This is a genomic window from Flavobacterium sp. CG_9.10, from assembly GCF_015752245.1.
Classification (GTDB): domain Bacteria; phylum Bacteroidota; class Bacteroidia; order Flavobacteriales; family Flavobacteriaceae; genus Flavobacterium.
Window position 1 is genome coordinate 173,015 of record NZ_JADOVD010000004.1, and the last position, 57,671, is coordinate 230,685.

45 protein-coding genes (2 of these 45 running past the window's edge) are annotated in these 57,671 nt (G+C 33.2%); 33 read left to right on the forward strand and 12 right to left on the reverse strand.

Features of this window, described 5'->3' with window-relative positions; all coding sequences use genetic code 11:
- On the forward strand, window positions 1-44 hold the 3' portion of the coding sequence (locus tag IWX84_RS05035; RefSeq protein WP_196849660.1) for a Brp/Blh family beta-carotene 15,15'-dioxygenase. Its footprint begins 856 nt before the window's first position; only the last 44 of its 900 coding nucleotides appear in the window; its start codon lies off the left edge, out of view; the stop codon is at window positions 42-44.
- A gap of 79 nt (window positions 45-123) precedes the next feature.
- On the opposite strand, the gene dnaK is transcribed toward IWX84_RS05035, so the two are convergent.
- Window positions 124-2,010 carry a molecular chaperone DnaK gene (gene dnaK / locus IWX84_RS05040; protein ID WP_196849661.1) on the reverse strand — a complete coding sequence of 629 codons (1,887 nt, stop codon included), beginning with the start codon at window positions 2,008-2,010 and terminating at the stop codon, window positions 124-126.
- A 626-nt stretch (window positions 2,011-2,636) separates the two neighbouring features.
- On the opposite strand from dnaK, the gene IWX84_RS05045 reads away from it, so the two are divergent.
- The 3 genes from IWX84_RS05045 to IWX84_RS05055 all read left to right on the forward strand — a co-directional run bounded on the left by IWX84_RS05045 (window position 2,637) and on the right by IWX84_RS05055 (window position 4,461).
- On the forward strand, window positions 2,637-3,326 hold the full coding sequence (locus tag IWX84_RS05045) for a DUF2461 domain-containing protein (RefSeq protein ID WP_196849662.1): 690 nt from the start codon (window positions 2,637-2,639) through the stop codon (window positions 3,324-3,326).
- A 378-nt stretch (window positions 3,327-3,704) separates the two neighbouring features.
- Window positions 3,705-4,142 carry an acyl-CoA thioesterase gene (locus IWX84_RS05050; RefSeq protein WP_196849663.1) on the forward strand — a complete coding sequence of 146 codons (438 nt, stop codon included), beginning with the start codon at window positions 3,705-3,707 and terminating at the stop codon, window positions 4,140-4,142.
- 4 nt (window positions 4,143-4,146) lie between these two features.
- Window positions 4,147-4,461: a hypothetical protein gene (locus IWX84_RS05055; protein WP_196849664.1), complete on the forward strand. Its 315-nt coding sequence runs from the start codon at window positions 4,147-4,149 to the stop codon at window positions 4,459-4,461.
- Between the two features lie 89 nt (window positions 4,462-4,550).
- On the opposite strand, the gene IWX84_RS05060 is transcribed toward IWX84_RS05055, so the two are convergent.
- Complete coding sequence (locus IWX84_RS05060) at window positions 4,551-4,826, reverse strand: GlsB/YeaQ/YmgE family stress response membrane protein (RefSeq protein ID WP_196849665.1); 276 nt, start codon at window positions 4,824-4,826, stop codon at window positions 4,551-4,553.
- A gap of 607 nt (window positions 4,827-5,433) precedes the next feature.
- On the opposite strand from IWX84_RS05060, the gene IWX84_RS05065 reads away from it, so the two are divergent.
- From IWX84_RS05065 to IWX84_RS05110, 10 genes are all read left to right on the forward strand, one after another.
- A complete protein-coding gene (locus IWX84_RS05065; protein WP_196849666.1) occupies window positions 5,434-7,116 on the forward strand; it encodes a Na/Pi cotransporter family protein in 1,683 nt (560 codons plus the stop codon).
- A gap of 231 nt (window positions 7,117-7,347) precedes the next feature.
- Entirely contained in the window at window positions 7,348-12,348 is a 5,001-nt protein-coding gene (locus IWX84_RS05070) for a translocation/assembly module TamB domain-containing protein (protein WP_196849667.1), read from the forward strand.
- Complete coding sequence (locus IWX84_RS05075) at window positions 12,341-14,632, forward strand: BamA/TamA family outer membrane protein (RefSeq protein ID WP_196849668.1); 2,292 nt, start codon at window positions 12,341-12,343, stop codon at window positions 14,630-14,632. The genes IWX84_RS05070 and IWX84_RS05075 overlap by 8 nt, the downstream gene beginning before the upstream one ends.
- 257 nt (window positions 14,633-14,889) lie before the next feature.
- Complete coding sequence (locus IWX84_RS05080; protein ID WP_196849669.1) at window positions 14,890-15,180, forward strand: TIGR03643 family protein; 291 nt, start codon at window positions 14,890-14,892, stop codon at window positions 15,178-15,180.
- A gap of 19 nt (window positions 15,181-15,199) precedes the next feature.
- A complete protein-coding gene (locus IWX84_RS05085; RefSeq protein ID WP_196849716.1) occupies window positions 15,200-15,619 on the forward strand; it encodes a DUF2452 domain-containing protein in 420 nt (139 codons plus the stop codon).
- Between the two features lie 264 nt (window positions 15,620-15,883).
- Window positions 15,884-17,389, forward strand: a complete 1,506-nt coding sequence (locus tag IWX84_RS05090; protein WP_196849670.1) for a cryptochrome/deoxyribodipyrimidine photo-lyase family protein — start codon at window positions 15,884-15,886, stop codon at window positions 17,387-17,389.
- Window positions 17,386-18,099: a YqjF family protein gene (locus tag IWX84_RS05095; RefSeq protein ID WP_196849671.1), complete on the forward strand. Its 714-nt coding sequence runs from the start codon at window positions 17,386-17,388 to the stop codon at window positions 18,097-18,099. The genes IWX84_RS05090 and IWX84_RS05095 overlap by 4 nt, the downstream gene beginning before the upstream one ends.
- Before the next feature lie 4 nt (window positions 18,100-18,103).
- Window positions 18,104-18,241 (forward strand): DUF2256 domain-containing protein, encoded by a 138-nt coding sequence (locus tag IWX84_RS05100; RefSeq protein ID WP_196849672.1) that lies wholly within the window; start codon window positions 18,104-18,106, stop codon window positions 18,239-18,241.
- Between the two features lies 1 nt (window position 18,242).
- Complete coding sequence (locus IWX84_RS05105) at window positions 18,243-19,778, forward strand: cryptochrome/photolyase family protein (protein WP_196849673.1); 1,536 nt, start codon at window positions 18,243-18,245, stop codon at window positions 19,776-19,778.
- A complete protein-coding gene (locus IWX84_RS05110; RefSeq protein ID WP_196849674.1) occupies window positions 19,775-21,067 on the forward strand; it encodes a DASH family cryptochrome in 1,293 nt (430 codons plus the stop codon). The genes IWX84_RS05105 and IWX84_RS05110 overlap by 4 nt, the downstream gene beginning before the upstream one ends.
- Window positions 21,068-21,191: 124 nt before the next feature.
- On the opposite strand, the gene IWX84_RS05115 is transcribed toward IWX84_RS05110, so the two are convergent.
- The 7 genes from IWX84_RS05115 to IWX84_RS05145 form a co-directional block, all read right to left on the reverse strand.
- Window positions 21,192-24,245 (reverse strand): efflux RND transporter permease subunit, encoded by a 3,054-nt coding sequence (locus IWX84_RS05115; RefSeq protein WP_196849675.1) that lies wholly within the window; start codon window positions 24,243-24,245, stop codon window positions 21,192-21,194.
- 128 nt (window positions 24,246-24,373) lie between these two features.
- Window positions 24,374-25,324, reverse strand: a complete 951-nt coding sequence (locus IWX84_RS05120) for an efflux RND transporter periplasmic adaptor subunit (protein ID WP_196849676.1) — start codon at window positions 25,322-25,324, stop codon at window positions 24,374-24,376.
- The gene (locus IWX84_RS05125) at window positions 25,293-26,531 is read right to left on the reverse strand and encodes a TolC family protein (protein WP_196849677.1); all 1,239 of its coding nucleotides are present in this window, start codon (window positions 26,529-26,531) and stop codon (window positions 25,293-25,295) included. The genes IWX84_RS05120 and IWX84_RS05125 overlap by 32 nt, the downstream gene beginning before the upstream one ends.
- Window positions 26,532-26,557: 26 nt before the next feature.
- A complete protein-coding gene (locus tag IWX84_RS05130; protein ID WP_196849678.1) occupies window positions 26,558-27,580 on the reverse strand; it encodes a YncE family protein in 1,023 nt (340 codons plus the stop codon).
- A 143-nt stretch (window positions 27,581-27,723) separates the two neighbouring features.
- Window positions 27,724-28,143: a PepSY-like domain-containing protein gene (locus IWX84_RS05135; RefSeq protein WP_196849679.1), complete on the reverse strand. Its 420-nt coding sequence runs from the start codon at window positions 28,141-28,143 to the stop codon at window positions 27,724-27,726.
- Window positions 28,144-28,242: 99 nt separating this feature from the next.
- The gene (locus IWX84_RS05140) at window positions 28,243-29,529 is read right to left on the reverse strand and encodes a sensor histidine kinase (protein WP_196849680.1); all 1,287 of its coding nucleotides are present in this window, start codon (window positions 29,527-29,529) and stop codon (window positions 28,243-28,245) included.
- Window positions 29,526-30,206, reverse strand: coding sequence for a response regulator transcription factor (locus tag IWX84_RS05145; RefSeq protein ID WP_196849681.1), 681 nt, complete (start codon window positions 30,204-30,206; stop codon window positions 29,526-29,528). Before IWX84_RS05145 ends, IWX84_RS05140 begins: the two co-directional genes overlap by 4 nt.
- Before the next feature lie 323 nt (window positions 30,207-30,529).
- Here IWX84_RS05145 and IWX84_RS05150 point away from each other — a divergent pair, with 323 nt between their 5' ends.
- From IWX84_RS05150 to IWX84_RS05205, 12 genes are all read left to right on the forward strand, one after another.
- Entirely contained in the window at window positions 30,530-31,957 is a 1,428-nt protein-coding gene (locus tag IWX84_RS05150) for an L-serine ammonia-lyase (protein ID WP_196849682.1), read from the forward strand.
- Between the two features lie 191 nt (window positions 31,958-32,148).
- Complete coding sequence (locus IWX84_RS05155) at window positions 32,149-33,108, forward strand: YeiH family protein (protein ID WP_196849717.1); 960 nt, start codon at window positions 32,149-32,151, stop codon at window positions 33,106-33,108.
- Window positions 33,109-33,761: 653 nt separating this feature from the next.
- Complete coding sequence (locus IWX84_RS05160; protein WP_196849683.1) at window positions 33,762-34,505, forward strand: hypothetical protein; 744 nt, start codon at window positions 33,762-33,764, stop codon at window positions 34,503-34,505.
- A gap of 170 nt (window positions 34,506-34,675) precedes the next feature.
- Window positions 34,676-35,158, forward strand: a complete 483-nt coding sequence (locus IWX84_RS05165; RefSeq protein WP_196849684.1) for a hypothetical protein — start codon at window positions 34,676-34,678, stop codon at window positions 35,156-35,158.
- Window positions 35,159-36,132: 974 nt separating this feature from the next.
- Window positions 36,133-36,684 carry a DinB family protein gene (locus IWX84_RS05170; protein ID WP_196849685.1) on the forward strand — a complete coding sequence of 184 codons (552 nt, stop codon included), beginning with the start codon at window positions 36,133-36,135 and terminating at the stop codon, window positions 36,682-36,684.
- Window positions 36,685-37,076: 392 nt separating this feature from the next.
- Window positions 37,077-38,105, forward strand: a complete 1,029-nt coding sequence (locus IWX84_RS05175) for an alpha/beta hydrolase (protein WP_196849686.1) — start codon at window positions 37,077-37,079, stop codon at window positions 38,103-38,105.
- A 904-nt stretch (window positions 38,106-39,009) separates the two neighbouring features.
- The gene (locus tag IWX84_RS05180) at window positions 39,010-39,204 is read left to right on the forward strand and encodes a hypothetical protein (protein WP_196849687.1); all 195 of its coding nucleotides are present in this window, start codon (window positions 39,010-39,012) and stop codon (window positions 39,202-39,204) included.
- 268 nt (window positions 39,205-39,472) lie between these two features.
- Window positions 39,473-40,177 carry a DUF4386 domain-containing protein gene (locus IWX84_RS05185; protein ID WP_196849688.1) on the forward strand — a complete coding sequence of 235 codons (705 nt, stop codon included), beginning with the start codon at window positions 39,473-39,475 and terminating at the stop codon, window positions 40,175-40,177.
- A 451-nt stretch (window positions 40,178-40,628) separates the two neighbouring features.
- Window positions 40,629-42,005 (forward strand): tetratricopeptide repeat protein, encoded by a 1,377-nt coding sequence (locus tag IWX84_RS05190; RefSeq protein ID WP_196849689.1) that lies wholly within the window; start codon window positions 40,629-40,631, stop codon window positions 42,003-42,005.
- A gap of 689 nt (window positions 42,006-42,694) precedes the next feature.
- Entirely contained in the window at window positions 42,695-43,306 is a 612-nt protein-coding gene (locus IWX84_RS05195; RefSeq protein WP_196849690.1) for an SOUL family heme-binding protein, read from the forward strand.
- A gap of 161 nt (window positions 43,307-43,467) precedes the next feature.
- Complete coding sequence (locus IWX84_RS05200; protein WP_231385418.1) at window positions 43,468-45,096, forward strand: long-chain fatty acid--CoA ligase; 1,629 nt, start codon at window positions 43,468-43,470, stop codon at window positions 45,094-45,096.
- 212 nt (window positions 45,097-45,308) lie between these two features.
- Window positions 45,309-45,893 carry a fasciclin domain-containing protein gene (locus IWX84_RS05205; protein ID WP_196849691.1) on the forward strand — a complete coding sequence of 195 codons (585 nt, stop codon included), beginning with the start codon at window positions 45,309-45,311 and terminating at the stop codon, window positions 45,891-45,893.
- Window positions 45,894-46,169: 276 nt separating this feature from the next.
- Here IWX84_RS05205 and IWX84_RS05210 read toward each other — a convergent pair whose 3' ends face one another.
- Together IWX84_RS05210 and IWX84_RS05215 are read right to left on the reverse strand one after the other, a co-directional pair.
- Window positions 46,170-46,721 (reverse strand): C40 family peptidase, encoded by a 552-nt coding sequence (locus tag IWX84_RS05210; RefSeq protein WP_196849692.1) that lies wholly within the window; start codon window positions 46,719-46,721, stop codon window positions 46,170-46,172.
- Between the two features lie 211 nt (window positions 46,722-46,932).
- Window positions 46,933-47,307 (reverse strand): hypothetical protein, encoded by a 375-nt coding sequence (locus tag IWX84_RS05215; RefSeq protein ID WP_196849693.1) that lies wholly within the window; start codon window positions 47,305-47,307, stop codon window positions 46,933-46,935.
- 244 nt (window positions 47,308-47,551) lie between these two features.
- Between IWX84_RS05215 and IWX84_RS05220 the strand changes: the two genes are divergently transcribed.
- Window positions 47,552-48,601, forward strand: coding sequence for a glycosyltransferase family 9 protein (locus tag IWX84_RS05220; protein ID WP_196849694.1), 1,050 nt, complete (start codon window positions 47,552-47,554; stop codon window positions 48,599-48,601).
- A gap of 155 nt (window positions 48,602-48,756) precedes the next feature.
- Here the strand turns inward: IWX84_RS05220 and IWX84_RS05225 are convergent, their stop codons facing one another.
- A complete protein-coding gene (locus IWX84_RS05225; protein ID WP_196849695.1) occupies window positions 48,757-49,503 on the reverse strand; it encodes an NUDIX hydrolase in 747 nt (248 codons plus the stop codon).
- Window positions 49,504-49,665: 162 nt separating this feature from the next.
- Between IWX84_RS05225 and IWX84_RS05230 the strand changes: the two genes are divergently transcribed.
- From IWX84_RS05230 to IWX84_RS05255, 6 genes are all read left to right on the forward strand, one after another.
- Window positions 49,666-52,131: a glycoside hydrolase family 3 N-terminal domain-containing protein gene (locus tag IWX84_RS05230; protein ID WP_196849696.1), complete on the forward strand. Its 2,466-nt coding sequence runs from the start codon at window positions 49,666-49,668 to the stop codon at window positions 52,129-52,131.
- A gap of 607 nt (window positions 52,132-52,738) precedes the next feature.
- The gene (gene panB, locus IWX84_RS05235; RefSeq protein WP_196849697.1) at window positions 52,739-53,557 is read left to right on the forward strand and encodes a 3-methyl-2-oxobutanoate hydroxymethyltransferase; all 819 of its coding nucleotides are present in this window, start codon (window positions 52,739-52,741) and stop codon (window positions 53,555-53,557) included.
- Window positions 53,558-53,622: 65 nt separating this feature from the next.
- Entirely contained in the window at window positions 53,623-54,393 is a 771-nt protein-coding gene (locus IWX84_RS05240) for a glycosyltransferase (protein WP_196849698.1), read from the forward strand.
- 3 nt (window positions 54,394-54,396) lie between these two features.
- Window positions 54,397-55,827, forward strand: coding sequence for an ArnT family glycosyltransferase (locus tag IWX84_RS05245; protein ID WP_196849699.1), 1,431 nt, complete (start codon window positions 54,397-54,399; stop codon window positions 55,825-55,827).
- Window positions 55,828-55,834: 7 nt separating this feature from the next.
- Window positions 55,835-56,524: an RluA family pseudouridine synthase gene (locus tag IWX84_RS05250; protein WP_196849700.1), complete on the forward strand. Its 690-nt coding sequence runs from the start codon at window positions 55,835-55,837 to the stop codon at window positions 56,522-56,524.
- A 75-nt stretch (window positions 56,525-56,599) separates the two neighbouring features.
- Window positions 56,600-57,671 carry the 5' portion of an aldehyde dehydrogenase gene (locus IWX84_RS05255; RefSeq protein WP_196849701.1) on the forward strand. The gene runs 257 nt beyond the window's last position, so 1,072 of the gene's 1,329 nt are visible here — the first part of the coding sequence; the start codon lies at window positions 56,600-56,602; its stop codon lies beyond the right edge, outside the window.

Below are 57,671 nucleotides of genomic sequence, written 5' to 3' on the forward strand. Positions count from 1 at the left end.
TAATTCTGAAAATGTCGCATAAAAAGAATTCGAAAATTGCATAAAAAAAACCGTTCACCACAGGCGAACGGTTTTTTAAATCAACAATAAAGACGCACCGCAGTGCGTCTCTATGGGAAATTATTATTTTACTTCTTCAAATTCAACGTCTTCAACATTGTCTCCTTGAGCAGCATCCCCTTGAGGTTGTGCTTCAGCTTGACCTTGTTCTCCTTGAGCATACATCGCTTCAGTTGCTTTTTTCCAAGCAGCATTGATGTTGTCAAGAGCAGTTTGAATTGCAGGAATGTCTTGAGATTGGTGCGCCATTCTCAATTCAGTTAATGCATATTCTACAGCCACTTTGTTTTCGTCAGATAATTTAGAACCTAATTCTTTCAATTGAGTTTCAGTTTGGAAAATCATTCCATCTGCTTCGTTCAATTTTTCTGCTCTAGATCTTGCGATTTTGTCAGATTCAGCGTTAGCTTCAGCATCTTGTTTCATTCTTTCGATTTCTTCAGAAGTTAATCCAGAAGAAGCCTCGATACGAATATCGTGAGATTTACCAGTTCCTTTATCAGTAGCCGAAACTTTGATAATACCATTAGCATCAATATCAAAAGTTACTTCAATTTGTGGAACACCTCTTGGTGCTGGTGGAATACCGTCTAAGTTAAAACGACCGATAGTTTTGTTATCAGCAGCCATTGCTCTAGCTCCTTGTAATACGTGCAATTCAACTGTTGGTTGAGAATCTGCAGCAGTAGAGAAAACTTGAGATTTTTTTGTTGGAATAGTTGTATTAGACTCAATAAGAGTTGTCATAACACCACCCATAGTTTCGATACCTAAAGATAAAGGTGTAACGTCAAGTAACAATACATCTTTTACATCTCCAGAAAGAACTCCACCTTGAATAGCTGCTCCAATAGCAACAACCTCATCAGGATTAACTCCTTTAGACGCTTTTTTACCAAAGAATTTTTCCACTTCGTCAGCGATTCTTGGCATACGAGTAGAACCTCCTACAAGAATAACTTCATCAATATCAGAAACAGATAAATTTGCATCTTTAAGCGCTTTAGCAACTGGTGCCATAGAACGTTTCACTAATGAATCAGTTAATTGCTCAAATTTAGCTCTAGTTAATTTTTTAACTAAGTGTTTAGGTCCTGAAGCTGTAGCAGTAACGTATGGCAAGTTAATTTCAGTTTCAGCAGAAGAAGACAATTCGATTTTTGCTTTCTCAGCAGCTTCTTTCAAACGTTGCAATGACATTGGGTCAAGACGTAAGTCAATACCTTCTTCAGTTAAGAATTCAGCAGCTAACCAGTCAATAATTTCATGGTCAAAATCATCTCCACCTAAGTGAGTATCTCCATTTGTAGACAATACTTCGAAAACTCCGTCTCCTAATTCAAGAACAGAAATATCAAATGTACCTCCACCTAAATCGTAAACTGCAATTTTTTGATCTTTACCTTTTTTATCAAGACCGTAAGCAAGCGCTGCAGCTGTAGGTTCGTTGATAATACGCATTACTTTAAGACCTGCAATTTCACCAGCTTCTTTTGTAGCTTGACGTTGTGCATCATTAAAGTAAGCAGGAACAGTAATAACTGCTTCAGTAACAGTTTGACCTAAATAGTCTTCAGCTGTTTTTTTCATTTTTTGAAGAGTCATTGCTGACAATTCTTGTGCAGTATATAAACGACCATCAATATCAACACGTGGTGTATTGTTGTCCCCTTTTACTACAGAATAAGAAACTCTTTTTGCTTCAGCAGTGATTTCTGAAAAAGAGTGACCCATAAAACGTTTGATAGAAGCAATCGTTTTGGTAGGATTAGTTACCGCTTGTCTTTTGGCAGGATCTCCCACTTTAATCTCTCCACCTTCAACAAAAGCGATGATAGATGGTGTTGTTCTTTTTCCTTCTGCGTTAGGGATAACCACTGCTTCGTTACCTTCCATTACAGAAACACAAGAGTTTGTCGTACCTAAATCAATTCCGATTATTTTACCCATTTTTACTATATTTAATTTTAATTGTAAACTTATTTTTAACGTCTCGAAGACGATAAGTCAATCTTTGTGCCAATACAATAGGTGTCCTTAAATTGTCAGTTTATGTGAAAATTGGCGGGAAATAATCTGACAACATGACATTTTAATCTGAATTAATTTCAGATTCTCCTGAATTCATTTCAGATTCTCCTGTCTTATATCTCGCTATCTTCAGCTTGTTCATGATTTATTCTTCCTTTATTTTAGGAGCTATTTCCTGCTATCCATTGCAATCTTTCTTGTCTCTTCTTGTCTTTTGGGACAAGAAGAGACAAGAAAGGATTTCCATTTCTATCAGGGCTAGGGATTTTGTATTTCCATCACATTTAAAATCATTATCTTATTCTAATTATTGTACGGACAGGTCGCAACCGGTCTCCAAGTGAAAAAAACCCGCTCCCCGAAGCGTTCTTCGCTTGCTCCACAAAGTTTTCAACTTTGAGGATGCGTCATTCAGTCTAAGACTAAAATAATAAAACTACTCATGCAATAAAGGTCAGGAGAGCTTAAACCCTTTCTCAAAGTTGGAAACTTTGCGAAGCGATCGTGACCTTAAGTTCCATATATTTACTTTATAAAAATAAAAAATGAAAGACACAACCATATTAGCAAGCAGCATCACTTTTTTGAAGAGTCTGGCAAATAATAACAATAGAGAATGGTTTACTGAAAATAAGGAGACTTATATTTCGGCACAAAATAATATTATTGCATTTATAGACCAACTCATAATATTAATGAATACCCATGATGTTATTGAAGATGTATCTGGAAAAAAAAGTCTCTATCGTATTTATAGTGATGTTCGTTTCAGTAAAGACAAATCACCTTACAAACCTCGATTTGCAGCAAGTTTGCAAAGAGCGACTAACTTAAAACGAGGTGGCTATTATTTGAATATTCAGCCCGGTAATAATTTTCTAGCGTGTGGTTTTTTCTCTCCAAATCCCGATGACCTAAAAAGAATAAGAAAAGATATTGTGCTAAACCATGAAGATTGGCGCAAAATTTTAAACTCCAAATCAATAAAGAATAATTTTTTAGAATTGACAGGTCATACAGTTCCAACTTTCCCAAAAGGATTTTCCCAAGACCACGAAGCGATGGATTTAATTCGGCATAAACAATTTATTCTTAAACATAATTTTACCGATAAAGAAGTAATTGATCCAAAATTTATTTACAATGTAAACGAAATATTTAAATCGGTAAGACCCTTTTTTGATTATATGAGTTTTGTGCTTACAACTGATTTAAATGGAGAAATGAAAGTTTAGAAACTAAAAGAAACATAAGAGATAGAGTAACAATAGAACAATTGGTCGTTTTATCAAATTTGGAAAGTCTCAATGCTGTTTTTATTCAGCAAGGACAATCGCAATCACAAAGGCTTATTCAACTCAATACTATTGCGATAACCCAAATGAAAGCTTTAGTAAATAGCAAACAAATAAAGACCTTGGATTAATTATGTTTTTCTACAATAAAAAAACGCAGGTTTTAAATCCTCTTCTCTTCCAACATTTTAAAAAGTAAAAACTTTATTATCGTATTATTACTCGTTTTTTCTATATTTACAGAAATCAAATGCGGGTTCTACAATATGTTTATCGGACCTTAGCACTAAAATAAATGCAATTTAAAATAAAATAATAATGACAGCTTTTAGCAAAGAATTATCCTTTCGTTGGTCAGACCTAGACCCTAATTTTCATGTACGTCACAGTGCTTACTATGATTTTGGCGCTCAGCACCGTATCGAGATTTTAGAAAGCCTAGGTTTAACGATGAAGGTTTTGCGGTCACAGAATTTTGGGCCCATATTATTTAGGGAAGAATGCATTTTCAGAAAAGAAATACTGCTTTCGGATAAAATAGTGATGCATACTAAAATTTCTAAAATGAAACCTGACGCTTCGCGTTGGTCAATTGTCCACGAATTCCTGAATGACGAAAATAAACTTTGTGCCATAATAACCGTAGATGGTGCATGGATGGATACCAAACTGCGCAAAATAGCCAACCCAACTCCTGAAATAGCGGTAGACGCTATTCGTAATTTTCCAAAAACTAATGATTTTCTAGAACTTTAAATTTATGAAACAATTATTTAAAATTGCCAGCTGCTTACTGATTGTAATCGCACTGGCAGTAAGTTGCAGTCCGTTGATAAACGCAAACACCACTGAATTCACCACTGGTAAAGTGCAGGAAATCGTAGTGGGCAAAGACGGGTATACCGCGAAATTAGCAACAACCGACAATTCAATTTATCTAGCGACTATCAGTCGCGCCAATTTATTTGAACCAACACAATATAGACAGGTTTCAACTGGAGAAACTATACAAGTGAAGGGGGATGTTTTTAAAATTTCAGGCGTTAATCATATGACAGTGCGAGTGCTGAAGTAACGAAAAACTAAAAAATTGTACATCAAGAATAAAAAAAGTCAATAGAAATTACGCTATTGACTTTTTTTATGCATTAAATAGTTTTTTTGCTACAAATTTGATCTTCCTCGATTTAACAATCCTACAATAAACAACAGGACAACAGCACCTAAGACCGCGGTTACTATGCTGGCTAAATTAAAACCACCAGTTTCAGTACCTGCAATTCCAAGTCTTGTGCCTAGCCATCCGCCCAAAAAACTACCTACGATACCTACAATTATGTTTCCGATAAGGCCAAAGCCACTACCCTTCATAATTTGACCTGCTAACCATCCTGCGACTACTCCTAAAAGTAACCAAACTAAAAAATTTTCTGTTGACATAATTAAATAATTTAAATTGTTGAACAACTATTTTAGTAAATCAAACATAAAGGTAGCATTTTTCTGTTTAAAAAATTTACATTTATAAATTATTTTCTGATTAAAAAAGAAAAAATATTTATATATCAATCTGTATTGCAATTAATTAATAAGATTTTTTTTTGAAATTTAGGTTTTCAAAACAGAACCATAATATTTAAATTTTTAATCTTACCGCAACACCTCAATAGAATTTAACCTTGATGCTTTCAACGCATGATAATAGCTAAAAAATACGTCACTAACATAACAAATTAAAAACGAAAGAAGTATAGGACATAGTGCGATTGAACTGGGCCAATTATAAACTAAGTAACCAGTTTGGTAGCGCTAATTGCAAAAATAATCCCATTTAATCCTCCGGTTATACGGGTCATCATGGCATTAATTAAAAATTTTATTAAGATATTGATTCCTCTGGCTTCCCGTTTGAAATAAAATGACGAACAGTTTAATAAACAAAACTGATTTGTAACACATTTTATTTAAAACTTGAGGTTATAGATCGGTAATAGTTCTAGTACAATTATAAAATTAAATTAGTTATCTTTAAAAGTTAAATAAGTCTATGGAAACACTTAACTCGATTTTTAAACTAGCCGCGGGAATAGGATTGTTCCTATTTGCAATGTACCTGATTGAGGAAGCATTAAAAAATCTTTCCGGTCGAACATTTAAACTTTTTTTGCAGCGCATTACAAAAAATAATATAGGTGCCATAACTGGTGGCGCAGTCGTAACTGCAGTTCTTCAGAGCAGTTCTATGGTTTCTTTGATGGTTTTAGCATTTGTAGGGGCAGGCGTGTTTACGATGAAGAATGCCTTGGCAATAATTCTAGGCGCTAATCTGGGCACCACACTCGATAGTTGGCTGGTCGCTACGCTTGGTTTTAAAACAAATATTGAAATAATTGCCTATCCTGCCGTGTGCTTGGGCGGTTTTCTACTAATACTTTTCAGGAATCGCAAGACAATTGAATATATCTCTTATTTTCTTTTAGGATTCGGACTCTTATTCATTGGGCTTTCCTTTATGAAAACTGCCATGGAAACGCAGGTGCAAAACTTTAATTTTTCGGAATATGCAGCCATGCCTTCTATTGTGTTTCTATTCATGGGGTTTCTCATTACTATGGTGGTTCAATCCAGCTCTGTAACAATGGCTCTTACACTTAGTGCACTTCATGCAGGGGCAATTGATTTTCCTATGGCAGCAGCCATTGTTCTAGGCTCAGAAACAGGTACTACAATTAAAATACTACTTGGCGCAATAGGTGGCAATGTCTCGAAAAAGCGAGTGGCGCTTGGTAATATTCTTTTCAACATCGTCCTAACTGTAATTGCGTTCCTATTCCTAAAACCTATTCTGTTATTGATTACTGATGTTTTCAACATAAAGGATTCCCTTATAGGATTGGTTACTTTTTCCAGTCTTATTAATTTACTTGCTATTGTTCTTTTTCTTCCTTTTCTCGATTTATTTACAAAATTTTTAGAACGGTTTTTTAAAGATTCAGATGGTTCCACAGCTGCCTTTATAGGACACGCGTCTATCAATGAACCAGAAACAGCCTTGGATTTATTTCGACGAGAAACCAAATATTTTGTTTATAATTCAATGATTTTTAATCTGGAGTTATTTAAGACCGATACTTCCTCGCTTCAATCCCACTCTGAATATAAAATCATCAATAAGGATAAAAATTTCTTTTCGAAAACTAAAGAAGAAAAATATGAATTCCTGAAACAATTGCAGGGTGAAATACAGGCTTTTTATTTAAAATTGCGATCTAAAATACAAAATGAGCACCAGGGAGAACTCAATCAATTGATTTCGGCAGGACGGAGCTCTATGCATTCGGTAAAAAGTATCAAGGACATAGGTTCTAATATCTCAAATCTCAGCCATTCCTCAAAAGATATTAAATACAATTTTTTTATACATCATAAAAAAGAAACAGAAAACCTGTATTTTCATTTGAATACCTTGCTTTTGCAAGAAAACAAAGTGAGTTTTGAAGAACTCCAATCCCTTTTTGACAATATCCAGAATAACTACAGCTCTGCCTTGAATAATTTTTATACCGAGGCGCAACAAGCTTCAATTGAAAATTTAGATATGACCACCATAATCAACTTTAATCGGGAACTTTTCACCTCCAATAAAGCGATGCTAATGGCTGTAAAAGAAATGGTATTGGACGAAAAACAAGCTGAATTTTTTAATGAGATTCCAAAATATAAAACCTAAAAGAAGTGAAAGTGATTGATTTTTAGCCGTTTTTTAAAATACCTAAGCCTTACAAGTAAAATACATAAAACTTTGAGCCTATTTTATCCAAAAATTTTACAACTTTAAAAACGACTTTTATACGATTTTTCGTTGCGAAATTTACATCTTTGTAGATTATTCCATTTTCGACTAAAATTGTTAATCTGGTTGAAATTGGTTATTTTTAAAACATTAAAAAAAACACTTCATTTGAAAAACTATTTAAAGAAAGGTTTAAAAATTTTCCTTTGGACTTTAGGAACAATCTTACTATTGTTTCTATTGATAATAGCAATTTTTCAAATTCCCTCTGTTCAAAATTTTGCCAAAGAAAAAGCGGTAACGTATCTGGAAGGAAAAATTAAAACTAAAGTTTCCATTGCCAGATTAAAAATTGGATTACCCGAAAAAGTAATTCTAGAAGGTGTTTATTTTCAGGATCAAAAAAAGGACACGCTTTTAGCCGGAGAAAAATTATCGGCTGATATCAGTCTGTTGCAATTGATAAACAACAAAATTGAAATCAACTCCTTGGAATTGGAGGGAATTACTGCCAATTTAAATAGAGATTCAAAAGCAGTTTTTAATTTCGAATATATCTTCAAGGCTTTTGCTTCGCCAGAAAAACAAAAAAGCGATTCTCCTCCGATGCAATTTTCTGTAGAGAAAATTAAATTGGACCGAATAAAATTCAATTATAATGATGCCGTTACAAAAAACGATTTAAATGCCAATTTAAATCATTTTGAAACAACAGTAAAAACATTTGATTTAGATCAGATGATTTTTGAAATCCCAAAAGCTAAAATTAATGGCTTACGTTTTAAATTAAGGCAAGGGTTGGTTCAAATATCCAATAAAACCAAAGTTGCTGCTGTACAAAATGCTCCAGAATCCATCTTAAAATTAAAACTGGGAGAAATTGATTTGGCTAAAATTGATTTTGATTACCAAAGTGACGAAACCAAATTATCCACTAACTTTTATTTGAAAAAACTTTTAGCTAAAATTAATAAAATTGATCTTAATAACCAATTATTATTATTTGACAGCATTGATTTGACAGGTGCTGAAGGCGAATTAGCTTTTGGCAAACTCGATTCAGAAAATTCAAGAAAAGAAGCAAAAGGCGACCCAAATAACTGGGAAGTAAAAGTAACTAAAACCGAATTTAAACGAGTAAATTTCCGTTATGACAATAATAATATTAACAGAATAAACGAAGGTATAGATTACAACCATTTAGATTTTACTCAATTAAACTTACAAGTCGATGCTTTATATTACAATCCGGAAAATATCTCCGGAGCGGTAAATTCGTTAACTTTTAAAGACAAAAGTGGTTTAAACATTCAATCGTTTACTGCTGACTTTTTCTATGGTAAAAAGAATGCTTTCTTCAAGAAATTATATTTAAAAACCCCTCAAACAGAGTTGAAAGATGAAATTCTCATCGGTTATCCTTCAATTGGATCTTTAGCTAAAAATCCAGGAGAATTAGGTATTACAGCTAACTTGAAAAAAAGTAAATTGGGAATCAAAGATATTTTGCTTTTTGCTCCAATTTTAGTAAAAACAAATCCTTTTATGAGCAATCCCAATGCGATACTGCAGGTAAATGGGAAAGTTTCGGGAAAATTAAAGAATTTTGCATTTCCAGACATTGAAATTAGTGGTATTGGAACTACTAAAGTGGTTACCAGCGGAAGAATTATAGGTTTACCGGATGCTAACAAAGCATATTATGATTTTAATATTAAGAATTTGCAATCCGGTGCTAAAGATCTTAATGGAATTTTACCTCCGGGAACGATTCCAAATTCGATTCAACTGCCTTCAAAGTTCAGTGCTGTAGGAACTTTCAAAGGGACAATAGCTAATTTTACTACCAATTTGAATTTGGTAAGCAGTTTTGGAAATGCCAAAATAAATGGTACATACGATCGAAGAATAAAAAATCTGGATCGATATGATGCCAAAATGGAACTGACTAATTTTGATCTTGGGAAATTTATCAAAAACGATTCAATTGGTAAAGTCACTTTAAAAGCCAACATAAAAGGAAGTGGTTCTAATTTAAAAACGGCGACTGCCTCTTTGAACGGAACCATTAAAAAAGCCTATTACAATAAATATACCTATAGAAATCTAAATGTAAAAGGGAATATTCGAAACGGAAATTTTAATGTTAAAGCAAATGCTCAAGATCCAAATCTAACTTTTGATTTAGTGAGCAGCGGAAGTTTTAGAGACAAATATCCTTCAGGAAAACTTAAACTGAATGTTGATATCGCCGATTTAGAAAAACTAAATCTGCATGCCGGACCAATGAAAATTAGAGGTGTTGTAGATGCCGATATTCAATCTGCCAATTTAGATTATCTCAATGGAACCATAAGTGCCAATACGATAACCATTGCCAATGGAAAAGAACAATTTGTTATCGATTCCATTAATGTAGTGGCAATGTCCAGTTCATTATCAAACACTTTAAAACTAAAATCACCCTTTTTAGATGCAGAAGTCGATGGAAAATACAAGCTGACAAAAATCGCAACCGCACTATCTAATTCTATTGCCAATTACTATAATACTGCATCTTATAAAAGAAAAGCAATTACGGATAAACAACAATTAGCCTTTAAAATCGCTATAAAAGACAGTCCCATTTTATTAAAATTAGTTCCAGAAATAAAAAGCTTAGAACCCATTAACCTAAGCGGAAGATATAATTCTGTTAATGATTCTATTGTTTTGAATGGTACAATTCCGAAGTTGATTTACGGTGAAAATACAATCACTAACGGAGTTCTGAAAGTAGATACCCAAGACAAGGCACTGGTTTATAGTTTAGTTGTAGACGACGTCATCAATAAACAAATTCAGTTGCCGTTTACAAGTATTACCGGTAAAGTCCAAAACAACATTGCCAATTATACGATTCAGTTAAAAGACCTAAAGGACAAAGAACGCTACTTAATTGCTGGAACTCTTAAAGCCATCAACGGAAACAACGAAATTACTTTGGATTCTAATAATTTGCTACTCAATTATGAATCTTGGAAAATAGTACCCGATAATTTAATTCGTTTTGGTAAAAACGGAGTCTATATCAATAATTTCGATTTGGATAAAGGAGGGAACAATATTAAAATTCAATCCCAATCCGAAAGACAAAATGCTCCCATAGCAATTGATTTCAAAGACTTCGATATTGAAACCATTACAAGTATAGTCGAAAAAAGCGATTTGCAAATGAGCGGAAAAATCAACGGAAACGCTTTACTGAAAAACGTAAACACGACTCCCCTTTTCACTTCCGATTTGGTAATCGAGAATTTTACCTTCAAAAAAGATACTGTTGGAACCATTAGCATAAAAGTAAATAATGCCATCGCCAATAGATATGACGCTATCATTTCAATTACCGGCCAAGGAAATCAAGTCAATTTAGACGGAAATTATAAAACAGGCGACAGTAGTTTTGATATGAATCTTGCCATTGAAAAACTCCACATGAAGAGTATTCAAGGATTTACAATGAATCATTTAAGTGAAAGTACCGGGTTTTTGACAGGTAATTTTAAAATAACCGGAAACACATCCCAACCCAATGTGATTGGTGATCTCCAATTTAATGACGTGGGTTTTAAAGCAACAGAACTGAATGCAAAATTCAAATCCATTAATGATAAAATCTCTTTTACAAATAATGCTATTACATTCAATAAGTTCATAATAAAAGACGAAAAGGATAATGATTTAATGATCAACGGAACAATTGACAGTCATGAATTTAGTAATTTAGGATTTGATCTAACAGTTGACGCTGATAATTTCAAGGCCGTAAATTCAAAAGCTAAAGATAACGATTTGTACTACGGAGAATTATACTTAGACAACCACTTGCGCATAAAAGGCGATTTTAATAACCCGGATATCGACGGTAATATCAAAGTGAATAAGGATACTAAATTTACCGTTGTTTTACCACAATCTGATCCTTCAATTGCAGATAGAGAAGGAATTGTTGAATTTATTGACCAAGACCACCCGCAATTAATCGAAAATGTTGCGCTTACTGAAATTAGCAGTAATTCGGATTTAAAAGGTTTTAATGCTTCAGTAAACATTGAAATTGATAAAGACGCTGAATTATCATTGGTTATTGATAAAGCAAACGGTGATTTTTTAAAATTAAAAGGAGAAGCCCAACTGAACGGCGGTATTGATCCTTCTGGAAAAACTAGCTTAACTGGAAGATATGAATTATCCGAAGGTAGTTATGAAATGAATTTCAGTGCGATTAAAAGAAAATTTGACATCAAAAAAGGAAGTTATATTCTTTGGACCGGCGAACCAACAACAGCGGATATCAATATTACTGCTGTTTATAAAACGGAAGCAGCACCAATCGATTTGATAAGTGATCAATTAGGAGATATCACCCCAGAAATTAGAAACACGTACAAACAAAAAATACCTTTTGAAACAGAGTTAAAAATGAAAGGGGATATAATGAAACCAACTATTAATTTTGATATCATTTTACCAGAAGGAAATAACAGTGTTTCAACTGAAATCATCAATAGTACGCAGGCAAAATTAACGCAATTACGTCAACAGCCTGATGAATTAAACAAACAGGTTTTTGCTTTGCTGTTGTTAAACCGTTTCATCGGCGAAAATCCATTTGCAAGCGAATCCGGGGGCACAAACGTTTCTTCGCTCGCCAGAGCAAGTGCGAGTAAAATTTTATCGCAGCAACTGAATAATCTTACCGCAAATTTAATTAACGGGGTTGAACTTAATTTTGATTTAAATACTACCGATGATTATACTACAGGTCAGCGAGAAAACAAAACGGACTTGAATGTAGGTATCTCCAAGAAATTACTAAATGACCGATTGAAAGTTACTGTGGGAAGCAGCTTTGGAATAGAGGGACCTCAGCAATTGAATCAAAATGCAAATAATATTGCCGGCGATGTTTCCTTAGATTACCAACTTTCAAAAGATGGAAGATATAAAGTAAGAGCTTACCGTGTAAACAAATATCAAGTTGCGCTTCAAGGAGAAGTTGTAGAGACTGGAATTGCCTTTATCATCACATTGGATTATAATAAATTCAAAGAGTTATTCCTCAAAAGTAAAAGCCAAAAAACAAACAACAAGATAAAAAAAGTATCAAAAAAGAAATCTGATGAATAAGAACCATTTACTATATTTTCTTTTTTTAGCATTGTTTGTGACTTCATGCAGCAATACAAAATATTTACCTGAAGGAGAACTTCTATATACTGGCGCTACAGTAAAAATGGAAGGAAATGAGACTTCGAAAAAGGAAAGAAAATCTTTAAAAACTGAATTGCAAAAAATCGTAAGACCAAAACCTAATTCCACTATTCTTGGTTTGAGACCAAAATTATATATCTATAATTTAGTAGGGAAACCTAAAAAAGAAAAAGGATGGCGCTACTGGTTGCGAACAAAAGTTGGCGAAGCTCCCGTTTTATACAGTCAAGTTGATTTAGAATACAACAAAAGTGTTTTACAAAACTTTAGCGAAAATCATGGCTATTTCAATACTAAAACAATGGCTGATTCAACAAGGAACGGTAAAAAAGTTAAAGCAAATTATACCGTAAACCCGAAAAAACAGTATAAAATTAGAGAAGTTAAATTCCCAACTGATTCCTCAGAAATTTCAAGTAATATTCGCGCGATAAGCGATCGAAGCCTACTAAAAACAGATCAAGGATACAACCTTGATATAATAAAGGCAGAAAGAGTTCGTATTGATGCTAAGCTAAAAGAAAAAGGATATTTTTATTTCAATCCGGATTATCTTAAAATTCAAGTGGACAGCACCGTTGCAGATCATCAAGTAGATTTGACTGTAAAAGTAAAAAATGAAGCGCCTTCATTGTCTCAAACACAATTCAAGATAAATAATATTATTGTCTATCCTAATTATTCTATTGGTTCAGATACTTTGAAATCTAAGGAAGGGTTTACTATAAAACACAATGATTTCACTATCATAGACCGCGAAAATTTATTCAAACCAAGAATTTTTGATCGTGCGTTGTATTTTAAAAAAGGAGATTTTTACAACCGTACCAATCACAATTTATCTCTGAACCGATTGGTCAATTTAGGAACTTTCAAGTTTGTGAAAAATCAATTTAAGGTCTCCGATACTTTAGGAAATTATTTAGATGCTTATTATTATCTCACTCCTTTACCCAAAAAATCAATTAGGTTGGAAGTGTTGGCAAAAACCAATTCTGCTAATTATACCGGAACAGAACTGAATGTGAACTGGAGCAATAGAAACGCTTTTAGAGGAGCCGAATTACTTACTATTTCAGCTTTTGGTGGAGTTGAAGTACAAGTATCAGGACAAAATAATGGCTTTAATGTTTACCGAATGGGTACCGAAGCTAATTTAGTTTGGCCAAGATTTGTTTCCCCTTTCAAAATTGAAACGCCTGGTGGTTTTGTTCCAAAAACTAAAGCTACTCTAGGTTATGAATTCCAAAATAGAATCAAATTATATTCCTTGCAAACATTCAAAGGATCTTACGGTTATTTATGGAAAGCAAATGAGCATAAAGAACACTTGTTGAGTATTACCGAAATTACATATGCCAGCCCGCAAAATGTAACTCCTTTGTATCGAGATCAAATTGCTGCCAATCCATCGCTTGAAAAAGTTATCGAAAAGCAATTAATTTTTGGTCCAAGTTATTCGTATACATTCACTAATACCGTGGAGAAAAGAAAGAAAAACACTTTTTATTATAAAGGAACTTTGGGGCTTTCTGGAACTATAGCCGGGTTGCTGACCGGTGCTAATGCAAAAAAAGGAGATACCATTAAGGTGTTTGGAGTTCCGTTTAGTCAATTTATAAAAATTGAAAACGAATTCAGACATTATTTAAAATTAGGAGAAGATTCGCAACTGGCCAGCAGAGTTATTGTTGGTGCAGGTTTTGCCTATGGCAATTCAACTGAAATGCCTTTCATCAAACAGTTTTTCATTGGTGGAACCAATAGTTTAAGAGCTTTTAGAGCACGTTCCATCGGACCCGGTAGTTATGATGGTTCTGCTACTACGAGTTCCTTTTTAGCAGACCAATCAGGAGATTTAAAATTAGAATTCAACACTGAATATAGAGCTAAAATTTATGGTCTGGTCAAAGGAGCATTATTTTTGGACGCAGGAAACATTTGGCTACTGAACAATAATCCAGAAAAACCAGGTGCTCAATTTTCTAAAAAATTTGTAAACGAAATAGCCGTGGGAACTGGAGCCGGACTTCGTTTCGACTTTTCGTTTTTAGTCCTTCGAACTGACCTTGCCTTCCCTATTCGGAAACCTTATTTACCGGATGGTCAACGTTGGGTGTTAGATCAAATAAGTTTTGGTAACAGTACTTGGCGAAAAGAAAATTTAGTTTTTAATTTAGCAATCGGATATCCTTTCTAAATTTTAAAACTATAGATACACAGTTGTATTTTTAGATTCTATATACCAAAAAACATTTAGTATTCAGAAAAGAAATTCTCTTTTCTGAATACATTTACTACGTTTTCTATCAATCAAAAAAAGCAAAAGTAAATTCAAAATCGACAAACTTATCGCTCTGAAATATTTTATTCCAAAATATAAATCAAGAATATACCTTCGTAAACTTTTAATCATTAAATTTGTTGAATCAAATCAATAAAAGATTAAACAAAATAATGAAGTCAACTACCGAAATTCAACTTTCAGAAATAGCACTAGATCGGATTATCGAAATGGCTTGGGAAGACCGAACGCCTTTTGAAGCCATCTATTTTCAATTTGGACTAAAAGAAGCCGACGTCAAGGCTTTAATGAAAAAAGAATTAAAATTTAGAAGCTACAAATTATGGCGTGAACGAGTTGAAAATTGCAAAACGAAGCACCTCGCCAAGCGCGTTGAAGGTATTGACAGATTTAAATGCAATATGCAAAGAGCAATCTCAAATAATAAAATTTCTAAGCGATAATAAAATTTATTCAGCAATGATGAAAAAAGAAAGACCAGATAATATAGTATATTCTGAGGAGCAAGGATATAATGCGAATCTTTTACCCTATGCAACAAGTGTTGGCGCGCCCGCAATAAGAATCGATGATGTAGTTTCTTGGAAAAGTAGAGGTATCAGTAATGTAAACAAAGAATTTGAAAGTAAGTTCAATGAGCTTAAAATTCAATATCAAAATTTAATAGAAGAATTTGAGTGGAATGAATTAGTTTACAACTCAAAATTTTCTTTTGAACCAGTGGTTGGCGAAATTTATCATTTATATCGAGGCAATGACGGCATAAATTTTCTTTCATTAATTGGTCCAAATGAATGGAATAAGGAACATATAGGAACTTTTAAACTAAACAGCGATAAAAAGTGGATCCTAATGAACAAAAAAGAAATCATTTTTTCGTAAAAATTCAAAAATAGAACAAGAAAATATACATGAATACTATTGATTTCTTAAAATTAGAAAGACAAGATCGTATTCATTTTACAATACTTACGCCCGTCTCAAAAGCGATTCTTTACTTCGGATTTCTAATAAAAATAGATTCGAAAAAATAAAGAAAAGCAAATATCAGCACTTTTTAGGTTTTAAAAAATTTTCATAAAACCTTTCAATTAAAACGATTAGATTACAAAAACCGGATAAAGAAATCACATCAATAATTCAAAATTGAATAAAAAAGCTATAAATATTGTTTGGTTCAAACGTGATTTGCGTTTTACAGATCACGAACCACTTTTTATGGCACAACAAGAAAACATTCCCATTCTTTTAGTTTATTTTTTTGAACCATCAGTGATGTCTTATGATGATTCTGATGAGCGTCATTGGCGATTTGTCTATGAATCATTGCAAGAAATGCAGTCTAAATTGAAGTCTGTTGCAACTGAAATTTACTATTTTCACAACGAAGTGCAATCCGTTTTTCAGGAATTACTAAATGTTTATGATGTAAAAACGGTTTTTTCACATCAAGAAATTGGCAATAAAGTCACTTTCGATAGAGATATCACTATGCAATCTTTTTTTGATAAAAATATGATTCATTGGAAACAATCTCAAATGCACGGTGTGATTCGGAAATTAAAATCCAGAAGCGATTGGGATAAGCGTTGGGAAAATGTAATGCGCGCTACTCCGTTAAATTTCGAAATAAATTCTATAAAAATTGAAACTTTAGCAACTGATTTTTATGCAAAATTGAAAGGAAAAGAACTTCCAAAAGCAATTACTACTCGCAATATGAATTTTCAGCATGGTGGCGAACATTGGGCTTGGCGCTATTTAGACAGCTTTGTGAAGGAACGTTATGTAAATTACAGCAAACACATTTCCAAACCTAGTTTAAGTAGAAAAGGATGCAGCAGATTGTCACCTTATTTGACTTATGGAAACATCAGCATGCGAATGATTTACCAATATACCAATCAGCATTATGAAAATTCGTCCAACAAAAGAGCCGTCCTAAATTTTGTTTCTAGATTGCATTGGCATTGTCATTTTATTCAAAAATTTGAAGATGAATGCCGAATGGAATTTGAAAATATCAACAAAGCCTACGATTCACTAGTGAAACCTAAAAATGAAGTGTACATAAAAGCGTGGCAAGACGGCAAAACAGGTATTCCAATTGTTGATGCTTGTATGCGCTGTGTCGTCGCAACGGGTTATCTTAATTTTAGAATGCGCGCTATGGTGGTATCGTTTTTTACTTTCAATTTGTGGCAGGATTGGCGCGAATTACACTTTCTGGCAAGACAGTTTTTAGATTATGAACCTGGAATTCATTATCCTCAATTACAAATGCAATCCGGAACTACAGGAATTAATACGATTCGGATTTACAGTCCTATAAAAAATTCAGAAGAACATGATTCAGAAGGTATTTTTATCAAACAATGGTTGCCTGAATTAGCTGAAGTTCCAGTAGCATTAATTCACGAACCTTGGAAATTGAATGCCATTGAACAACAATTTTATAATTGTGAAATAGGGAAAGATTATCCGCAACCCATCGTAAATATCGAAGAAACTAGAAAACAGGCAAGCGACATTGTATGGAGTTTTCGCAAACAGGACGATGTCAAAGAAGAAGGAAAACGCATTTTAGCAAAACATGTAAATAGCTCGAAAGCTGTTTCCAGAAGTAAACAAATAAAAAAGAAATTAAAATGAGTGTGTTTTTAAAAGCCAATTGGGAAAATATTGTAATGGCAAATTATGAAATATCTACAGCAATTCTGTCCAAATATTTACCAAAAGGCGTGACAATAGATTTATATAATGACAAAGCTTATGTTAGTTTAGTCGGGTTTATGTTTAAAAACACTAAAATATTTAATGTCCCAATATATAGATTCGGAACTTTTGAAGAAATTAATTTACGATTTTATGTTTCTAGGAAAGTGGGGAATAAAACCAGGCGAGGTGTTGTTTTTATAAACGAAACCGTTCCATATAAAGCCGTTGCGTGGTTAGCAAATGCGTTATATAAAGAACATTATACAACTATACCAACACGACATAGCTGGGATTTTGCCAAGGAACAAAAAGAAATAAAATACGAATGGCTGGTTAATAAGAAGTGGAATAGTATCGCTTTATCAGCGTTGAAAGCGAAAAAAATAATGGAGAAAAACAGTTTTGAAAGCTTCATATTTGAACATTATTATGGTTATACAAAATTTAATAATACCATTACAGAAGAATATCAAATTGCGCATCCCAGTTGGTTAATTAATGAAATCGTAGCGTATAAAATAGATTGCGATTTTGAAACCATGTACGGAAAAGATTTTGCTATTTTAGATAAAACACAACCCGAATCTATATTTTTAGCCGAAGGTTCTGCTATCGAAATCAATTGGAAAAGAAATAAAATCTAAACAAATGAAAGGTGTAAAAAAGCAAAACCTACCAACGAAAACGTGTATTGTTTGTAACAAACCTTTTACTTGGCGCAAAAAATGGGAAAAAGTGTGGGACGAAGTAAAATATTGCAGTGATAAATGCAGAAGCAACAAATAAAATGAAAAAAACGTTACGATTAATTCTTGGCGATCAACTCAACAGCAATCACTCCTGGTTTAAATCCGTAGATGATTCGGTTACTTATGTGATGATGGAAATTCGTTCTGAAACTGATTATGCAACGCATCACATTCAGAAAATAGTTGGTTTCTTCTCGGCAATGCAATCTTTTTATTTGGAATTAAAATCAAACAATCACCAAGTGATTTATATTCATTTAAATGATGAAAATAACTTGCAATCATTTGAAAAAAACATACAAAATCTAGTTTCAAAGCACAATTTCACTCATTTTGAATACCAACTTCCAGACGAATATAGAGTTGATGTTTGTTTAAAAAACCTTTGCCAATCAATCTCGATCTCAAATACAGTGTTTGATTCGGAACATTTTTTTACTACCCGAAATGAATTAGGTGATTTTTTTGAAGGAAAGAAAACCTTTTTGATGGAAAGTTTTTATCGTATGCTCCGAAAAAAGCATGAAGTCTTGATGGAAGGCGATAAACCACTAACAGGAAAATGGAATTATGATAGTGAAAACCGTAAAAAACTACCCAAAAATCATAAAGCTACACCACCGTTAGTTTTTAACAATGATGTTCGTGAAATTTTAAATCAAATTAAGAAAACCGATATTAAAACAATCGGGAATATTGACGAAGCTAGTTTTGTTTGGCCAATTAACCGAAAACAATCCTTAGAATTATTAGATTTTTTTCTTGTTGAATGTTTGCCTTTATTTGGAAGTTATCAAGACGCTATGTCGCCAAACGAATGGTCTTTATACCATGCTCGAATTTCATTTTCTATGAATTTAAAAATGATTTCACCACAAGAAGTTATTGATAGCGCCATAAAAGAATGGGAAAAACGACCTGACGAAATTGAATACAATCAACTAGAGGGTTTTGTGCGACAAATAATTGGATGGCGTGAGTACATGAGAGGAATTTATTGGCTCAAAATGCCCGAGTATGCCACGATGAATTTTTTCAACAATCAGGAAAAATTACCGGATTGGTTTTGGACGGGAAAAACAAAAATGAATTGTCTCAAAGATGCTATAAATCAATCCTTAAACTTTGCTTATGCGCATCACATTCAGCGATTGATGATCACAGGAAATTTTGCGCTTTTAGCCGGAATTCATCCAGACGAAATAGATGCTTGGTATTTGGGAATCTATATTGACGCGATTGAATGGGTTGAAATTACCAATACTCGCGGTATGAGTCAATTTGCCGATGGCGGAATTGTAGGTACAAAACCGTATGTAAGTTCAGCAGCTTATATCGATAAAATGAGTCATTATTGCGGAAGTTGTTTTTATAAAAAGGAAATTAAAACTGGAGAAAAATCATGTCCGTTCAATAGTTTATATTGGAATTTTTATGACCAGAATGAAGATAAATTAGGTAAAAATCCTAGAATTGGAATGATGTATAACATTTGGAGAAAAATGAAGCCAGAAGCAAAAGTTGCCTTATTAGAACAAGCCGATTATTATTTAAAAAACATAAACACATTATGAAAACTGCATTAGTTTGGTTTAAAACCGATTTACGTTTACACGATAATGAAACCTTGGTAAAAGCGATTTCGCACAGTGATAGCATTATTCCAGTGTATTGTTTTGATGAATCCCATTTTGAAACAACTGATTTTGGATTTAAAAAAACAGGAAGTTTCAGAGCGCAATTTTTGATGGAATCTCTTATTAACTTAGATTCAAATTTGAGAGCAATTGGTTCAGGTCTTGTTATTGTCACTGGAAAACCAGAAATCGAAATTCCTAAACTGGTTAAGCAATACAAAGCAACCAAAGTTTTTGCAAAAAGAGAAGTTTGTTATGAAGAAAAACAGACAGAGTTATTAGTTCAAACCGAACTTTTCAAAGTGCGATGCGAACTAGAAACATATAGCACCAGCACTTTGTATCATGCAGAAGATTTACCTTTTTCCATTAAAGATATTCCAGAGGTGTTTACCAATTTCAGAAAGAAAATTGAGAAAGAAGCAGTAATTCGAACAGTTTTTGAGGCACCAACTCACATTGAATCACCAGAAATTAAGTCTTTAAATTTACCTTCTTTACAAGCATTAAATTTGAAGTTTACACCAATCGACAAAAGAGCTGCAATCCGTTTTAAAGGTGGAGAATCCGCAGCAATAAAGCGTTTGAATCATTATTTTTATAAATCTAAATGCATTTCAAACTATAAAGAAACCAGAAACCAAATGGTCGGTGCTGATTATTCGTCTAAATTTTCTGCGTGGTTGGCTATGGGTTGTATTTCGCCAAGATTTATCTATCAAGAACTAAAAAAATACGAAACGCAGTTTGAAGCCAATGACTCCACCTATTGGTTGGTTTTTGAGTTATTATGGCGTGACTACTTTCGTTTTATGATGAAAAAACACCAACAGCAATATTTCTTGCTCAATGGAATTCAAACACCTAAATTAGAATCAAAAGCAATAAATTTAGAACTATTACAAAAATGGACAGAGGGTAAAACAGGGAATGATTTTATTGATGCTAATATGATTGAATTGAAGCTTACTGGCTTTATGAGTAATCGAGGACGACAAAATGTTGCCAGTTATTTTTGTAACGAATTAGAGTTAGATTGGCGTTATGGCGCAGCGTATTTCGAACAACAATTGATTGATTATGATGTGTGCAGCAATTGGGGAAATTGGGCATATATCGCTGGAGTTGGTAATGATCCAAGAGGAAATCGGTACTTCAATGTCGAGAAGCAAGCCGATGATTATGATAAAAAGCGAGTGTACCGCAACTTGTGGTTATCGGTTTAAGCCAGCGATTTATCACTTTGTTGAAAGCACTTGTTAAGTGAAAAATTATCTACTATTGGCACCTGTTTTTGTATATCGCTATTTCAGTTCAAGATATCATAAATAGTTTTGAACGATTAGTCCATTAATTAAAATGTGTAAAATGCTTTTCATTTTTATATACTAAACACAATAAACTTGGCAATACAATTAATAATAACGGCATGGCTATTAAAAAACCACCAATTACTGCTATTGCAAGGGGTTGATGCAACTCAGAACCAGTTCCAATTCCTATGGCTAATGGCAACAAAGCAATAATAGCGCCTAATGCTGTCATTAATTTAGGTCGTAATCTAGTGGAAATAGAATAAATTATAGACTCATTCACATTTCTGGTCAATTTAAAAGTTTCCCTAAATTGAAGAAAAGTAAATATGGCATTTTCGCTAATGATACCTACTATCATAATAATTCCAGTATAGCTTCCTACGTTCAATGGTGTGTTTGTTATAAAAAGTAAAATATAACTCCCTGAAATCCCTAAAACGGAAATTAAAAGAATCACTAATGCTACTCTAAAATCTCTGAATAAAAATAAAATCACACCAAAAACCAATAATGAGGACGCAATTAAAATCATCAATAATTCTTTGAAAGATTGTTGTTGATCTTTGTAAGCTCCTGCATATTCAATATAATATCCAGTTGGAAGGTGAATCTCACTGCTCACTTTCTTTTGAATTTCTTGCATTACGCTTCCCAAATCCCGGTTATCCAATCTTCCGGTCACGACGCTCATCATCTGCAAATTCTCTCTTTCAATTTCTGCAACTCCTTTTTGAACTGAAATAGTAACCAGACTTGAAATAGGCACCGCTTGTCCGGTGGGCAAAAATAATTGCAGTTTCTTAATATCTTCTAAACTTCTATTTTTAGAATTCGAATAAATTAATCTAATCGGCGTTGTTTGTTCATTTTCTAACAAACTACCCACTACATTTCCTTCAAGTGCTGTTTGCATCTGAAATTGTAAATCAGTTGGCGTAATTCCGTATTGTGCCAATTGCGAATAATTGGGTTGGATATTAATTGCTGGTCCAGCCAAAATAATTCCGTCAAAAACATCTGCAGTTCCTTTTACTTTTTCTACAATACTATTTACTCTTTTAGCTATTTTTTGTAGTTCTTGCTGATTGCTTCCGTAAATTTTCACTTCAATTGGCGAAACAGAACTCATTAAATCTCCCAACATATCCCCTATTACCTGACCAAAATCAATACGCAAAGCGGGCTGAGTAGCTTCTACTTTTTGTCTGATTTCATCAATCACATCGTTGCTGGTTTTATTTCGATCTTTTTTTAATTGAATCAAGTAATCACCACGATTGGGTTCCGTAATAAAAAAACCCATTTGAGTTCCTGTTCGGCGGCTATAAGCTTCTACTTCAGGAATTTTTATTATTATTTTCTCTACTTCATTTAGCATTCTGTCTGTTTCTTCGAGTGAAGTTCCCGGTGGACTTTCATAATCCAAAATAATACTTCCTTCATCCATTTCTGGTAAAAAGCCTGTTTCTAAATTAGGCAGAATTATAAAAATAGAAAGTATTAAAACGATACAAAATGAAATGCTAAGTATTGGTTTTCCAATAAAATACGCCACCCAATTTTGAGTTTTAACTTCATGTATTTCTGTTTCTTTTTTTGTTTCTGAAGCGTTTTTTACTTTTTTAGAAAGCAATAAATAAACTACAGGCAACAGTAGCCAAGTCACAAAAAATGAACAAACCAAGGTGATTATCATCGTATCCGTCAGTACTTTAAAATAAGACCCGGCGACTCCACTCATTAATACAAAAGGAATAAAAATCACTATGGTACTTATCGAAGAACCTACCATTGCAGGGAATAAATAATGAATTGCTTTTTGCAAAAGCGAAACGGTAGGCTCATCAGGATGTTCTTCGTGTGTTCTATGAATTTGTTCAACAACGACAATGGCATCATCGATAATTAATCCTAAAGCTGCGGCAATGGCTCCCAAAGTCATTATGTTGAACGTTTGCCCAGTCAAGTATAAAACGATCAATGTCAAACCTAAAGTAACTGGAATAATAATTAATATGGTTGCACTGGCTTTCGCCGATTTCAAAAACAAAACAGCTACAATAATCGCTAATAACAATCCGATGAGTAAACTGTCCGTAACGCTTTTTACAGCATCATTTACAAAATTTGCCTGTTCGTAAAATGGAGTGATTTTTATAGATGACGGAAGTATTTTTTTTAACGCTTGCAGTTTTTCATTCATGGCCACTGTAAGCGAAATCAAATTGGAATTGGGTTGTTTTATTACTGCTATCAGGATACTTTCCTTGCCATTGGCATTTACTTTTATAAATTCTTTGGCCTCCTTAATTTCAACTGTCGCAATATCTTTCAGGGTTACAATTCCTTTGCCATTATTACGAATAACCAGATTCTCAAGTTCATCTTTTTTATCGACTTGAGCATCCGTAATCGTGAGATATAAATACCGATAATCAGACAAATAACCATTTGATTTTATAAAATTAGTCTCGCTCATAACTTGTGTTATAAGATTAGGACTAATACCAAGTGCTCTCATTTTATCAAAATCCAAAGACAACCAATATTCCTTTTCTTTTCCGCCAATAATTCTAATTTCGGAAACACCATCGATTTGAGAAAGGAATGGTTTTATCGTGTAATTGGCTATTTTCTTGAGTTCAATTGCTGACATTCCCTTTCCTTCAATGGCATATCCAATAACCGGAAGAATCGAAGGATTCATTTTTTCAACCGTGATTTGAGTATCCGGGGGAAGATTATTTTTTATTTGATTGATTTGTGCTTCAATTCTTGTTTTGCTCAAATCAATATCGGATTTCCAGTCCATAAATGCCGAAATCTCGCAACTTCCTCTACTGGTAGTACTGCGAACAGTTTTTAAATCCTGAACTTTCTTGATGGCATTTTCCAAAGGTTTTGTTACCGTAATCATCATTTTATCAATGGGTTGTTGACCCGCATCGGCAATGATTTTTATTTTTGGAAATGTAATCTCGGGAAATAAACTCGTTTGCATTTTCGAATAAGCAAAAAAACCTCCTAAAATAATTAGGAAGATGATAGCACTTAAACCATTTTTATGTTTTACAAAAAAGTTGTTCATATTTAAAATTTATAAAACACGAATTTCACGAATTAGCACTAATTATTAGTTTGTAATAGAAAAAGCTAAAAATTTATGAAATCAATTTTCAAATTATTTTATTTCGTGTCAATTCGTGAAATTCGTGTTTATTTTCTATTCACCTTAACTTTAATAGTATCGGAAACACCATAATTTCCGGTAAGCAAAATTTTATCATCCTGTGTCAAAACAGGCGACACTATTTCTACTTTATCGTCTGTTTCAATTCCTTTTTCGATTGGAATTTTTATGGCCGTGGAATCGTTAATCAATTTCATAATCCAAAAATCAGTTTCCGTTTCATCACTCAAAACAGCTGCTTTTGGTAACGAAATATTTTTTGAACCTGATGATTTGTTAATTCTGACTTTTACAATTAAATTCTCGGGAATATCGTGTTTCCCAATAATTTTCAATACTACATTTTGTGTTTGAGAGGCCGCATCAACTGTTGGCATAAATTTTTGAGCTACTGCTTTTATCGAAGAACTGTCCGGAAGTAAAACGATGAATTCTTTACCAATGGTAACTTGTTTTTTCAATTCATAAGGTAAACTCAAAACGATGGCAAAACTATTACTGTCATTGATTGTTGCTAAGGCATCACCATCCTGAACATAATCCCCTTGCTGCACATTAACCGCTGTAACAAAACCGTTTGTGTTGGCTCTTACTCTAATGGCTCCGCCAAAGTTCAGCGTTGGATCTATCTTGTTAATTGTATTTCCTAATACTTTTGCTTCGCGAGTTTTTATCGAAAATAACGCTGTCCCCTTTGAAACATAATCATTTGAAGCCACATTAACTGAATTCAAATAACCGGTAGCGTTTGCTTTTATGACGTTTTTTACTAAATAAGTTGCGGTTGCATTCAAGTCGACATAACTTTCAATTGTACTAGTATCAATATTGGTTAAAGTAACTGGGATTCTTGCGTCTATGACTTTTTCGGCCGCGTTATTATCTTTGCAGGATGCAAAAAAAAGTAAAAATAGGGTGAAAAAAAGTATCGGTTTTGTCATATAATTAATCGTTAAAACTCCAGTAATTAATTTCATTAATGATTTGAAGTTTGCTGGTGTTATTTTGTGTAATGGCATTTTTTATGGTGATTAAATTGCCAACCGCAATAATATATTCTGTGATTTGAGCATCACCGGTAAGCAACAATTTCTTGTTGGCTTCTATTAAAGCATCTGTGATTTTAAGTTGGGATTGCAATTGATTTTCAATATCTTTCGCCTGCTTCAATTTCTGGTTCAGCATCAATAATTGTTGCTTGTATTGCTTGTTGAAATTGTTTTTGTAAGCCCAATTTGTTGATAAAGCGGTCTCATTTTTTTGATGTTGCAAACTACGCTGATTGCCATCAAAAATAGGAATTGACAATCCTAAACCTGCACTAAATCCAAAATTTTTATATGCTTGATTCGTAAAACTTGATAAATATCCTGCATCGCCCAATAAAGATAAAGAAGGTTTATAACCATTATCAATTAATTTATTCTGATTTTGAAGTTTCAGGCTATCCACTTCAAATTGTTTCAGAAATATAATTTTATCCGAAGATTTAGTACTTTTTAAAGCAATTTCAGGCTTTTTCAAATTGACAAAAGTCGTATCTGTTTCTCCCGAAAGATAATTCAATAAAGCCAAATCGTTTTGGTATTGCTGTTTCAATTGCAATAAAACCAGTTCCTGTTGCTTTACCGTGGCACTAAAAATTAAATAATCCGTTTGTTTATAAATAGAGTTTTGAGTGAGTTTTTTTAGAATATCAGTTTCTTCTTTTAAAAGAATTGCAAGTTTCTTGTTATAACCAATTTGTTCCGAACTTCCGGAAGCCGAAATATATTGGGCAATGATGGCCTTATTCAAATCTTTCAGTGCTACTTTTTGATTCAAAACCAAGCCTTTTTTCAATATTTCGAAGGTTTCATATTGAGAATTGATTTGATTTTTTCCAATTATCTTCTGATTAACGCCCACTAAACCTGAAACAGTATGCTCATTACTCAAAGCGGCGTCATAGCCAAAACCATTAATAATGGGAGCATAATTCGCATTCAAATTCCCTGAAACCTGTGGTTTTCTAGTAGCTCTAAACAACAAACTATCAATGGCTACCGATTTAATTTGGTTTTTATAATCTTTGATTAATGGAGAATTGTTTTGTGCTTTTTCAAGAAAATAATTTAAATCCTTCTCTTGCGAAAAGGATTTAAAAAAACTCAAAAAAACGATAAGTAAAATGGTAAATTTCATTTGATAAATTTAGATAAAAATTTCATCTATTTACTCTTATTTTCGACAACTAAAACTGTAAAAGAATTAGGTGTAATTCCAGCTCTTGGTTTTGGATTTTCAGCGGTTGGTTCTGGCTTTGTTCCAAATTCAGCGGTTGGCAAATACAGTTGATGTGTTGTTTTATTCAATGCAATTGTTCGGGCTCCTTTTTGAGTTTTAACAGTTTCAAGAACTGAAAAAGAATTGGCGTTTTTTTCCTTTACAACAGTTATAGTTCCTTCGCCATTAGAGCTGAAAACAAGTTGTTTTTCAGCATCAAAAGCTACACCATCACAACCATCGCCAATAGGTAAAGTTTTGATTATTTTACCAGTTTTAGCATCTGAAACCATCATTAATTTATTACCACAAACCGAAAACAATCTGTTTGTTTTTAAGTCTATTGCTAATCCTGATGGTTCGTCACCGGGCGCTATACTCCAAGTGTTTACCACTTTTAAGGAGGTAGCATCTATTGTTTTAATTTGATTTTTATCTTCAATATTTACGTAAATCAAACCTTTATTATTGGTTACCGAAAACTCCGGTTTTCCGCCAAGTGCAATTGTTTTAATCACTTTATTTGTTTTAGCATCAATAACCGTGGCATCTTTGCTCATGGCATTGTAAACAAACACTTTTCGAGAAAATTGATCGTATAAAATAGCATCTGGTTTAATTCCTGCAATTTTCACTTTTTCTATTAATTCAAATGTTTTCAAATTAACAACCGTAATAGAATTGTCTTTTCCATTGCTAATAAATGCTTTATTCAAGTCATTTGCAACCGCAATACCATGAACTCCTTTTGTATCCGGAATGGTAGCTATTGTTTTATCTGATTTTAAATCAATCACGTTTACAACACTTCCGTGGGAAACGAACAAATGCTGATTTACGTCGTCGACTGCCATATAATCCCAGCCTTCATCCCCGGCGATATTGATTTTATTAGCAACTTTAAAAGTTTGACTGTAAGTGTTAGCAATAGAAACAATAATTATAAATGATAGCAGTATTTTTTTCATTTTTGAAAATTTAAAAGGTAATTAAAGGTGATTTTAAAACAGAATAGTAAATTTAACTCTATGGAAAACACAGCTATTAAATCAATTTAAAAAGAGTTGGATAAAAAACCCAACTCTCTCTATGCATACATTTGATTAAAAAATTATTCTTTTATCGACATACCGTCTTCTTTAAATGCAAGACTTTTACTCTTCATTCCTTTTTTTAAATCTACTTCATAAATAGTCCCATGTTTCGAGGTTTCTGTTTTGTCAGCTTCTGCAATTTTCCAATCACTATATTTCGATTTTACCGATGCTAAAACAGCTTTTGGCAAATCAACAGCTTTAATTTCTCTTTCGGTTTCCAACCAAGTTCCATCTTCTGAAAAATTAGCAGAAATCTTATTTCCTTCTAATGTAAATTCTGCCTCCCATTCTTTTGGACCTTCAACTCCCCAACTTACTTTTGTAGCAGTAGGAAATTTTTTAGCGAACGCTTTTTTTACTGCTCCCGGTGGAGTACCTGCAAATGCACAACTGCATATGAATACAATTGACATAATCATTAATAATTTTTTCATTTCGTTTTATTTAAATGTGATATGTAAATGATTTTACATTACAAAGATTAGACGCAATTCTATTTTAATTCTATTCTAAAATAATAGTCTTTCTTTTTTTTATTTCGAATCAATATTTTTAGCTAAAGAAAGGATAAAACTGTGTTTGCCATCGGAGAATAGATAATCTAATGACAACCCATTAACTTCAGCAATTTCTTTAGCGATAGACAATCCTAAACCCAAAGATTCGTGTGAATCAGTATTTTTCTGGAAGCGTTCAAATAACTGGTTGTCAATTGGTTTGTTTTTTCCTAAATTAGAAATTACAAATTTATTTTTCTCCATTAAAATTTCGATTTTACCACCCTTACTATTATGTCGAATTGCATTTTGCAATAAATTATTAACAAGTATCAAACACAAGTCTGGATTCATTAAAACACAAAAGTCACTTTCAATATTTTTTGTTATCTCGATTTTATTGGCATCAATATGATCTTCAAAAAAGACTAAGGAACTATCTACAATATTTTCAAAAGAAACCATTTCTGTGGTTTTGAAATACCTATTCTCAATTTTAGTAAGTAATAAAAGTGATTTATTAAGTCGAATTAATTTCGAGCAGGCATCATCAATCGCAAAAATTAATTTTACTTCATTTTCCTGTAAATTTTTAGATTGGATCAGTAAATCAATCTTTGATTTTATAACTGCTAAAGGCGTTTGTATTTCGTGTGAAGCATTTTCGGTAAATTTCTTCTGACTGTTATAATCAACAATCATTTTATCCATCATCGCATTAAGCGAATTATTTAATTCTCCAAATTCTTTTATGGAGGTTTTAGCGAAAGCTGGAATTTGGTTGTCGTTTGCGCGAAACCTTTTTAACGAAGCTACGGTTAGGTAAAATGGTTTCCATAAAGTTTTTGAAACCCAAAAATTCACAAACATTGAAATCAAAAAAAGACAGCATAAAATAACAAGCAACAAATAAAATATACCATCAAATAATTCATCATATTCTATTGTGCTTCGCCAAATTTTAATTTGATAATTATTGTTTCTTATGGTAACAAGGGATGAAATCATCCTATTGACTGCTAACTCATTTTCTTTTTTATCAAGAATTAATGTATCCGAATACTTCGTTTTAACCCCATTTACATACTGTTTTTTTAAAGTATTTCCTATTTGGGCTTCTTTACTTTTTGTAATTAAGTTTAAAGCAACCGTATCATTTTCCTTCAAATAATTTTCGACGACAACAATCCGATTTTTCAAAAGTTCATTGTTACTGTCATTTACCTCCGCGGTAATGATATGGTAACAAATAAATCCCGATAAAATTAATATCGGAATACTCAAAATCAAATAATATAAACTGGTTTTAGCTAATAATTTCATTCGTTTGTTTTAAAATTATAGCCAATGCCGTAAATGGTTTGTAAATAATCCTCACATCCCTTTTCTAATAATTTTTTACGCAAATTTTTGACATGATTGTATATAAAATCAAAATTGTCCAATCGATCTGAATTGTCTCCCCAAATGTGTTCGGCTAATGCGCCTTTACTGACCACCCGATTTTTATTGGCCACAAAATAAAGCAACAAATCATACTCTTTTGTAGTCAAAATAACTTCTTTATTATGAACTAAAACCCTTCTTTCGTTGGGCAAAATTATAATTTCGTTTACACTGATTTCTATATTCCCGTCAAAATTTTTTCTTCTAATTACCGCTTTGATACGCGAATTCAATTCCGATAAATGAAAAGGTTTAGGCAAATAATCATCGGCACCAAGGTCTAAACCAAACACTTTATCGTCAAGAGAATTTTTTGCCGAAATAATTATTACTCCAGCTTTAGACTTTTTATCTTTTATCTCCTTTATTAAATCTAATCCGGAACCTTTTGGCAACGTGATATCTACTAAAATACAATCATAGTCATATAGGGCTATTTTGCTTTCTGCTTTAGAAAAATCGGAAGCAATTTCCACCACATTTCCTTCCATTTCAAGATATTGAGTAATGCTCTGTTGTAATTGCGGCTCGTCCTCGATAAGTAGTATTTTCATAGTAAAAGTAAAATTAAAGCTAAATTCTATTCTAATTCTGTTTTCCTTCTAAATATTAGCTTAATTATCTTGCAATCAGTAGCAAATAAAAAAATACCTCAGATATTAATAAAAAACTAATTCGACGACAATAGAAAAATCCATTTAAAAACAGGAAAGCCAACTGCTGATTATTAAAAATTTAATTACCAATGAATCAAACAATTTGTTACTGAATAACTAAAAACACGAACTATAATTATTAAAATGACATCTAAAAGCGCTTTTGTAAAAAATTCTATATTTCTTTAATATATATTTGCGCTGTAAAATTTACCCTGATTATGGAAGAATGTATCTCTGTTTTTGATATGCTGAAAATTGGTGTCGGACCTTCAAGTTCGCATACCCTTGGACCTTGGCGTGCAGCCGAACGCTTTTTGAGTGAATTGCGAGAGGAAAATGTAATGCCTTTTGTAAACAGAGTAAAAGTCGATTTGTACGGTTCCTTATCCTTAACCGGAAAAGGGCATGCAACTGATTTAGCGTTAATGCTGGGTCTAAGCGGACAAGATCCGGAAACTATTCCTGTTGAAAATATTGCTGGAATCATCAAATCCATCGAAGACAAAAATGAAATTAATTTAGGAAACGAAATAGTGATTCCTTTTTATTTTCTGCAAGACATTGTATTCAATAAAAACTTCCTTCCCTTCCATGCTAATGGGTTAACTTTTACCGCTTATCTCAATGATGACAAGGAATATTCAGCGACCTACTACTCCATCGGCGGTGGTTTTGTAGTCAAAGAAGAACGCATCAATGCCAAGAAAAAAATCGCCATAAAATGTGCTTTTCCGTTTCCAATTGACAATGCTGCCGAATTACTCAATTTTACCATTACAGAAAAGAAAAAGATATCGGAAATCGTTTATGAAAACGAAAAATCCATGCGTTCGCCGGAAGTGATCGACCATGAATTGATGCGCATTTGGCATACCATGTTAGAATGCATGTACATTGGTTGTCATTCAGAAGGTATTCTTCCAGGAGGATTAAACGTACGCCGAAGAGCTTTCGATATGCACCAAAACCTCATTGGTTTAGCCAATTATAATTCTCCGCAAACCTGGCTCGAAGAAATAAGAAAAACCGAAGTGAAATTTCGCCAAATCCTGCAATGGGTAAGCTGTTTTGCACTTGCAGTAAATGAAGTCAATGCGGCTTTAGGACGCGTGGTGACGGCACCAACAAACGGAAGTGCGGGCGTTATCCCAGCCGTTTTAATGTATTATTTAGTGATTGAAAACCACGAAGCCGGAGATAAGGAAATCAAACAATTCTTGATGGTTGCCGGTGAAATAGGTAGTATTTTCAAGAAAGGTTCCACTATATCAGCAGCGATGGGCGGTTGTCAGGCCGAGATCGGGGTTTCCTCTTCTATGGCAGCAGCGGCTTTATGCGAATTAATGGGCGGAACACCCGAGCAGGTTTTAATGGCAGCCGAAATTGCCATGGAACATCATCTTGGAATGACCTGTGACCCAATTGGCGGATTAGTGCAAATACCGTGTATTGAACGCAACACTATGGGCGCCATCAAAGCTATTAATGCTGCGGAATTAGCCTTAGCCACCGATCCCGAAAATGCAAAAGTTCCCTTAGACAAAGTAGTGGAAACCATGTGGCAAACTGCCAAAGACATGAACAACAAATACAAAGAAACTTCCGAAGGTGGTCTGGCAATTGCTGTGAATATGGCGGATTGTTAAATATTTAGGATGAATCTGTCAAAATTATAGGAGAACCGCTGTTTATAAAATCCTACTGGAACATTAGTTTTACAATTCAGTATAACCTCAAGTAATGGGAAATTACTAAATACAATTTCGTTTTATCCTATAAATTGATGTCCTTTGTACCGTTATAAATTAAGAATAACAGTATGAAAACCGAATCTAAAATGCATAATCTCCTCACAAAAAACCTGTTTTTCAAAAGGATTTCCACGCAAGAAGTCATTTTTCTTTTGGCATTTGTTTTGTGTTTGTCCCCGTTCATTACGCCACCCATTGCGTTATTGATGGGATTGATTATTGCACAATTTATAGGCCATCCGTATTTACATTTAAACCATAAAGCCACCCATATTTTATTACAGGTTTCCGTTGTAGGACTGGGTTTTGGGATGAATGTAACCAGCGCAATGAAAGCCGGAAAAGAAGGAATCCTTTTTACAATTGCCTCAATTATTGGCACATTACTCATTGGATTTTTAATGGGCAAGTTTTTAAAAATAGAGAAGAAAACCTCCTTTTTGATTTCGGCAGGAACAGCCATTTGTGGCGGAAGTGCCATTGCTGCTATTTCGCCGGTGATAAAAGCCGAAGAAAAACAAATTTCGGTAGCCTTAGGCACTATTTTCATCCTCAATTCAATTGCTTTAATACTGTTTCCAGTGATCGGTCACGCTTTACATTTATCTCAAACGCAATTTGGAATGTGGTGCGCCATTGCCATTCACGACACGAGTTCCGTGGTGGGAGCAGCAAGTAAATACGGTCCGCATGCCTTGGAAGTAGCCGCAACAGTAAAATTGGCAAGAGCATTATGGATTATTCCCGTGGCATTTTTAGCGACGGTATTTTTTAAAAATAAAGGCACCAAAATCAAAATCCCCTACTTCATCGGCTTGTTCGTTTTAGCCATGATTGCAAATACCTATCTTCCAATTGTACAAAAATACAGTTCGTATTTAACCGGATTAGCCAAAGCAGGATTGACGGTAACCCTATTTCTCATTGGTTGCGGGTTGTCTAGAAAAGTCTTGCTTTCCGTGGGATACAAACCCCTACTTCAAGGAGTTGTGCTTTGGTTCCTCATTTCCGCCGTCGCTTTATGGGCAATACTTTCATTACTGTAAGGTATAAACATATTATTTTCTGGTAGCTTTTCCAGCTATTCGCTACAAGATTTCATCAAAAAAGGCCATTTTGTAAGCCCTAAAAATAGCTTCCGTTGGTCGCTTTTTTAGGACAACAAAATTCAGCCTTTTTTGATAAAATGCTTTCCACTGCTATCTGGGCTAAAAATAGGAAAGAAAAATCGTCTTCTCATTTACCGGAAAGTATCTTGACGTAGTTAAGACTTATTTCACCACGTATAAACCTCGAAAATATCTTTTTGAAATACAATATGGTGGGCAATACAGTTCCAGAACCGCGCAACAGCTTTTTAAAAACGGATTTGCAAAAGCTGGAATTCACAAATCATTACGAGAACAGCTTAAAACATAGTCATTCCTTCCTGCAAGCAGGTTTGCAACCCACTTCTTGACAAATGGCTGAAATATTCATTTTATACAAGAGTAATTAGGATACACTAGTCGTAAAACCAACACCAGCTACTCCCATTTTTCAAAAACGCAAACCTGTAAGCTAGCAACCCCACTAGATTGCTTCGTAGATGAAAATAATAAGAAAATACTGAACAACTTAAGTAAAACATTCAAAAAGATGTATATATTTGATGTTATAGACAAATCGTGAGTAATTATAAAAATACGACTTTATTCAAATGAATGAAATTCCAAAAAATATTCAAGAAATTTTAAATCAATCTATCAATAAACTTGATAGACCTGTAAATGAAATAATTACAGAATTAAAAAAGGAAAGAGATAGGGAATATTCCGATTTTGAATATTGGTTAGGATTAGAATCGACTGACCCAGAAAAGTATAATGAAATTGATGAAATAGCTAACCATACTGGTCATTCACTTCAAATCCAAATGCGAGAACATATTGAGTCAGCGCTTTATGCAGAAGACGAGCTAATTGCATTGTTAGAAATGAAAATTATCTATGCATTCAAACACCTTGAAATAAACACAAAAAAATTGATATTTCATTTCTATAACGAGTTACCTAATGCTAATCCGAAATGGCACGAAATGATTGATTTTTTAAAGAAAAGGAATATTTCAGTAAAAGAACTTAATGATTACGTAGAAGTAAATGAATTAAGACTGGTTAACAATTCACTAAAACATTCAACTCAAAGTTCTGACAAAAGCATAATGGAAATTGCGGAATTTAAGAATAGTTCAATTCAACAATTTGAGTCATTAGATAGGTTTTACGAAAGAATAATTGATAGTCCTTCCTTATTTTTCTGCGACCTTTTGGATAAAGTGGAAAAGGAGGTAAATGATTTTAATGAAACGAAATTAAAGAAAATAGCTGAAAAGGTAACAAACCAAATGAATAAAGAGATTGCCGAAAAACTTATAATCGAAATAAAAAGAAAGTATAAATAATTACTCACAACAGCCATCTTGAGCTGGCTGGAATTTAGTGGAATTATCGTTTATTTTCATATATTCGTTTAGCCGAAAATATTCTGCTAACAAATTGCCTACAATACGATGCTGAGAAGCATTAACAGTAGTTAGAAAGCAGATGTGATAAACTCAACAAATTGAAAATTATGAGCAAAAAAAATATTGGTTTCGAAAATTTGAACTATTCCATTATACTTTTTTGTTTTTTTTCATTTTCAACACTGTATTCACAAATAAATTTTAGTAGAGAGGTCATTGACAAAAAATATAAAGGAAGAATTTTAAGTTCACAAAAACAGGGCGAGTTCTTGGAAGAAAGTAAAATTCTTAATAAAAAAACTGATACAATAACGTTTGTCTTTGATGATAAAAACATCGCGAAACTAATTACTATAAAAAATCAAACGGCTCGAATCACTGATGATAAATTCCATAAATATGCGAGTGAAATTAATCCAAAATTTCGTTTTCATTCAAAATTAGAAAATACAAATACAACCATATATTTTAATGAGGAAAAGGATTTAGTAAACATCAAGATATTCGCTGATAGTGCAAAGAATATTTTAATTGAGGTAGTTTTCATTTCTGGCCAAAAAATGATTCAAAAATTAGTGCCACATTATTAAAGAGAACTGCCCTACTAGCAGTTTTAATGTCGTGGGTGTCTTCCCGATGCCGCCCATATTAGCGCTGATTAAATAATAAAACACAATTATGAATAGAAATGTAAATCTAATATTGAGTAGCACTTGTTTATTTTATTTTGCAATTTTAATATACATATCATTTAAACATATTTTTCTGCATAACTTTTTTAGTGCAATATTCGAGTTAGTAACTATCCCTTTACTTATTTTAACAATTGTAATGCTTGGTGTTAATCTTAAAATATGGTATTTGGAAAAGTTGTCAATAAAATCAACCTCCTTTCTTTCAATATTAATTTTAATAACAGCTATAATCTTAATGAGTTTAGCAACAATCTTTGATATTTAAAATGCAGGTAATAAGTTTGTTTTAACATTCAATAAGACACTGTAACTTCAATAGAAAAATAACATAGTGTATCATTCGTTTTGATCTATTGCGTGATTTAGTGATATTACCGCTTCGCATTCAATTTACGTTCACTCGAAAAATTACCGGTTGCGAAGCACACACCATCTCAAAGAGCCAAACGGTTTGCATCATACTCGCGAAAAACATAGAATATAAGAAGAAATGTAACAAATAACAAAATCTGAAGAATCACTAAAAGATAGTATTAACAAGGCATACAACGACACAGTATACAGAAGGCCAGCAGGTAACAGGCGTTTGACAAAAAAGCGAATTAAGTTCTAAATTCATGTTTATATTTCGCAAGAAATTTAGAAGTAACAGAAAATATTCGGTTACGAAGTTCGCAACCTCGCAAAGCGACGAAACGTCCGGCTGTGAAAAAACTAAGTCAAAAAGAGAAACTATTCGGACACTTGTAGGAGAAAAATTTCATACAGCCTGTTCTCAGAGGCTCTTTTTGAGTTTATTCAGAGACTGACGTTAGTAACAAGTGTAGAAATTGAACTTAATTTTGACAAAATTTAAATAATTTAGGACAATGAAAAAATGGACAACTGAATTGGATAATATAACTGAACAAGCAATCTCAAAATTTGGGATACTTTCAAGCGAACAGTTGAATTGGAGACCTAATTCCAATACGTGGAGTATTGCCCAAAATATTGACCATATAATAGTTGTTAATGAGACCTATTATCCCGTTTTGATCGCTTTAAAAGAAGGAACATATAAAACCCCGTTCATATCGAAAATTGGTTTTATGGTTTCATTTTTGGGAAAAACGATTCTCAATGCTGTAAAACCAGACAGAAAGAAGAGGATGAAGACATTCCCGATTTGGGAGCCAACTGGAAGCGAAATAGACGGAGCAATATTGAGCCGATTTGAAAGGCATCAAAGTGAATTGAAACGACAAATTGAATCGTCAAAAGAATTGATTGAAACGGGGACAATAATTTCATCCCCTGCAAACAAAAATATAGTTTACAAATTGGAAACCGCATTTGACATTATTATTTCGCACGAGCAAAGACATTTTGAACAAGCCAAAGAGATTATGGAACTAATGCAAAATAACACTATCCACTAACAGCTGAGGCTTCGTTGCGTCTGAAAGACGAACAATGAACTCGCGGTTGAACGGAACCGCTTTACTTCCAGCCCTATGGGGTTATCGTAAAATAATTAAGAGGATTTGATATCCTCTTTTTTTTGGGGTGATAATCGATCTGGTTTTATCGTGTTTTCCTTCACCTTTGGGCATAGCTGCTCTTACCAATTACTGTAATTCAGCTTAAAGGGAACTACTTATTTGTAACTGTTGGCGCGAGATTCCCGTTATGTGTTGCATCTTTAAATATAAAACTTTTCTTCCTTTTTGTGACATAAATTTCTATATTTGGAAGAAATAAACGAAGGTTCTTTCACAGACTGACGTTGGCGGTAAGTTTACAAAAGACTAGAGACATCAATACATAAAAAATGAAAAAAAAGATTTTTAAAATCACAAAATGGCTATTACTAATATTATTGATAATATTTATAGTAAAAGGATGCATTCCAACTAAGTTAGACGTTCCTCAAATGAAACAAAGAGTAACAACTCAATATTGGAATTTACCCTCTGGTTCAAAAATAGCATACACAATGATTGAAGGGAAAGGAACGAAAAAAACTTCCCCAATTATTTACTTACATGGTGGACCGGGTGGTTATGTTTATACAAAAAATATTGAAATTCTTGGTAAACTTTCAGAATTAGGATATGATGTCTACTTATATGACCAAATTGGTTCTGGACTCTCGGGTAGATTAGAAAAAGTAAAAGAATATACTGCAAACCGTCATAAAAAAGACCTTGAAGAAATTGTAAATCTATTGGGAGCAAAAAAAGTAATTCTTATTGGGCAATCATGGGGTGGAGCTTTGGCAGTATTATTTGCGGCAGACAACTTGGATAAAACTGATAAATTAATTTTTACTTGTCCTGGTGCAATAAAACCAGTAAACGATGAATTAGAAAAAGTAAAATCGCCAGATAGTTTACAATTAAAAGAACCTTATAACCCAAATGCAAAAGCTATTGCTTTTGCTCTTAATCCAAGATATATTTCAATTAGTATTTGGGCTCGTTTTTTCGGTACAAAATTAGCTTCTGACAAAGAAGCTGATAGTTATCTAACTAAGTTGGCAACTGTATTTACAAAAGGACTTGTTTATGATTCATCAAAAGCCATAGCGGAGGAAGGTGGTGCTGGATGTTACAGCAATTTAAACACAAGCGTAAGTTATGGTAAATTAACCGACCCAAGAATAAATCTTAAAAAATCAAAAATTCCTATTTTAGTTTTGAAAGGACAATATGACAATATAAATTGGGGCTATACCAAGGAATATCTTGACTTGTTCACGAATCACAAATTAAAAATTATTCCAAGTGCTGGTCATGAAATTTTTGTTGAACAACCTGAAATATATTTGAATGAAATAAAAATTTTTTTAGAAAATTAAAACCTACCGCCAAAAGCTAAGGCTTCGTTGGGCTTGCAAAGCCAACAATGAAGCCGCGGTTAAACGGAACCGCTGTATTAGCAGTTTTAATGTCGTGGGTGTGTTCCCGATGCCGCCCATATTAGCTGATTAAATAATAAAACACAATTATGAATAGAAACGGAAATCTAATTTTGAGTAGTACTTGTTTATTTTATTTTGCAAGTGTAATATACATATCATTTAAACATATTGTTCTACATAATTTTTTTAGTGCAATATTCGAGTTAGTAACAATCCCTTTACTTATTTTAACAATCGTACTGCTTGGTGTTAATCTTAAAATATGGTATTTGGAAAAGTTGTCAATAAAATCACACTCCTTTCTTTCAATATTCATTTTAATAACAGCTATAATCTTAATGACTTTAGCAACAATCTTTGATATTTAAAATGCAGGTAATAAGTTTGTTTTAACATTCAATAAGACAACGGTAACTTCAATAGAAAAATAACATAGTGTATCATCCGTTTTGATCTATTGTGTTATTTAGTGATATTACCATTTCGAAAAATTACCGGTTGCGAAGTACACACCATCTCAAAGAGCCGGACGGTTTCCATCATACTAGCGAAAAACATAGAATGTAAGAAGAAATGTAACAAATAACAAAATTTGAAGACTCACTAAAAGATAGTATTAATCCATTGAGTGTAATTAGTTTTTGATGATAATTTTTCGTCAGTTCGAGTGATTTTCTCCCAAAGCCTCGGGAAGAAAAATGTATCGAGAACAAGAAAAATTGTTATTAAAATCGGTTCTCGATACATTTTTTGTTTCATTTCATTACACAAAAAATACTCGAACTGACGTTTTGAATAGTTACAGCTAACGGGTAGTATCAAATAATTAAATAGAGAACAAATGAAAAAACTAACAAAAAGGAATTCGCTTATTTTAATGTCTAGTGGAATGTTTATAATTGCAACTTCTCAAGTGTTTTCACGTTTTGTGGAATTAACTGATTTGACAAAAGGTTTGTTTTTGGGAATAGGCCTCGGACTTTTAATTTTGGCGGTAGCTTTAAGAAACTATAATACAGTTCAAAAGATTAAATAAACATCGCAGAAAATAAACTAAACTTCACACTATAGAATATTTGAAAACAAAATAGTTGAAAGATTTGAATTGTGTAGTAATAAAAAAGTAATAATAAGTACGATTGAGCGACAGCAGTTTTACAAGTTTGAGGTTGTACTGAAATTATGTTTTACTTCATATCTTCGTTTGGGAAGAAAAAACGCTGTTTAAAAATTCTCAACATTGCGAAGCAAAAAAACATATGGCAAGTTAAAATCAAAATTACTCCGAAAAAAAACTACATAAAATGATTTCAGATAAAAAATTAGCTCGTATTGCAGGTTTTTGTTACTTACTAGTAATTGCAACAGGATTGTTTTCCGAAGTTTTTGTAAGGCAGGCATTAACAGTTTCTACCGATGCGTTAGCGACTGCACAAAACATAAAAGCACATGGAATGTTATTTCGTTGGGGTTTTGCTTCGGACCTTTTCAATTTTGTAATAGGTTTGCCAACGATATTAATAATTTATCATATTTTCAAGCGAGTAAATAAATTATTAGTACAACTTGCGTTAGCTTTTGTAATTATCCAAACCGCCATAATTGCTGTCAATCTGCTCAATCAAATTTCACCGCTTCTGATTTTGGGCAATGATCCGTACCTAAACACTTTTCAACCAAATCAACTTGCAACACTTTCGTTGTTGTCGTTAAAAATTCAAGCCCAAGGTTATGCTATTGGTTTGGTATTCTTTGGATTTTATTGTTTAATAATTGGTTATGTACTTTTCAAATCAAACTTTTTACCAAAAATATTTGGAATACTTTATGCACTTTCAGGTTTATGCTACTTGATAAATAGCTTTACAATGTTTCTTTCCAAAGGTTTTGAAAACCCAATTTTTCTATATCTTGCAATTCCGATTTTTATTGGTGAATTGTCTTTTTGCTTGTGGTTACTAATAAAAGGTTTAGACACTTCAAAACATAAAATACCGAATGAAATTTAAGATTGTACTTATAAACAGAAAAAAGTCCGAACCGCTAACAGTTAAGGCTTCGTCGCGTTCGCAACGTCGAACCAACACCTAAGCAATAGCTACTGAACGATTCTATATTTGCCCTATTGAATTTGTTTAGTACAGTCAACTATCATAAGAGAATATTCAACTTGATTGGTCAAAAAGATTTTTAATAAGATCTACAAGCGTTAGTCTATTCGTTCAACTTTATGAAAATATTTTTAAAGCCTCTTTGCCACTTAAAATAATTAAAAAATCATTAAGAGTATTTTTGTAAAGAGACTTTCTTTTACACTACAAATCAACTATATTTACGTTAAAGTAAGTTCTAAAAAGACCTTTTTGGGGTTTTTAGTCTGATAGCTATCGAACGAAGCCAAGTTGTGTGATATTTTCGAGAACCGAGTAATTAATATTATATTAGAACTAAATTCACCCTATGCGAAACATTCTCCACCTGCTACTGATTTTAATTTCAGTAGGAAATATCTTTGGACAATCAAAAGATGTCAAAGAAATTGAGAATACGTTATCTTTTAACAAGGAATACACTACAAATATAGTATCGTTAATTAAAGCTTCCTCTGAAAATACAAATATAAACCCTACCAAATCAATTGATTTTGCAGAAGAAGCGCTTCTCGAATCAAAAAAAATTAAATCTTTATATTATGAAATGCAAAGCCTAAATAAATTAGGTTTTGCATTATTTGTTACCGGCAATTATTCCAGGGGATTAAAAATTTCATTGCAAGGACAACAATTAGCTGAGAAATTAAATGACAATAATGGTATCCTCAGTGCCTATAATAATATTGGAAATATTTACAGGAGACAAGGAAATTACAATGGTGCGATTGCAACCTTATTACTGGCAAAGAAACTTTTAGAAGAAAAAAAGTTGTCTGGTAGCAATATAATTTCAACGTTAGGTATCTGCTATCTTGAAACAGGGCAAACAGACTTGGCAATAAAATACCTTCAAGATGCTTATCAGCAAAGCCTTAGAGTTAAAAGCGATCAAATTTCTATTATTTATAACCGATTAGGGGATTTGCAGTCGAAATTAAATAATATTCCATTAGCGTTGGAATATTACCGCCTTGGCGTAGCGACTGCCACGGAGAGAGAACAATACAGATGGTTATGTTTTAATTATCTTTCATTAGCAACTTTGTATTTTAACCAAAAGCAGACCGATTCAAGTATAGTTTATGCACAGAAAGCAATTTCGATAGGAAAACACAAATTTCTTCATCAAACCCAAAAGGCTGCAATAGTTCTTTCTGATTCTTACAATCAATTGAAACAGTCCGATAGCTGTTTAAAATATTTACGGATGGCCATGACTATCAAAGATACTATCCAAAATAACAAAGAGGAATCAGAAATCCAAAACCTCTTATTTGAGGATCGCCTCCAAAAAATAGAAGTCGCTGAAGAAAAAGTACGATTGGCAGAGGAACGTGCCCACAATCTTCAATATTCGGCAATTGCTGTAACACTAATTCTTTTTGTGATAACTTTCCTAATCTTTAGCCATTCGAAGTTTGCCAATAAGGCAACAATACGTTTTTTGGGAATCTTATCTTTGTTAATTATCTTTGAATTCATCAATTTACTTCTTCATCCGTACCTTGGCGGATTGGTTCATCATTCTCCAATACTCATGTTGTCCATAATGGTTTTAATCGCTTCACTTTTGATTCCGTTGCACCATAAATTGGAACATTGGATAACAGAAAAACTAATCGAAAAAAACAACAAAATAAGATTAGCCGCTGCGAAAAAAGTAATTGAACAAATAGGGCGCTGAAAATCAAAAAAAAAAGTCGCAAAAAAGTTAAGGCTTCGTTACTTTGACCGCGGCGAACCAAAACCCAAGCAATCGCAAATGGAAGAAGTAATGATATCTTTGTTGAACCCGTCACGGCGAGAAGGCAGGAACCAATCATGAGTCCATTCCTATGGAATTATCGTAAAAATATTTGAAGGATTTCAAGAGGGTTTGATATCCTCTTTTTTTTATGGCATACTGTTATAAAGCATATTGAGCTCTATTTTGTTCATTTTCTAGTACAAATTATAAGCTTCACTGTTAAATAACCGAATAAGGAAGTTGCTTTTTGACTAATATCAATGGGGAAATTGCATTCTAGGATTGCAAAGAGAATCAATAAAAAAACTGTAAAGGACCAATAAATTTAAAGCTAAAACAGTTACAAAGATTATTATCCTAATGAAAAAAAACTGGTATTGGACTAGGATTGCAAATCCACGCCATAGGATTTTTCGAAAAAAATTGACAAGATTATGGTAATCAATAAAGCTATACTTTCAATACAATCTTTAATTGACTTCTTCTTTTTGGTAAATAGGATACATTTTTTTCATAACTTTCAACAATGCGGTAGCGAATAAACTGCTACAATCACCCCAAGGGCTTATAGCCCGTGAATGTTGGTGAAATTAAAAATACAATAGCCATAACCCTAAATCCAAATAATGAAAATACTATTAATTTCACTCGGAGTAATCGTTGTAGCCTTTATCATCGTTCAATTATACGCCATGAACGAGCAAAAAAATATTGAATCCTATCCATATGTAGTCAATAAAAAGTACGACACATTTGAAATCCGTAACTACGAAGCAACTTTGTTTTCTTCTGTCAAACTCTCTACTAAAGATTATAAAGAGGCGTCCAGCAAAGGGTTCTCAATTTTAGCCGGATACATTTTTGGTGGAAATGAAAAGAATGAAAAAATAGCGATGACTTCACCTGTAGCCATGTCCTTGGAAGATTCCATGACGGTTATGTTTATGGTTCCCAAAAAATTCAAAAAAGAAACCCTTCCACAGCCTAACCAATCGCGAATAGAGTTTCGCGAGGAACCGGCAAAAACTGTTGCTGCCATTACCTTTGGCGGTTGGGCAAATGCTGAAAAAATAGAAAAATATAAAGAGAAATTGAAGGCAGCTTTGGATGCCGAGGGAATAAAATACACAAACCGATTTTACTTTTTGGGATACAATCCCCCTTTTGAAGTTATTAATCGTAAAAATGAAGTTATTGTTGAGTTGGAAATCGCACCCGTTGAACTAATTAAACAATAATAAAGTTGTCCGAAGTGTTATAAATCGGATTGAGCGTATATGAACTAGCTGTCGAGGAAAGGGAATTGTCAAATAACCGAATTTAAAAAAAAAAGGAAACTGATTGAATATTACGCAACAAGTAACATCATAGAATTAAATAATATTTTAAATTTTTTAGTATGGAAGGCTTAATAATGAATTATCCACTCACAACGACTACCATTCTTGAATATGGAAACAGCGTCTATCATCATAAAAAAATAATAAGCTACTTACCAGACGGAACCCGACAGGAATATCTCTTTGGTGACATGTACAAACGATGTAAAAAGTTAGCCAATGCGTTGACACTAAAATTAGGAATCACTAAAGGGGACATGGTGGGTACTTTTGCATGGAACCACGCGCCTCACGTTGAATTGTATTATGGTATTTCAGGTGTAGGAGCTATTTGTCATCCTATAAATATTAGGTTAACAAGCCATCAAACGGAATATATAATCAACAATTCTGAAGATAAAGTTATTTTTGTGGATGCAACTTTAGTCCCATTAATAGAAAAAATTGCCAGCCTGCTGGAAACAGTAGAATGTTATGTGATCATAAATGCCGCTAAAGACTTTAAAACCTCTTTGCTAAATACTATACACTACGAAGATTTACTGGCAGAGCAATCACAAGATTTTGAATGGCCCACGTTAAACGAAAATGATGCTTGCGGAATGTGTTATACAAGCGGAACAACGGGTTTGCCAAAAGGAGTTTTATACTCTCATAGGTCAACGTATTTACATGCTTCAACCATTATATCACCAAATGCCGGAAATTTTAGTAATCTAGATACCATTTTATTGATTGTACCACAATTTCACGTAATGGCTTGGGGATTTCCGTATTTATGTCTGTTGTCTGGATCAAACATGGTACTACCCTCTTCCAATTTACAACCAGAAGCTATTATTAAAATTCTTCAAGAAGAAAAAGTTACTAAAGCAAATGGAGTACCCACAATTTGGTTAGGCGTTTATGATGCCATGAAGAAGAATCCACCACAAGAAAAACTAGCACTGGAAGAATATCTTGTAGGGGGATCTGCATTACCCAAAAGTCTTATCGAAGGTTTCGAAAAAGATTTCGGGATAAAAGGAGTTCAGGCCTGGGGAATGACAGAAACATCACCTTTGGGTACCGTTTCCAGATTACAAATAAAGCATGCCCATTTATCCGATAACGAAAAACTGGACATCCGTGCCAAACAAGGAACTGCTTTTCCTGGTGTGGAATTAAGGATTATGACAGATGACGGCGCTTTGGCACCCGCAGATGGTAAAACCATGGGAGAATTACAAATCAAAGGCGCATGGGTTATCAATTCTTATTTTAAAACCAATAATCAGGAAAGTTTTACGGAAGATGGTTGGTTTAAGACGGGCGATGTCAGCACTATCGATGCAGACGGTTATATGGAAATTAAAGACCGAACAAAAGACCTTATAAAAAGCGGAGGCGAATGGATCTCTAGTGTTGCCTTGGAATCTGCATTAATGGCTCATCCTAAAATTAAAGAAGCGGCCGTAATTGCCATCGCAGACGAAAAATGGGTAGAAAAACCTTTGGCTTCCATAGTCTTGGTCAGAAATGAAGATACAGTTTCAGATGAAGAATTAATTGAATTTTTATCCAGAGACTTCGTAAAATATCAAATTCCAAGAGATTATGTTTTTATAAATGAAGTGCCAAAAACAAGCGTTGGTAAATTTGACAAAAAAGAGATTAGAAGACTTTTTGCGGCGGGAAAACTTACTTGAACAGCATAATTCCTTATTCTAGTAAACGATTCACTCGCAACCTATTGTGGCAAACCTAATTTGCTTCTAAATAAAGACAATAGTGACTAGCATTACTACCAATTAAGTTCATACATTATTATTTGTTTAATTATTTGTTAAAAAAAATAAACAAAACATATAATTGTGTATCTTTGAGTGTATTAATTTATTTTAAACTTAAAACATTGACTATGAAATTATTAAAAACATTAAGTGTATTGTTATTATCAGGAGTAATCGCTACTTCTTGTGGTAAAAAGAAAGAAGCTGATTCAGCAGAGATGACAGATTCAACAGCAGTAGTAATGGATACAACGGTTGTTGTCGAAACACCAAACATTGTAGGTGTAGCTTCTGCAAATGCAGATTTCTCAACGCTTGTAACAGCAGTAAAAGCAGCAGGATTAGTTGAAACATTAAGTGGAGAGGGTCCTTTTACTGTTTTTGCTCCAAATAACGCTGCCTTTGCAAAACTTCCTGCAGGAACTGTAGATGGTTTATTGAAACCAGAAAATGTAGAAAAACTAAAAGCAGTTTTGACTTATCATGTCGTAGCAGGAAAATTTGACGCTGCAACAGTGACTGATGCTATCAATAAAAATAACGGAAAATACAGTGTTAAAACTGTTCAAGGAGGTACAATCGTTTTAAGCTTGATGGACGGAAAAGTAATGTTGACGGATGAAAAAGGTGGTAGTGCAATGGTTATCCTTGCAGATGTAGCTGCTTCAAACGGAGTTATTCATGCTATTGATAGTGTGGTTATGCCAAAATAATTTTATACCTTATTATTTTAAAAGCCTTTACAGCAGTGTAAAGGCTTTTTTTTGTGAAGTAAAGAACGTAACTTTTTTATTTTTTTGCAACAAACAACAGTTCTAACAATAATTTTGAAAACTATAATAAAACTGTCAATGGGTAAGAATTGCAAATCCCTATTTCATTTTGTGATTGAGAAAATCTTAGAGGCAATCCGTTTTTCTATTTTATCCCAATATTTCATTATCAAGCAAAGTTGGAATTCGCAGAGATATTTCCCAGCTTCTCTAAATTTATAAAACACGAACTGCTTTTACAAATCTACGTGCATAACCCTCTTTCTTTAAACTTGTAATAATGACTTTCATTTCGCGACTGGAAGATGCGTGGATAAAATCACTTTCCTTTCCTTTTGGATTAGTCACAATACCTATATGACCTATAACATTTCTGCTTGGGCTCAAGAACACTAGAATATCTCCTTTTTGGACTTGATTAATGGGAATTTCTTTTCCGAAATTTTTAAATTCTGAAGAACTTCGCGGAACATGAATTTTAAAATGTTGAAAAACAAAATAAACAAATCCTGAACAGTCAAACCCAGCCCTGGAGGAGCCAGCCGCAATATAGGGCGTCCCTAGTAATCCCATTCCAAAATTCACAATATCATCCCTCAAGGAAACATCAATTTTAATTTGATTTATAATTGTGTCATTCAATACGGTTTCATTCGTTTTAGGAAACTCCTTCGCTCCTCTAAGCGAACCATACGCCACGCAGGAAACAGTTAGTGATAAACCAATTATTTTTGCGAATTTTAAAAAATTTGTCTTTTTGGATGTCATATTAAAAAAATTAGATTAACACTTTTAAGCTTGGAAAATGAGTGTAGATGTACTTATATTCCGAAAATAAAGTAGTATTTGCGTGAGTCATAACCATCTTCCACTTTTACAAATCTAACCAAATTTAGATGATTCGAACCGAAAGGGTGTAAAAAAGGCCAATTGCTAACTTGCAAATTAAAACGCGACATTTAATAAACACAAGCTTGCCTTACAATTTAGTAGATTTACCTACCATCAAATAAATATGATTATTTGGATATAAGAATTCCATTTTGGTATTCTGCTTGTTTACTTTCATCTCCACCTGCCCTTTCTCATTCTCTAAGATATAAAGCATATAATTTGGATCTGGAGAATACACTGAAGAGTCCACTATTTTATATTTCAATTTCATGTCAGTAAAAAAGAATACAACATCGTTTTTTTGAGTATCCAAGAACACAAAAGAATACTCATTTCCTGAAATATCACATTCTCCGGTTTTAAAAGGAAGTTCGTCTACACAATACCGTTGCACATTAAATACATGTTCTTGAGAATACAAGCTACCGGATAGCAGGAGCGTTAAAATAAAATATTTCATACTTTTTGATTCTTTTTTAAATTGTTAGATATGTAAACTACCAATTTTTGTAATACAAAAGATATGCCAATAAACTACTTTAGAGGATTGCAGCTAGTCTGTTTTATTTGTTTTGAGGAAAATTTTCATTCTGAATTGTATAAAAAAAGTCGTTTCTTTGACGATTATTCTTTAGAAAAAAGAAATATTAAAATAAAAATTAGATGTAGTTTTTCATTACACATAAAATAATTTTATCAAAAGCATGAATATAAAAAGTGAAATCAATGCATTCAGAAGAACTCTAATGCACCGTTTAACTAAAAACATTGGAACTTCCCATTTTAATCCAGATACAGATTTAACTAAAGTAGAGATTAAAAAGATCCTAATTTGCAGACCAAATCCTAGGTTAGGAAACCAGTTATTAATTACTCCGCTTGTTCAAGAAGTCATTGCAACTTTTCCACAATGTGAAATTGATTTATTCGTAAATGGAGGCTTGGCGGCAATTGTATTTAAAAATTATAAAAACGTCAAGCGAATAATCCAGCTCCCAAGAAAACCTTTTAAAGAGTTAGTAAAATATTTTAAAGGTTGGTTATCCTTAAAAAAACACCCTTATGATATTGTTATTAATGTAGTTGAAAACTCTTCTTCTGGAAGGCTTTCTGCGCAATTTGTGAATTCAAAGTTCAAATTTTTTGGGGATGATGTTGATGATATTAAATCGAAATATCAGGATTACGAACATATTGCTAAATATCCTGTCTATAACTTCAGACATTATTTAACCAAACTTGGATTTAAGGAAAATGACAATCCAGTGCCTTCATTAAACCTATTGTTAAGTGCTTCTGAAATCACCGAAGGTCAAAAAGTACTGCAAAGCATAATTAAAAACGACAAAAAAACTATTTGCATATTTACCTTCGCAACTGGCGACAAATGCTATTCAGAATCGTGGTGGGAACCATTTTATGAACGATTAAAAAAGGAATACCCTGACTATAACATTATTGAAGTTTTACCTGTCGAAAACGTTTCGCAAATAGGATTTAAAGCACCTACCTTTTATAGTAAAGATGTTCGAGAAATCGCTTCATTAATTTCAAATACCAAAGTATTTATTGGTGCCGATAGTGGAATCATGCATTTGGCAAGTTCAGCACAAACGCCTACTGTTGGACTATTTTCCCGCGATAACATAAACATGTATGCGCCTTACGACAACAATAGTGTCGCCATAAATACGAATACCAACTCTATTGATGATTATATCAAAGTAGTAGATGGAATTCTTAAAAAAAAATGATTTGATAAAAATTTAATTACTAAAATTAAACCATTTACTTCAAAATAAGTTTAAATGAAAAAAGAAGCACTTGAGCTTCTTTTTTTCATTTAATAAAACGGGGGCATTGATTTTAATGAAAATAAATTCAATAAAAATAATTGGTTTATTTGTTTTTACCAGCCGCTGTTTAGTCCTTCTTTCAATGCTTTTCCATATTTATCCAAATCAAATTGATATAAATCCGGCGCTTTGTGCGCACCGCCTTTTCTTCTTTCATCCAGTTTTATAAGAATATCGTAACGCAACATTTTTCGATAAAAATTACCTCGATTTAATTTTTGCCCCAAAATAATTTCATACAATTTTTGAAGTTCGGGCATGGTAAATTTTTCCGAAAGCAGATTGTACCCAATCGGTTTGTCATTTAACTGCTTGCGAAGTTTGATTAGTGCTTTATCGAAAATGGCACGATGATCCATCATAAAGTCAGGCAGTTCATCAATTGATCTCCACTCGCAAGCGTCCGAAAGTTCGTCTACAATTAGATTCACCTTAGAATAATCGACCAAAGCATAAAACCCAATGGAAATAAAACGTTGTTTGTTCCAAAGTGTATCCTCGGAATCATCAAAAAATACTTCGGAACGATTCAAATCTCCAAAAACCCTGAATTGTTGTAGGTATATATTTTCGGCACCTGTACGCTGTTTCAAAATTCTTTTGGCAGCTTCGTTTATATTTTCTTGTTTTAAAATATATCCACCGGGAAGCGCCCAAAGGTTTTGCTCTTTCATTTGTAAAACCAAAACTTTTAAAGAGGCATCATGAAAACCAAATATAACGCAGTCAATAGAAAGATTTGGTAGATAATTTGCCCAAGATTCTTCTGATTTTTCTTCCAATATTTTTTTTAATTCCATTGCTTTAAATTGTTGTCAAATCTACTAATTTGATTTTAACTATCACTTTACTAATTATATAAAACAGTATTAAAGATATTTTTTTTGCAAATATTAAAAATAATAATTAATATTGCTTCATAATGAAGCAATGAAAATAACCAAAAAACTAAATCTAACTTTATGAAAAACAATTCTATCCAGAAAATCACAAAGATTTCGCTGCTTTCTTTATTAGTTTTTTCAGGAATTTCTTGGAATACAAAATCAGGAAATGGCAAGATTGAAAAAGACCCAACTATTACCGTAAACGGATTCACTTTCACCGATTTCAATAATAATGGAAAACTGGATAAATACGAAGATTATCGGCTTTCTATGGAAGATCGAATCCAAGATTTAATCAATAAAATGACTGATGAAGAAAAAGCTAGTATGTTAATAGGAACAGGAATGCCAGGTTTTGACACAGTCACTTGTAGACCTATTCTTGGCGGTTATCAAGGAAAAGTACCCGGAGCTGCAGGTGGAACTTATGAAATAAAAAGATTAGGAATTCCTGCAATTGTAGTTTCTGATGGTCCGGCAGGAGTTCGTATTAAACCAGTAAGAGACAATTACAGCAATACTTATTATGCGACGGCTTTTCCTGTTGGTACTGCTTTAGCTTCCACGTGGAATGAAAAGCTTATTTACAATGTGGGAAAAGCGATGGGTAATGAAGTTAAGGAATACGGAATTGATGTTTTATTAGGCCCTGGAATGAATATTCACAGAAATCCATTATGTGGTAGAAATTTTGAATACTACTCAGAGGATCCTTTAATTGCTGGTAAAATTGCTGCTGCAATGGTAAATGGAGTTCAATCAAATGGTGTTGGAACTTCTATCAAACACTTCGCAGCTAATAATCAAGAGAGAAACCGTATGGGCATAAACGCTCATGTAAGCGAAAGAGCCATGCGTGAAATTTATTTAAGAGGTTTTGAAATTACTGTAAAAGAAGCTAATCCTTGGACCATAATGTCATCCTATAATTTAGTAAACGGCACTTATACTTCTGCCAGAAAAGATTTATTGACTACGGTTCTTCGTAAAGAATGGGGTTTTAAAGGACTGGTTATGTCAGACTGGTTTGGTGGTTATAACGACTTCATGTCGGCATTTAAAAAAGATGCGGTAAGTGATGTAGTAAAACAACTTTCCGCTGGAAACGATTTATTGATGCCCGGACTTTATGCTCAACAACAAAGTATTTTAAAAAATATTAAAAACGGAAAATTATCAAAAGAGGTTATTAATATCAATCTAAGAAGAGTACTGGAATTGGTTATGAAATCCCCTGCAATGAACAAGTATAAATATTCTGATAAACCCAACTTAAAAGAAAATGCTGACGTTACCAGACAAGCTGCGGCTGAAGGAATAATTTTATTGAAAAATAATAATGTTTTACCTTTTACTTCAAAATCATCTCCTTTGGCCGTCTTCGGAAATACATCTTACGATTTTATTTCCGGTGGAACGGGCAGTGGCGATGTAAACGAAGCTTATTCTGTTTCACTAATTGACGGACTTACCAATTCAGGTTTTTCAATCGATACAGAATTAGAAGGATTGTATAAACCCTATACTGCCGACCTAAATGCGAAAGAAATGGCTCGTCGCGAGAAAGAAGGCGGATTATTGGCAACCCCAAAAAGAATTCCTGAATTAGAATTGAATACAGAAATTATTTCCAAGAAAGCGAATTCATCAGAACTTGCTTTGATTACCATTGGAAGAAATGCTGGTGAAGCAGCTGATAGGAATGAAGATTCCGATTTTAATTTGGCTCCGGATGAGGTTACTTTAATCAACAATGTTGCTGAAGCTTTTCATGCAAAAGGAAAAAAAGTAGTTGTGATTTTAAATATTGGCGGTGTAATTGAAACAGCCAGTTGGAGAGAAAAAGTAGATGCTATTCTTTTGCCTTGGCAACCCGGTCAAGAAGGTGGAAATTCTGTTGCTGATGTTTTTTTAGGAAAAGTAACCCCTTCAGGAAAATTAACGATGACTTTCCCAGTAAAATATGAAGACACTCCATCTGCCAAAAACTGGATTGGCACACCCGCAGAAAATCCAACGAGCGTAAATTATGAAGAAGGCGTCTATGTTGGCTACCGTTATTTCAATACTTTTAATGTAAAACCAGCTTATGAATTTGGTTACGGATTATCATATACAACATTTGATTATTCTAATCTTACATTAGGTGCAGTTTCATTTACAAACAAAATGACGGTTTCTGTAACTATTAAAAATACAGGTAAAACAGCAGGTAAAGAAGTAGTTGAATTATACCTTTCAGCTCCATCAAAATCAATTGACAAACCAAAAGAAGAATTAAAGGCATTTGGTAAAACCAATTTATTGCAACCTGGAGAAAGTCAAACCATAGTTTTAACATTAAATATAAAAGATCTAGCTTCATTTGTTCCAAATAAAAATGCTTGGATTGCTGAAGCTGGAAAATACAAAGTTCTAATTGGCGCCTCATCATTAGACATCAGAAAAACAGCCGAATTTTCTCTAGCAAATGAAAAAATTGTAGAGAAAACAAACCCTGCCTTTGCTCTTGATTTAAAATTTACAGATTTGAAAAACTAATTACTGTTTTTTTTAATAAGAAAAAAAGGATTCGACTTACACCGAATCCTTTTTTTATGGAATATTGTTCCATTATTTACTTTACTTTTCTTTCCAATTCTAATTTTGCGATTGGTTGGTGTACAAAAGCAACTTCTTCAATTTCAACAACATTTTTTTAACAACCTAAATAGTGCGGGGCTCAAGATACCTTCGATTTGATGTTGTAAATTTTAGGAATTTACAAAAAATAGAGATCAATTATAATAGCACAAATTACGGCCGAAAAATAAAACAGACGTATTTTAAATACTCTTATTAAAAAAAAACGCAACTATCTTCTATTATTGCAAATTATCGGTAAATGAAGTATCACAATTGCAATTACCTCCTGTAATTTAGACAGAAATTGACCTTTAATTTGCTTCCGATTGCTGGGATTTATAAGTTTAAAGTTAAAGGATATGTAGTAAGTTTTTTATAATTTTAAATGCGCAAAATATAAAGATTTTATAAAGATTTAGGACTTCTAAAGATAATTTAGAAATTTGAGAGTCTAATTATGGCTTGTAATTATTGTTTCATAAGAATTTGTTTTACTACTTTTACAACTCATAAAAATAGAACTATGTCTGTCGCAAAAAAAGATTACAAAAGAATTACCACCAAGTCACTGATTGAAATGAAAGCCAATGGTGAAAAAATCTCTATGCTTACTGCTTATGATTATACCATGGCAAAAATCGTTGATACTGCTGGAATCGATGTGATTCTTGTGGGCGATTCTGCATCTAATGTTATGGCAGGTCACGAAACGACTCTACCTATCACTCTAGATCAGATGATTTATCATGCTTCTTCAGTAGTTAGAGCAATCGAAAGAGCTTTGGTTGTAGTTGATTTACCTTTTGGAAGTTATCAGTCAGACCCGAAAGAAGCCTTGCGTTCCGCTATTAGAATTATGAAAGAAAGCGGCGGACATGCGGTGAAACTGGAAGGTGGAAAAGAAATAAAAGAGTCAATCAAAAAAATTCTAAATGCAGGAATTCCAGTTATGGGACATTTGGGTTTAACCCCACAATCCATTTATAAATTTGGAACCTATACCGTTCGTGCCAAAGAAGATGAGGAAGCTGACAAACTAATGGAAGACGCTAAATTGCTTGAAAAACTGGGATGTTTTGCCTTAGTTCTTGAAAAAATCCCGGCCCATTTAGCCGAAAAAGTGGCTCAAAGCATTTCGATTCCAGTGATTGGAATTGGAGCTGGTGGCGGTGTTGACGGTCAGGTTCTTGTAATCCATGATATGTTAGGAATGAATAATGAGTTTAGTCCTCGTTTCTTGAGACGCTATATGAATCTATACGAAGGAATGACGACTGCAATTGGTCAGTATGTTGCTGATGTGAAATCAAGTGATTTCCCAAATGCTAATGAACAGTATTAACCATTTATTAAAGTAACTTAAAGAACCAATGCCTATATTTGTCTTAAAATAAATACAAACCCATTATGCTCGAAATACCTACTACTTATATAGTTATTCCCTGCTATAATGAAGAAAAAGGCCTTTTATCCAAGGAATATTCTAGGTTTCTTGATACTATACCTGAGGCAATTATTTGTTTTGTGAATGATGGTTCTACTGACAAAACACTACAAGAGCTCACTCTCTTACAGGAAAAACATTCGGGTCAGGTTCATATTGTTTCGTTGCTGAAAAATTCAGGAAAGGCGGAAGCAGTTAGAACCGGTATTAATTATTGCAACCAAAATTTTAACTACCAATTCATTGGGTATCTAGATGCTGATTTAGCGACCTCACTTGAAGAATTCATGGAACTTAAAGCCTATTTGCGGGAGGAAGTAGTATTTTGCTTTGGTTCCCGAATAAGAAAAATTGGATCCACAATTGAGCGTGAAAATAGTCGATTTTTGATAGGTAGAGTTATAGCTACTTTTATTTCACAGGTATTGGACTTAAAAGTGTACGATACACAATGCGGTTGTAAGGTTTTCACAAAAGACGTTTCCAAGCTTTTATTCGAAAAAGAATTCCTTTCAAAATGGCTTTTTGATGTTGAATTATTCTTCAGGATGATGCTTATTTATGGCAAAGAAAAAGCAATCCAAAAAATGTATGAAGTTCCTTTAAAATCATGGATCGAAAAAGGAAATTCGAAAGTAAAAGCAACCTACTTTTTTAAACTTTGGATTGATTTGTACCAAATCAATAAAAAATATAAAAGACTATTACACAATTCCACTAACCAAAACCTATAGACAATGCTTACAGATAAATTTAAAAACAATTCCTATATCCTTTATATTTCTGTAATTATTCTCATCCTATTTCGATTATTACTGACAGCGACCGTTCCGTTATTAGACAAAACCGAAGCTCGTTATGCCGAAATAGCACGAATAATGTGGGAAACGAATCAATGGGTGGTTTTACAAATTGATTACGGCGTTCCATTTTGGGCAAAGCCACCATTATCAACTTGGATGTCGGCAGTCAGCTTTGCCGTTTTCGGCATCAATGAATTTGCTTCAAGATTGCCTTCTTTTATCCTAAACCTTTTACTTATAATACTAACCGGACGAATCGCTAAAAAAAGTGGCGTCTCTTTTTATCTACCAGGTTTTATTTTATTGACAATGCCCGAATTTTTAATTCATACCGGAGTTGTTTCAACAGATACAGCTTTGGGTTTTTGTATTACACTGATGATGCTTTCTTTTTGGAAAACAATGAATAGTGCGGGAAAAACATTTTGGAATTATATCTTTTTTGTTGCTTTAGGTTTAGGTCTATTGGCAAAAGGACCGTTAATAATTGTATTGACCTTTCCGCCGCTTTTTTTATGGTGCTGTCTTGACAAAAATAGATTTAAGGATTTATTTTCTAAATTTTCTATTGTGCTGGGCATTTTAATATCAGCGATAATCGCAATTCCTTGGTATTATTTTGCAGAACAACAAACGCCTGGTTTTCTTGATTATTTTATTGTTGGGGAACATTACAAGCGTTTTGTGGAATCTGGATGGAAAGGAGATTTGTATGGAAATCCAAAATCAGTGCCTCTCGGAATGATTTGGTTGTTCCTAATTGCCTTTGCTTTTCCATGGATACAGATTGTATTATTCAAATTATGGAAAAACAGACAAACAATACTTAAAAACAAATGGGTTTCCTTTTTGGTCTTATGGCTGTTTTGGACACCAATTTTCTTCACAATTTCGAGAAATATTCTTCATACTTATATCCTTCCGGTAACGATACCCATTATGTTTTTGATGGTATATTGGTGGCCAGAGTATAAAAACAAAAAAGTAGCCATTCGGGTTTCATTGATTTTTCCACTTATTGTATTCATCGCTTATATTGGCTTATTTGCAACTGGAAAAGTGGATAATTATATTAATTCCGATAAATACCTTTTGGAAAATCTGAAAATCACAACAGCAAATAAGGAAACTCCTTTATATTATTGGGAAAGCAAGAATTACTCAGGACAGTTTTATTCAAATGGAAAAGCGCAAATATTGAAAACATTTAACGAACTTGACTCCGTTTTAAGTAGTAACAAAAAAATATTTTTTGTTATTTCCACCAAAAGAGTGGTAGACATTCCAAAAAAATATAAAGACCAATTGATTTTAACCCAAAGCAATTACAAAACTTCTATTTTTGTATCAAAACAAAAGCCCTAAGTAAGTAATGAAAATAATATCCAATAAAGACAACCTCCAAATCCTGCACGTAGACAATCATCTAATTGTGGTTAATAAACGCGTAGGCGACATTGTACAAGGGGACAAAACGGGAGATAAACCATTGAGCGAGGTTGTAAAAGAATACATAAAAGACAAATACAATAAACCTGGGGAAGTATTCCTGGGAGTAGTCCATAGATTAGACAGGCCAACAACAGGAATCGTGGTTTTTGCCAGAACCAGTAAGGCTTTGACCCGCATGAATGAGTTATTTAGCAATCGTGAAACGCAAAAAACATATTGGGCAATTGTAAAAAATAAACCCGAAAAAAACGAAGATAAATTGGTTCATTTCATAAAAAGAAACGAAAAAAACAACACTTCAAAAGCACATATAAAGGAAGTTCCAGACAGTAAATTAGCCAGTTTGGACTATAAAATATTCAAGGAACTCAATAATTATTTTGCCCTCGAAATCAATCTTCATACAGGAAGGCATCATCAAATTCGGGCTCAACTTTCAGCCATTGGTTCACCGATAAAAGGCGATTTAAAATACGGTTTTGACCGAAGCAATCCTGACGGAGGAATACATTTACATGCTAGAAAGTTAGTTTTCATTCATCCCGTTTCTAAAGAAACTATTGAAATTATTGCGCCAACCCCTTCTGATTCAATTTGGGACGCTTTATGATTTTTTTTGTAAGAATGATTCATTATGTAAATTATAAAAATTAACTTGCATAGCACTTAATAAATTGTGTGTCCTATGAATTACAAAACGAACATAGCTGCTAGAAAAGAAACTTTAATTAAGTTACTGAATGTCATAATCACTCACGAAAATGAAATTATTGACGCTTTATATCAGGATTTCAAGAAGCCTGCTTTTGAAGCGGTGCTCACAGAAACTAATTATGTGATTTCTGAATTAAAAGATACCATTAAGAATATACATAAATGGGCCAGACCAAAAAAGGTTTTTCCATCCCTACTCAATTTTCCCTCTACGGATTATATTTATAAAGAACCTTACGGCAAAGTATTGATTATAGCTCCTTGGAATTATCCGTTTCAATTAGCGCTTTGCCCTTTAATTTCAGCTGTCGCGGCCGGAAATCAAGTGGTGCTCAAACCCTCAGAACTCACGCCCAAAACTTCTGAGATTATCACAAAAATTATAGATAAAACTTTCGCTGTTAATCATGTACAAGTGAAGCAAGGAGGTCTTGAAGTTTCTCAAAAACTGCTTTCAGAGCGCTGGGATTACATCTTTTTTACAGGAAGTGTTCCTGTGGGGAAAATCGTTGCAAAAGCCGCAGCTGAAAACTTAACTCCCGTAACTCTTGAATTAGGAGGTAAAAATCCCTGTATCATTGACAATACTGCAAATTTAAAATTAGCAGCAAAAAGAATCGTTTGGGGCAAGTTTATCAATGCAGGACAAACCTGTATCGCACCCGATTATATTTTGATTCAAAAAGACATGAAAAGACATTTTATGGAATTCATGAAATTGGAAATCACTAAAGCTTATGGCGAAAATCCAAAATCATCCCCAGATTATGCCCGAATTATAAATACCAAAAACTGGCTTCGTTTAGCGAATATGATAGAGGAAAACAAAGTGATTTTTGGAGGTCAAACTGATATAGAAGATTGTTACATCTCCCCTACCCTTATTGACGAATCCAGTGTAGACACTTTGATTATGCAAGATGAAATTTTTGGTCCCTTGTTACCAATACTTTCCTATGAAAATGAAGGTGATATAAATAGGATAATTTCTAAATACGAAAAGCCATTATCATTATACGTATTTACTGAAGACAAGAAATTCG

What these genes read in the sequence shown, in the direction of transcription:
- dnaK (WP_196849661.1), bottom strand. Translation starts at nt 2,010, where the DNA reads ATGGGTAAAATAATCGGAATTGATTTAGGTACGACAAACTCTTGTGTT.
- IWX84_RS05045 (WP_196849662.1), top strand. Translation starts at nt 2,637, where the DNA reads ATGAAAGACACAACCATATTAGCAAGCAGCATCACTTTTTTGAAGAGT.
- IWX84_RS05050 (WP_196849663.1), top strand. Translation starts at nt 3,705, where the DNA reads ATGACAGCTTTTAGCAAAGAATTATCCTTTCGTTGGTCAGACCTAGAC.
- IWX84_RS05055 (WP_196849664.1), top strand. Translation starts at nt 4,147, where the DNA reads ATGAAACAATTATTTAAAATTGCCAGCTGCTTACTGATTGTAATCGCA.
- IWX84_RS05060 (WP_196849665.1), bottom strand. Translation starts at nt 4,826, where the DNA reads ATGTCAACAGAAAATTTTTTAGTTTGGTTACTTTTAGGAGTAGTCGCA.
- IWX84_RS05065 (WP_196849666.1), top strand. Translation starts at nt 5,434, where the DNA reads ATGGAAACACTTAACTCGATTTTTAAACTAGCCGCGGGAATAGGATTG.
- IWX84_RS05075 (WP_196849668.1), top strand. Translation starts at nt 12,341, where the DNA reads ATGAATAAGAACCATTTACTATATTTTCTTTTTTTAGCATTGTTTGTG.
- IWX84_RS05080 (WP_196849669.1), top strand. Translation starts at nt 14,890, where the DNA reads ATGAAGTCAACTACCGAAATTCAACTTTCAGAAATAGCACTAGATCGG.
- IWX84_RS05085 (WP_196849716.1), top strand. Translation starts at nt 15,200, where the DNA reads ATGAAAAAAGAAAGACCAGATAATATAGTATATTCTGAGGAGCAAGGA.
- IWX84_RS05095 (WP_196849671.1), top strand. Translation starts at nt 17,386, where the DNA reads ATGAGTGTGTTTTTAAAAGCCAATTGGGAAAATATTGTAATGGCAAAT.
- IWX84_RS05100 (WP_196849672.1), top strand. Translation starts at nt 18,104, where the DNA reads ATGAAAGGTGTAAAAAAGCAAAACCTACCAACGAAAACGTGTATTGTT.
- IWX84_RS05105 (WP_196849673.1), top strand. Translation starts at nt 18,243, where the DNA reads ATGAAAAAAACGTTACGATTAATTCTTGGCGATCAACTCAACAGCAAT.
- IWX84_RS05110 (WP_196849674.1), top strand. Translation starts at nt 19,775, where the DNA reads ATGAAAACTGCATTAGTTTGGTTTAAAACCGATTTACGTTTACACGAT.
- IWX84_RS05115 (WP_196849675.1), bottom strand. Translation starts at nt 24,245, where the DNA reads ATGAACAACTTTTTTGTAAAACATAAAAATGGTTTAAGTGCTATCATC.
- IWX84_RS05120 (WP_196849676.1), bottom strand. Translation starts at nt 25,324, where the DNA reads ATGAAATTAATTACTGGAGTTTTAACGATTAATTATATGACAAAACCG.
- IWX84_RS05125 (WP_196849677.1), bottom strand. Translation starts at nt 26,531, where the DNA reads ATGAAATTTACCATTTTACTTATCGTTTTTTTGAGTTTTTTTAAATCC.
- IWX84_RS05130 (WP_196849678.1), bottom strand. Translation starts at nt 27,580, where the DNA reads ATGAAAAAAATACTGCTATCATTTATAATTATTGTTTCTATTGCTAAC.
- IWX84_RS05135 (WP_196849679.1), bottom strand. Translation starts at nt 28,143, where the DNA reads ATGAAAAAATTATTAATGATTATGTCAATTGTATTCATATGCAGTTGT.
- IWX84_RS05140 (WP_196849680.1), bottom strand. Translation starts at nt 29,529, where the DNA reads ATGAAATTATTAGCTAAAACCAGTTTATATTATTTGATTTTGAGTATT.
- IWX84_RS05145 (WP_196849681.1), bottom strand. Translation starts at nt 30,206, where the DNA reads ATGAAAATACTACTTATCGAGGACGAGCCGCAATTACAACAGAGCATT.
- IWX84_RS05150 (WP_196849682.1), top strand. Translation starts at nt 30,530, where the DNA reads ATGGAAGAATGTATCTCTGTTTTTGATATGCTGAAAATTGGTGTCGGA.
- IWX84_RS05155 (WP_196849717.1), top strand. Translation starts at nt 32,149, where the DNA reads ATGCATAATCTCCTCACAAAAAACCTGTTTTTCAAAAGGATTTCCACG.
- IWX84_RS05160 (WP_196849683.1), top strand. Translation starts at nt 33,762, where the DNA reads ATGAATGAAATTCCAAAAAATATTCAAGAAATTTTAAATCAATCTATC.
- IWX84_RS05165 (WP_196849684.1), top strand. Translation starts at nt 34,676, where the DNA reads ATGAGCAAAAAAAATATTGGTTTCGAAAATTTGAACTATTCCATTATA.
- IWX84_RS05170 (WP_196849685.1), top strand. Translation starts at nt 36,133, where the DNA reads ATGAAAAAATGGACAACTGAATTGGATAATATAACTGAACAAGCAATC.
- IWX84_RS05175 (WP_196849686.1), top strand. Translation starts at nt 37,077, where the DNA reads ATGAAAAAAAAGATTTTTAAAATCACAAAATGGCTATTACTAATATTA.
- IWX84_RS05180 (WP_196849687.1), top strand. Translation starts at nt 39,010, where the DNA reads ATGAAAAAACTAACAAAAAGGAATTCGCTTATTTTAATGTCTAGTGGA.
- IWX84_RS05185 (WP_196849688.1), top strand. Translation starts at nt 39,473, where the DNA reads ATGATTTCAGATAAAAAATTAGCTCGTATTGCAGGTTTTTGTTACTTA.
- IWX84_RS05190 (WP_196849689.1), top strand. Translation starts at nt 40,629, where the DNA reads ATGCGAAACATTCTCCACCTGCTACTGATTTTAATTTCAGTAGGAAAT.
- IWX84_RS05195 (WP_196849690.1), top strand. Translation starts at nt 42,695, where the DNA reads ATGAAAATACTATTAATTTCACTCGGAGTAATCGTTGTAGCCTTTATC.
- IWX84_RS05200 (WP_231385418.1), top strand. Translation starts at nt 43,468, where the DNA reads ATGGAAGGCTTAATAATGAATTATCCACTCACAACGACTACCATTCTT.
- IWX84_RS05205 (WP_196849691.1), top strand. Translation starts at nt 45,309, where the DNA reads ATGAAATTATTAAAAACATTAAGTGTATTGTTATTATCAGGAGTAATC.
- IWX84_RS05210 (WP_196849692.1), bottom strand. Translation starts at nt 46,721, where the DNA reads ATGACATCCAAAAAGACAAATTTTTTAAAATTCGCAAAAATAATTGGT.
- IWX84_RS05215 (WP_196849693.1), bottom strand. Translation starts at nt 47,307, where the DNA reads ATGAAATATTTTATTTTAACGCTCCTGCTATCCGGTAGCTTGTATTCT.
- IWX84_RS05220 (WP_196849694.1), top strand. Translation starts at nt 47,552, where the DNA reads ATGAATATAAAAAGTGAAATCAATGCATTCAGAAGAACTCTAATGCAC.
- IWX84_RS05225 (WP_196849695.1), bottom strand. Translation starts at nt 49,503, where the DNA reads ATGGAATTAAAAAAAATATTGGAAGAAAAATCAGAAGAATCTTGGGCA.
- IWX84_RS05230 (WP_196849696.1), top strand. Translation starts at nt 49,666, where the DNA reads ATGAAAAACAATTCTATCCAGAAAATCACAAAGATTTCGCTGCTTTCT.
- panB (WP_196849697.1), top strand. Translation starts at nt 52,739, where the DNA reads ATGTCTGTCGCAAAAAAAGATTACAAAAGAATTACCACCAAGTCACTG.
- IWX84_RS05240 (WP_196849698.1), top strand. Translation starts at nt 53,623, where the DNA reads ATGCTCGAAATACCTACTACTTATATAGTTATTCCCTGCTATAATGAA.
- IWX84_RS05245 (WP_196849699.1), top strand. Translation starts at nt 54,397, where the DNA reads ATGCTTACAGATAAATTTAAAAACAATTCCTATATCCTTTATATTTCT.
- IWX84_RS05250 (WP_196849700.1), top strand. Translation starts at nt 55,835, where the DNA reads ATGAAAATAATATCCAATAAAGACAACCTCCAAATCCTGCACGTAGAC.